General features: G+C 63.8%; 51 protein-coding genes and 2 pseudogenes. 29 read left to right on the top strand and 24 right to left on the bottom strand.

Annotated features, from left to right (window positions below; genetic code table 11):
• The 5 genes from BMW87_RS33430 to BMW87_RS33410 all read left to right on the top strand — a co-directional run.
• Positions 1-300, top strand: a 300-nt coding sequence (locus tag BMW87_RS33430) for an NAD(P) transhydrogenase subunit alpha part 2 (protein WP_093082631.1), incomplete at its 5' end; no start/stop codon positions are given.
• On the top strand, positions 297-1,724 hold the full coding sequence (locus BMW87_RS33425; RefSeq protein WP_093082629.1) for an NAD(P)(+) transhydrogenase (Re/Si-specific) subunit beta: 1,428 nt from the start codon (positions 297-299) through the stop codon (positions 1,722-1,724). The genes BMW87_RS33430 and BMW87_RS33425, both read left to right, overlap by 4 nt.
• A gap of 48 nt (positions 1,725-1,772) precedes the next feature.
• Positions 1,773-2,522 carry an SDR family NAD(P)-dependent oxidoreductase gene (locus BMW87_RS33420; protein WP_093082626.1) on the top strand — a complete coding sequence of 250 codons (750 nt, stop codon included), beginning with the start codon at positions 1,773-1,775 and terminating at the stop codon, positions 2,520-2,522.
• 82 nt (positions 2,523-2,604) lie between these two features.
• Complete coding sequence (locus BMW87_RS33415; RefSeq protein ID WP_093082624.1) at positions 2,605-3,306, top strand: SDR family oxidoreductase; 702 nt, start codon at positions 2,605-2,607, stop codon at positions 3,304-3,306.
• Between the two features lie 70 nt (positions 3,307-3,376).
• Complete coding sequence (locus BMW87_RS33410; RefSeq protein ID WP_093082621.1) at positions 3,377-4,456, top strand: phosphotransferase; 1,080 nt, start codon at positions 3,377-3,379, stop codon at positions 4,454-4,456.
• 47 nt (positions 4,457-4,503) lie between these two features.
• Here BMW87_RS33410 and BMW87_RS33405 read toward each other — a convergent pair whose 3' ends face one another.
• Positions 4,504-5,370 (bottom strand): LysR family transcriptional regulator, encoded by an 867-nt coding sequence (locus BMW87_RS33405; protein ID WP_093082619.1) that lies wholly within the window; start codon positions 5,368-5,370, stop codon positions 4,504-4,506.
• A 140-nt stretch (positions 5,371-5,510) separates the two neighbouring features.
• On the opposite strand from BMW87_RS33405, the gene BMW87_RS33400 reads away from it, so the two are divergent.
• From BMW87_RS33400 to proC, 5 genes are all read left to right on the top strand, one after another.
• A complete protein-coding gene (locus tag BMW87_RS33400; protein WP_093082616.1) occupies positions 5,511-6,296 on the top strand; it encodes an enoyl-CoA hydratase/isomerase family protein in 786 nt (261 codons plus the stop codon).
• A complete protein-coding gene (locus BMW87_RS33395) occupies positions 6,293-7,837 on the top strand; it encodes an AMP-binding protein (protein ID WP_093082613.1) in 1,545 nt (514 codons plus the stop codon). The genes BMW87_RS33400 and BMW87_RS33395 overlap by 4 nt, the downstream gene beginning before the upstream one ends.
• Positions 7,838-7,839: 2 nt before the next feature.
• Positions 7,840-8,832, top strand: a complete 993-nt coding sequence (locus BMW87_RS33390) for a Bug family tripartite tricarboxylate transporter substrate binding protein (RefSeq protein ID WP_256217019.1) — start codon at positions 7,840-7,842, stop codon at positions 8,830-8,832.
• 4 nt (positions 8,833-8,836) lie between these two features.
• Positions 8,837-9,634, top strand: coding sequence for an enoyl-CoA hydratase/isomerase family protein (locus BMW87_RS33385; RefSeq protein WP_093082611.1), 798 nt, complete (start codon positions 8,837-8,839; stop codon positions 9,632-9,634).
• Between the two features lie 86 nt (positions 9,635-9,720).
• Positions 9,721-10,566 (top strand): pyrroline-5-carboxylate reductase, encoded by an 846-nt coding sequence (proC, locus tag BMW87_RS33380; protein WP_093082608.1) that lies wholly within the window; start codon positions 9,721-9,723, stop codon positions 10,564-10,566.
• 207 nt (positions 10,567-10,773) lie between these two features.
• On the opposite strand, the gene BMW87_RS33375 is transcribed toward proC, so the two are convergent.
• The 6 genes from BMW87_RS33375 to BMW87_RS33350 form a co-directional block, all read right to left on the bottom strand.
• Positions 10,774-11,901 (bottom strand): zinc-binding dehydrogenase, encoded by a 1,128-nt coding sequence (locus BMW87_RS33375; protein ID WP_093082606.1) that lies wholly within the window; start codon positions 11,899-11,901, stop codon positions 10,774-10,776.
• A gap of 55 nt (positions 11,902-11,956) precedes the next feature.
• Complete coding sequence (locus BMW87_RS33370) at positions 11,957-12,655, bottom strand: SDR family NAD(P)-dependent oxidoreductase (protein ID WP_093082603.1); 699 nt, start codon at positions 12,653-12,655, stop codon at positions 11,957-11,959.
• Entirely contained in the window at positions 12,652-13,236 is a 585-nt protein-coding gene (locus BMW87_RS33365) for a 2-hydroxychromene-2-carboxylate isomerase (RefSeq protein WP_093082600.1), read from the bottom strand. The genes BMW87_RS33370 and BMW87_RS33365 overlap by 4 nt, the downstream gene beginning before the upstream one ends.
• The gene (locus BMW87_RS33360) at positions 13,233-14,087 is read right to left on the bottom strand and encodes a glutathione S-transferase family protein (RefSeq protein WP_218149810.1); all 855 of its coding nucleotides are present in this window, start codon (positions 14,085-14,087) and stop codon (positions 13,233-13,235) included. The genes BMW87_RS33365 and BMW87_RS33360 overlap by 4 nt, the downstream gene beginning before the upstream one ends.
• Before the next feature lie 452 nt (positions 14,088-14,539).
• Positions 14,540-15,157: a TetR/AcrR family transcriptional regulator gene (locus BMW87_RS33355; RefSeq protein WP_093082597.1), complete on the bottom strand. Its 618-nt coding sequence runs from the start codon at positions 15,155-15,157 to the stop codon at positions 14,540-14,542.
• Positions 15,158-15,252: 95 nt separating this feature from the next.
• Positions 15,253-16,203 (bottom strand): alpha/beta fold hydrolase, encoded by a 951-nt coding sequence (locus BMW87_RS33350; RefSeq protein ID WP_093082595.1) that lies wholly within the window; start codon positions 16,201-16,203, stop codon positions 15,253-15,255.
• Between the two features lie 221 nt (positions 16,204-16,424).
• Between BMW87_RS33350 and BMW87_RS33345 the strand changes: the two genes are divergently transcribed.
• Positions 16,425-17,393 carry an AraC family transcriptional regulator gene (locus BMW87_RS33345; protein ID WP_143062656.1) on the top strand — a complete coding sequence of 323 codons (969 nt, stop codon included), beginning with the start codon at positions 16,425-16,427 and terminating at the stop codon, positions 17,391-17,393.
• A 143-nt stretch (positions 17,394-17,536) separates the two neighbouring features.
• Here BMW87_RS33345 and BMW87_RS33340 read toward each other — a convergent pair whose 3' ends face one another.
• The 7 genes from BMW87_RS33340 to BMW87_RS33310 all read right to left on the bottom strand — a co-directional run bounded on the left by BMW87_RS33340 (position 17,537) and on the right by BMW87_RS33310 (position 26,280).
• Positions 17,537-18,325 (bottom strand): GntR family transcriptional regulator, encoded by a 789-nt coding sequence (locus BMW87_RS33340; RefSeq protein WP_093082589.1) that lies wholly within the window; start codon positions 18,323-18,325, stop codon positions 17,537-17,539.
• A gap of 220 nt (positions 18,326-18,545) precedes the next feature.
• Positions 18,546-19,763, bottom strand: coding sequence for a M20 family metallopeptidase (locus BMW87_RS33335; protein WP_093082587.1), 1,218 nt, complete (start codon positions 19,761-19,763; stop codon positions 18,546-18,548).
• Positions 19,760-21,412 carry a dipeptide ABC transporter ATP-binding protein gene (locus tag BMW87_RS33330; protein ID WP_093082584.1) on the bottom strand — a complete coding sequence of 551 codons (1,653 nt, stop codon included), beginning with the start codon at positions 21,410-21,412 and terminating at the stop codon, positions 19,760-19,762. Before BMW87_RS33330 ends, BMW87_RS33335 begins: the two co-directional genes overlap by 4 nt.
• A gap of 8 nt (positions 21,413-21,420) precedes the next feature.
• Positions 21,421-22,317 carry an ABC transporter permease gene (locus BMW87_RS33325; protein WP_093082582.1) on the bottom strand — a complete coding sequence of 299 codons (897 nt, stop codon included), beginning with the start codon at positions 22,315-22,317 and terminating at the stop codon, positions 21,421-21,423.
• Positions 22,310-23,257 (bottom strand): ABC transporter permease, encoded by a 948-nt coding sequence (locus BMW87_RS33320; RefSeq protein ID WP_093082579.1) that lies wholly within the window; start codon positions 23,255-23,257, stop codon positions 22,310-22,312. The genes BMW87_RS33325 and BMW87_RS33320 overlap by 8 nt, the downstream gene beginning before the upstream one ends.
• A 24-nt stretch (positions 23,258-23,281) precedes the next feature.
• The gene (locus tag BMW87_RS33315) at positions 23,282-24,847 is read right to left on the bottom strand and encodes an ABC transporter substrate-binding protein (protein ID WP_093082577.1); all 1,566 of its coding nucleotides are present in this window, start codon (positions 24,845-24,847) and stop codon (positions 23,282-23,284) included.
• A gap of 512 nt (positions 24,848-25,359) precedes the next feature.
• Positions 25,360-26,280, bottom strand: coding sequence for a LysR family transcriptional regulator (locus tag BMW87_RS33310; RefSeq protein WP_093082639.1), 921 nt, complete (start codon positions 26,278-26,280; stop codon positions 25,360-25,362).
• 81 nt (positions 26,281-26,361) lie between these two features.
• Between BMW87_RS33310 and BMW87_RS33305 the strand changes: the two genes are divergently transcribed.
• The 3 genes and pseudogenes from BMW87_RS33305 to BMW87_RS33295 all read left to right on the top strand — a co-directional run bounded on the left by BMW87_RS33305 (position 26,362) and on the right by BMW87_RS33295 (position 28,309).
• A complete protein-coding gene (locus tag BMW87_RS33305) occupies positions 26,362-27,282 on the top strand; it encodes a carbon-nitrogen hydrolase family protein (RefSeq protein WP_093082575.1) in 921 nt (306 codons plus the stop codon).
• 115 nt (positions 27,283-27,397) lie between these two features.
• A pseudogene (locus BMW87_RS33300) lies at positions 27,398-28,033 on the top strand (glutamine amidotransferase); the annotation flags it as partial.
• 129 nt (positions 28,034-28,162) lie between these two features.
• Positions 28,163-28,309, top strand: coding sequence for a pyridoxal-phosphate dependent enzyme (locus BMW87_RS33295; RefSeq protein ID WP_218149812.1), 147 nt, complete (start codon positions 28,163-28,165; stop codon positions 28,307-28,309).
• Between the two features lie 78 nt (positions 28,310-28,387).
• Here BMW87_RS33295 and BMW87_RS33290 read toward each other — a convergent pair whose 3' ends face one another.
• The 5 genes and pseudogenes from BMW87_RS33290 to BMW87_RS33265 all read right to left on the bottom strand — a co-directional run bounded on the left by BMW87_RS33290 (position 28,388) and on the right by BMW87_RS33265 (position 33,216).
• Complete coding sequence (locus BMW87_RS33290; RefSeq protein WP_256217018.1) at positions 28,388-28,837, bottom strand: hypothetical protein; 450 nt, start codon at positions 28,835-28,837, stop codon at positions 28,388-28,390.
• A gap of 51 nt (positions 28,838-28,888) precedes the next feature.
• Positions 28,889-28,999 (bottom strand): annotated as a pseudogene (locus BMW87_RS34925) (transposase domain-containing protein); the annotation flags it as partial.
• Positions 29,000-29,006: 7 nt separating this feature from the next.
• Complete coding sequence (locus BMW87_RS33280) at positions 29,007-30,548, bottom strand: amidohydrolase family protein (protein WP_093082568.1); 1,542 nt, start codon at positions 30,546-30,548, stop codon at positions 29,007-29,009.
• Between the two features lie 60 nt (positions 30,549-30,608).
• Complete coding sequence (locus BMW87_RS33275) at positions 30,609-31,187, bottom strand: ABC transporter ATP-binding protein (protein ID WP_093082566.1); 579 nt, start codon at positions 31,185-31,187, stop codon at positions 30,609-30,611.
• Positions 31,188-32,931: 1,744 nt separating this feature from the next.
• Entirely contained in the window at positions 32,932-33,216 is a 285-nt protein-coding gene (locus BMW87_RS33265; protein WP_371258884.1) for a porin, read from the bottom strand.
• On the opposite strand from BMW87_RS33265, the gene BMW87_RS35645 reads away from it, so the two are divergent.
• Positions 33,206-33,427 (top strand): alpha/beta hydrolase family protein, encoded by a 222-nt coding sequence (locus BMW87_RS35645; RefSeq protein ID WP_256217017.1) that lies wholly within the window; start codon positions 33,206-33,208, stop codon positions 33,425-33,427. The two genes, BMW87_RS33265 and BMW87_RS35645, sit on opposite strands and share 11 nt — an antisense overlap.
• A gap of 257 nt (positions 33,428-33,684) precedes the next feature.
• On the top strand, positions 33,685-33,948 hold the full coding sequence (locus BMW87_RS33260; protein WP_093082561.1) for a hypothetical protein: 264 nt from the start codon (positions 33,685-33,687) through the stop codon (positions 33,946-33,948).
• Positions 33,949-34,048: 100 nt separating this feature from the next.
• On the opposite strand, the gene BMW87_RS33255 is transcribed toward BMW87_RS33260, so the two are convergent.
• Positions 34,049-34,231: a hypothetical protein gene (locus BMW87_RS33255; RefSeq protein WP_256217016.1), complete on the bottom strand. Its 183-nt coding sequence runs from the start codon at positions 34,229-34,231 to the stop codon at positions 34,049-34,051.
• Between the two features lie 582 nt (positions 34,232-34,813).
• Between BMW87_RS33255 and BMW87_RS33245 the strand changes: the two genes are divergently transcribed.
• From BMW87_RS33245 to BMW87_RS33200, 10 genes are all read left to right on the top strand, one after another.
• Positions 34,814-35,239 (top strand): MarR family winged helix-turn-helix transcriptional regulator, encoded by a 426-nt coding sequence (locus tag BMW87_RS33245; RefSeq protein WP_093082553.1) that lies wholly within the window; start codon positions 34,814-34,816, stop codon positions 35,237-35,239.
• Between the two features lie 5 nt (positions 35,240-35,244).
• The gene (locus BMW87_RS33240) at positions 35,245-37,008 is read left to right on the top strand and encodes a chloride channel protein (RefSeq protein WP_093082636.1); all 1,764 of its coding nucleotides are present in this window, start codon (positions 35,245-35,247) and stop codon (positions 37,006-37,008) included.
• Positions 37,009-37,134: 126 nt separating this feature from the next.
• Positions 37,135-37,908: a GntR family transcriptional regulator gene (locus tag BMW87_RS33235; RefSeq protein WP_093082551.1), complete on the top strand. Its 774-nt coding sequence runs from the start codon at positions 37,135-37,137 to the stop codon at positions 37,906-37,908.
• Positions 37,905-39,644: a fumarate reductase/succinate dehydrogenase flavoprotein subunit gene (locus tag BMW87_RS33230; RefSeq protein WP_093082548.1), complete on the top strand. Its 1,740-nt coding sequence runs from the start codon at positions 37,905-37,907 to the stop codon at positions 39,642-39,644. Before BMW87_RS33235 ends, BMW87_RS33230 begins: the two co-directional genes overlap by 4 nt.
• A gap of 32 nt (positions 39,645-39,676) precedes the next feature.
• A complete protein-coding gene (locus BMW87_RS33225; RefSeq protein WP_093082546.1) occupies positions 39,677-39,910 on the top strand; it encodes a 4Fe-4S dicluster domain-containing protein in 234 nt (77 codons plus the stop codon).
• Between the two features lie 35 nt (positions 39,911-39,945).
• A complete protein-coding gene (locus BMW87_RS33220; RefSeq protein ID WP_093082544.1) occupies positions 39,946-41,358 on the top strand; it encodes an ABC transporter substrate-binding protein in 1,413 nt (470 codons plus the stop codon).
• 27 nt (positions 41,359-41,385) lie between these two features.
• On the top strand, positions 41,386-42,195 hold the full coding sequence (locus tag BMW87_RS33215) for an ABC transporter permease (protein WP_093082542.1): 810 nt from the start codon (positions 41,386-41,388) through the stop codon (positions 42,193-42,195).
• The gene (locus tag BMW87_RS33210; protein ID WP_093082540.1) at positions 42,192-43,040 is read left to right on the top strand and encodes an ABC transporter ATP-binding protein; all 849 of its coding nucleotides are present in this window, start codon (positions 42,192-42,194) and stop codon (positions 43,038-43,040) included. Before BMW87_RS33215 ends, BMW87_RS33210 begins: the two co-directional genes overlap by 4 nt.
• A 7-nt stretch (positions 43,041-43,047) precedes the next feature.
• Positions 43,048-44,055 carry a HEAT repeat domain-containing protein gene (locus BMW87_RS33205; RefSeq protein ID WP_093082537.1) on the top strand — a complete coding sequence of 336 codons (1,008 nt, stop codon included), beginning with the start codon at positions 43,048-43,050 and terminating at the stop codon, positions 44,053-44,055.
• Positions 44,045-44,368, top strand: coding sequence for a gamma-butyrobetaine hydroxylase-like domain-containing protein (locus BMW87_RS33200; protein ID WP_093082535.1), 324 nt, complete (start codon positions 44,045-44,047; stop codon positions 44,366-44,368). The genes BMW87_RS33205 and BMW87_RS33200 overlap by 11 nt, the downstream gene beginning before the upstream one ends.
• Before the next feature lie 124 nt (positions 44,369-44,492).
• Here BMW87_RS33200 and BMW87_RS33195 read toward each other — a convergent pair whose 3' ends face one another.
• Complete coding sequence (locus BMW87_RS33195) at positions 44,493-44,876, bottom strand: YkvA family protein (RefSeq protein WP_093082532.1); 384 nt, start codon at positions 44,874-44,876, stop codon at positions 44,493-44,495.
• Positions 44,877-44,965: 89 nt separating this feature from the next.
• On the opposite strand from BMW87_RS33195, the gene BMW87_RS33190 reads away from it, so the two are divergent.
• From BMW87_RS33190 to BMW87_RS33180, 3 genes are all read left to right on the top strand, one after another.
• Positions 44,966-45,613: a Chromate resistance protein ChrB gene (locus BMW87_RS33190; RefSeq protein ID WP_218149808.1), complete on the top strand. Its 648-nt coding sequence runs from the start codon at positions 44,966-44,968 to the stop codon at positions 45,611-45,613.
• 1 nt (position 45,614) lies between these two features.
• On the top strand, positions 45,615-46,625 hold the full coding sequence (locus BMW87_RS33185; RefSeq protein WP_093082529.1) for a COG4280 domain-containing protein: 1,011 nt from the start codon (positions 45,615-45,617) through the stop codon (positions 46,623-46,625).
• A gap of 248 nt (positions 46,626-46,873) precedes the next feature.
• Entirely contained in the window at positions 46,874-47,143 is a 270-nt protein-coding gene (locus BMW87_RS33180) for a sensor histidine kinase (protein WP_093082527.1), read from the top strand.
• Positions 47,144-47,156: 13 nt separating this feature from the next.
• Here the strand turns inward: BMW87_RS33180 and BMW87_RS33175 are convergent, their stop codons facing one another.
• The 3 genes from BMW87_RS33175 to BMW87_RS33165 form a co-directional block, all read right to left on the bottom strand.
• Positions 47,157-48,755 (bottom strand): glycosyltransferase family 39 protein, encoded by a 1,599-nt coding sequence (locus BMW87_RS33175; protein WP_093082524.1) that lies wholly within the window; start codon positions 48,753-48,755, stop codon positions 47,157-47,159.
• A gap of 220 nt (positions 48,756-48,975) precedes the next feature.
• Positions 48,976-49,107 carry a hypothetical protein gene (locus BMW87_RS35640; protein ID WP_256217015.1) on the bottom strand — a complete coding sequence of 44 codons (132 nt, stop codon included), beginning with the start codon at positions 49,105-49,107 and terminating at the stop codon, positions 48,976-48,978.
• A 213-nt stretch (positions 49,108-49,320) separates the two neighbouring features.
• On the bottom strand, positions 49,321-49,773 hold the full coding sequence (locus BMW87_RS33165; protein WP_093082634.1) for a hypothetical protein: 453 nt from the start codon (positions 49,771-49,773) through the stop codon (positions 49,321-49,323).
• Positions 49,774-50,263 lie beyond the last annotated feature (490 nt).

The raw sequence follows: 50,263 nt of genomic DNA, 5'->3' as shown, positions 1-50,263 counted from the left end.
CTCATCATCTTCGTGCTGGCCATCTACGTGGGCTACCACGTGGTGTGGACCGTCACGCCCGCGCTGCACACGCCGCTGATGGCCGTGACCAACGCGATCTCGGCCATCGTGGTGGTGGGCGCCATGCTGGCGGCCGCGCTCACCGAAACCCCGCTGGGCAAGACCATGGGCGTGCTCGCGGTGGCGCTCGCGGCAGTGAACATCTTCGGCGGCTTCCTGGTCACGCGGCGCATGCTCGAGATGTTCAAGAAGAAGGAAAAGAAGGCCGCACCCAAGGCCGAAGCGGGAGCCTCGCAATGAGCATGAACGTCGTCACGCTGCTGTACCTGGTTGCCAGCGTCTGCTTCATCCAGGCCCTGAAGGGCCTGTCGCACCCCACCACCTCGATCCGCGGCAACCTCTTCGGCATGGCCGGCATGGCCATCGCGGTGGTCACCACCGGTGCGCTGATCTACAAGCTGGCCGGCGGCCAGCTCACGGGCCTGGCCTGGGTGCTGCTGGGGCTGGCGGCCGGCGGCGGCTACGGCGCCTACCGCGCCAAGACGGTCGAGATGACCAAGATGCCCGAGCTGGTGGCCTTCTTCCACAGCATGATCGGCCTGGCGGCGGTGTTCATCGCGGTGGCGGCCGTGGTCGAACCCGCGGCCATGCTCGAAGGCATCGCCAAGGGCGCGCCGATTCCCGCCGGCAACCGGCTCGAGCTGTTCCTGGGCGCGGCCATCGGTGCCATCACCTTCAGCGGCTCGGTGATCGCCTTCGGCAAGCTCTCGGGCACCTACAAGTTCCGCCTGTTCCAGGGTGCGCCGGTGCAGTTCAAGGGCCAGCACATGCTGAACCTCGTGCTCGGCCTGGCGATGATCGGCCTGGGGCTGGTGTTCATGGCCACCGAAAGCTGGCCGGCCTTCTTCGCGATGCTGGCGCTGGCCTTCGTGATGGGCGTGCTCATCATCATCCCGATCGGCGGCGCCGACATGCCGGTGGTGGTGTCGATGCTCAACAGCTACTCGGGCTGGGCGGCCGCGGGCATCGGCTTCTCCTTGAACAACGCGATGCTGATCGTGGCCGGCTCGCTGGTGGGCTCGTCGGGTGCGATCCTGAGCTACATCATGTGCAAGGCCATGAACCGCTCGTTCTTCAACGTGATCCTGGGCGGCTTCGGCGGCGAGGCGGTCAGCGCCGCCGGCGGCGCCAAGGAGCAGCGGCCGGTCAAGAGCGGCAGCGCCGACGACGCGGCCTTCGTGCTGGGCAACGCCGAGACGGTAGTGATCGTGCCGGGCTACGGCCTGGCGGTGGCGCGCGCCCAGCATGCGGTGAAGGAACTCGCCGAGAAGCTCACGCACAAGGGCATCACCGTGAAGTACGCGATCCACCCGGTGGCCGGGCGCATGCCGGGCCACATGAATGTGCTGCTGGCCGAGGCCGAGGTGCCCTACGACCAGGTGTTCGAGATGGAAGACATCAACGGCGAGTTCGGCCAGGCCGACGTGGCGATCATCCTGGGCGCCAACGACGTGGTGAACCCGGCGGCGCTGCAGAAGGGCAGCCCGATCTACGGCATGCCCATCCTGGAAGCCTACAAGGCCAAGACAGTGATCGTGAACAAGCGCTCCATGGCGGCGGGTTACGCCGGCCTGGACAACGAGCTCTTCTACATGGACAAGACCATGATGGTCTTTGGGGATGCCAAGAAGGTCGTTGAGGACATGGGGAAGGCTGTTGAGTAAAGCCCCGTGCCGTGCATCCCCATGTCTGACCATTCCAAAGGCCCATCAATGACCCTCTCCCTCCAAGGCAAAGTCGCTGTCGTGACCGGCGCAAGCACCGGCATCGGTTTGGCCATTGCCAAACGGTTTGCAGCCGAAGGCGCGAACGTCGTAATCACCGGCCGGCGCCAGAAAGAACTTGACGTCGCGGTCGCTGACGTCGGGGATCAAGCCTCCGCCATTCGCGCGGATGTCTCCAGTCTGCAGGATCTCGACGCCCTCTTCCAGACCGTCAAGCAACACCATGGACGCATCGACGTCTTGGTCGCGAATGCGGGAGGCGGCAGCATGGCTCCGCTTGGCGCGATCACGGAAGAGTTGTTTGACCAGACGTTCAGCACCAACGTGAAGGGGGTGCTCTTCACAGTTCAAAAGGCACTTCCCCTGTTGGCGGATGGCGCGACAGTCATCCTGGTTGGTTCGACCAGTTCGATACATGGCGTACCTGCATTCAGTGTCTACAGCGCCTCCAAGGCGGCAATTCGGAACTTCGCTCGTAGCTGGATTCTGGATCTCAAAGGTCGCAACATCCGCATCAATGTCCTCAGTCCCGGACCGACGAAGACGCCTGGACTGGTGGGACTGGTGCCGGACGAACATCAGCAGGGACTGCTCGACGGTTTTGCAGGCCAGATCCCGATGGGCCGGGTTGGAGAACCCGATGAAATCGGCAAGGCCGCAGTCTTCCTGGCTTCGGACGCCTCGAGCTTCGTCACCGGCATCGAGCTATTCGTCGACGGTGGCATTGCGCAGATCTAGCGACGAAGCTTACGAACGTCGTATTCACGCGGCGCTTCACCGCTGCACCCCAGCCTCTTCCACTTCCTCGAAGGACCCGACCATGAAACTCGACAACGCCACCGTCCTCATCACCGGTGCTAACCGCGGCATCGGTCTCGCTTTCGCCCGCGCTGCTCTGGCCCGCGGCGCGCGCAAGGTCTACGCGGGAGCGCGCGACCCGGCCAGCGTCACTTTGGGCGGCGTTGAACCGATCCGCCTCGACGTCACTCGGCCCGATGACATTGCCGCGGCGGCACGCCATTGCGGCGACGTCACGCTGCTGATCAACAACGCCGGTATCGCGACGCTCGGCGGCTTCCTTGGCGAGGGTAGCGTCGAGGCCGCTCGCGCCCAGTTCGAGACCAATTTTTTCGGACCGCTGCGCATGGCGCTTGCCTTCGCGCCGGTGCTCGCCGGCCACGGCGGCGGTGCGATCCTGAACGTCCTGTCGCTCGCGAGCTGGATCACTGCGCCCCGTCTCGCAACCTACGCCGCCACCAAATCGGCCGCCTGGTCTCTGACCAACAGTCTGCGCCACGAGTTGCGCGCCCAGGGCACCCAAGTGCTGGGCCTGCACATGGGGTTCGTCGATACCGACATGGCGCGCGGCAATGATCAGCCCAAGTCCAGCCCGGACGAGGTGGTGCGCCGCAGCCTCGACGCCCGCCAAGCCGGGGCCGAGGAGGTGCTGGCCGACGAGATCACCCGGCAGGTCAAACAGGGCTTGTCGGCCGAGCCGGGCGTCTACCTTCAGACGACCTAAGGCTGAACTGCTTTCCGGCAAGCCACTGCCCGGCACCTACCCGATTGAACGGCAACACGAAACCATAGTCATGACAGAAGCTCAAACCGGCACCAGTCCCATCTCCGGGTCTCATCCGTTCGACGTGGCCGCCCTGCGGGCGTATCTCGAGGCGCGGGTCGACGGCTTTCAGGGGCCGGTCACGGTCGAGCAGTTCAAGGGCGGGCAATCGAACCCAACCTACAAGCTCAACACGCCGGAGCGCTCTTACGTGATGCGCTGCAAGCCCGGCCCGGCGGCGAAGCTGCTGGCCTCGGCGCATGCGATCGATCGTGAATTCACCGTGATGCGGGCGCTGCGCGCAACCGACGTGCCGGTCCCGGACATGTACCTGCTGTGCGAAGATGAATCCGTGATCGGCTGCGCCTTCTACGTGATGGAGTACATGTCGGGCCGCGTGATGTGGGACCAATCGATCCCCGATGCCGACAGCACGCGACGCAGCCGAATCTACGACGAGATGAACCGCGTGATTGCCGCGCTGCACAACGTCGACGTCAAGGCAGCGGGTCTCCAGAACTATGGCAAGCCGGGCAACTATTTCGAGCGCCAGATTGGCCGCTGGACGAAGCAGTACCAGGCTTCGATCACGCAGCCGATTCCCGAGATGGACAAGTTGATGGAGTGGCTCCCTGCGCACATACCGGCCAGCGCGCGCGACGAGAGTCAGGTGTCGATCGTGCATGGAGACTACCGGCTCGACAATCTGATGTTCCACGCCACCGAGCCCCGCGCGATCGCGGTGCTCGATTGGGAGCTCTCGACCATCGGCCATCCGCTGGCCGACTTGAGCTACCACTGCATGTCGTGGCACATCCAGCCGGGCCCTACCCTCGGTATTCGGGGCCTGGACCTCGCCGCTCTCGGCATACCCGACGAGAAGAGCTATGTGCGCCGCTACTGCGAGCGGACCGGCCGCGCCGACCCCGACGCAGTGATGGCCGATTGGAACTTCTATCTCGCCTACAACATGTTCCGCCTCGCCGGCATCCTGCAAGGAATTGCCAAACGTGTGGAGACGGGGACGGCATCGAGCGCACAGGCAAAGCAAGCGAGCGCCGGTGCGCGGCCGCTTGCGCAGATGGGCTGGGCACTTGCGCAATGCGCTTGAACGAGCACGAGCCTACTCCAGCGACTCCTTCTGGCCCGATTGTTGCCTTATATCCCGTCCAAGCACGCCACGAATTCGCTCATCAACGCGGACTGCGCCTGCTGCTGCGCCGAGATGATGTAGCGAGCAAATTTCACTTCTGGCTTGAAAGGCAGAACCTTGACGCCAGCCAGGTCCAGGTGCCGCACCACCAGTGGATTGACCACGCTCACGCCCAGTCCGAAGCTCACCATGCGACAGATGACCGCTGAATAGGGGGCATCGATCGTCTGACGTCTTCTATCTGGGTTGAACGCAGCGTCGATCGGAACGCGCGTGCCGTCACCCCTGGTGAGCGAGATGAACGACTCGTCGTCAAGATCCGAACTCAAGACCACGCGCTTGCGCGCCAGCCGGTGACCTGACGGAACGATGCACACGCCGTTTTCCTCTGCCCACAGCGTGGACTGCAGGCCTGGCGTATCGTCCAAATTGGTCACCAAACCGAGGTCGACGTAGCGGTTTGCCGTCCACTTCGCCACGGTAGGCGAGTCGCCGGTGTGAATCGAGACGGGCGTGTCCGGGTACCGGCGGCGAAATGCGCGCATGACCTCTGGCATGACGGTCATCGCCAGCGAGGCAACGGCACCGATGCGCAGCGTGCCTGTGCCGACTTCGCGAATCTGCTTGGCGCTGTCGGTCAGGGCCTCCATGCCGAGGAACCAGCGTTGCACCGACTGAAAGAACGCCTCTGCCTCGGGCGTGGGCGCCAGGCGACCGCTGAGCCGCACGAACAGCCGGAAACCAACCGCTGCTTCCAGTTGTGCGATGGCCCGGCTCACGTTGGATTGGGAGGTGTGCAGTTCATGCGCAGCCAGCGTCATCGACCGCGTGAGCATCACGGCCCGGAAGGTTTCGATCAGTTTCCAGCGCATGTTCCTGGCTCCTTGCTTGGGAGGATAGAGCATATCCAAATGGATATGCGCCTACCTAAAACTCTCATTTGCCGATATGTCATGCGGCTTCTATTCTTTCGGTGAAACGCAACAACCTTTCGATCCAGACGAGCCATCCAATGACATCTTCAGACATCCTTATCGAGCACCGCGGACCCGTGGGGCTGATCACGCTCAACAAACCGTCCAAGCTCAATGCTTGGGACCAGCCCATGCGCGACGCCATCGTGGCCGCGCTTCGTGCGTTCGACACCGATGCAGCCATCGGTGCCGTGGTGTTGACTGGCGCGGGCGAGCGCGCCTTCTCTGCGGGCCAGGACTTCGCCGAAGCGCACGACTTCGATGCCGACCGGGCGGAGGCATGGATCCGCGAGTGGGAGACCTTCTACGGCACGCTGCGACGCCTGACCAAGCCCATCGTGGCCGCGCTCAATGGCGTGGCCGCGGGGTCGGCTTTCCAGGTGGCGCTGCTGTGCGACATCCGTGTGGGCCACGACCAGGTCACGATGGGCCAGCCCGAGATCAACTCGGGCATTGCCAGCATCACGGGGCCATGGATCATGAAAGAGATCCTCGGCATGTCACGCACCATCGAACTGACCCTGAGCGGCCGCATGATGCCCGCGCAGGAGTGCCGCGAGATCGGCTTGATCCATCACCTCGTACCGCGCGAGCAGGTGCTGGCGAAGGCGCTGGAGATTGCCGGGCAACTTGCGGCCAAGGCGCCGTTGGCCATGCGCCTCGACCGCGCGTGGTTCGCTGACATGACCGAGGCGGGCTTCCGCGAGACCATCAACGCGGCGATTCGCGCGCACCGAGAGTCTTATGCGTCCGGCGAACCGGCGCGCAAGATGGAAGCCTTCATGGCTGCGCGCGGCCACGCGCTGGAAGGAGCCCAGCGATGATCGAGATGCCGCCCGTGGGCGACGAGACGCTGCGCCGCATCATGGACCGCAGGGTCCTGGAAGATCCGGGCCACGTGTTGCTGAAGTTCCAGGACCGCGACCACACGTTCGGCGAGATAGACGCCCAGGTCAACCGCGTGGCCAACGCCCTGCTGGCCCGGGGCCTGGTGCCCGGCGACCGCGTGGCGCTGATGCTGCCCAGCCACCCGGACCATCTGGTGGCGATTCTGGCGCTCGCCAAGGTCGGACTGGTTCGGGTGCCGGTCAACACCGGCTTCAAGGGCGCGTCGCTTGCCTATCCGTTCGAAGCCTTCGCGCCGCGTGCGCTGATCGCCGACGCTGCGCACGCCGACGTGCTGGCAGAGGCACTGCCCGCGGACGCGGTCGAGATGACGCTGTGGCACGGCGGCGCGGCAGACGACTTCGCCGCCCTGCTGGCGCACGCCGACAGCTCGCCGCCCTCGGTGGAGCCGGGGCCGGACGACATCATCGCCCTCACCCCCAGCTCGGGCACCACCGGCGCTCCCAAGGGCGTGAACAAGTCGGACCGCACGCTGCGCGCGGGCCCCATGGGCACGCTGCGCCTCACTGGCGCGCAGCCGGGCGATGTGTTCCTGCTGTGGGAGTCGCTGCACCACGGCGCGGGCGTGGCGGTGTGCATTGCCGCCATCCTGCAGAAGCTGACGCTGGCCATGGTCGAGAAGTTCAGCGCCTCGCGGTTCTGGGACCAGTGCCGCCAGCACGGCGTCACGCACGTTCACTACCTGGGCGGCGTGCTGCCCATGCTGCTCAAACAACCGCCCAGGGACGACGACCGCGATCACCAGGTGCAGATCGCCTGGGGTGGCGGCTGCCCGCCCGAAGTCTGGGACGTGTTCGCCGAGCGCTTCGGTGTGGAGATTCGCGAGGGCTATGGCCTGTCGGAAATGATCACTTTCGTGACGGTGAACCCGCAGGGACCGAAATTTTCGATTGGCCAGCCGCTGTCGTACTTCGAACTCCAGCTCACCGATGAAGCCGGCAACGAGGTCCCCGTCGGCCAGCCCGGCGAAATCTGCGTGCGCTCGCGCGTACCGGGGCTTCAGTTCCTGGGCTACTTCCGCAACGAGCAGGCCACGCAGGCCGCGCAGCGTGGCGAGTGGTTCTGCAGTGGCGACCTGGCACGGCGCGACAGTGACGGCTACTACTACTTCGCCGGCCGCAAGAAGGACACGGTGCGCCGACGCGGCATCAACATCTCGGCATGGGAAGTCGAGCGCGTGATTGGCGAGCACGCCGCCATCGCCGAGTGCGCGGTGGTCGGCGTGCCAAGCGAGTTGGGCGATGAAGAGCTGAAGGTCTTCGTGCGGCTGGCCGAGGGCGCGCAGCTTGCGCCGCAAACGCTGGTGGACTGGTGCAAGCCGCGCATGCCGGCCTTTCAGGTGCCCCGCTTCATCGCCTTCATCGAAGAGTTTCCCAAGACCCCGACGCAGCGCATCCGCAAGAACGAGCTGCCCCGCAATCTCTCCGGCGCATGGGACGCCGAGCAACCCCGGAGCTGACCATGACAACCCTGATGACGATGAAGAAGTACATCAAGCCCTGCATCGCCGCCTGCGCGGTGGCCCTGGCCGGCGTGTCGGCCTCCGCGCAGGACTACCCGGCCCGCCAGGTGACGATGGTCGTGGGCTACTCGGCCGGTGGCGCGGTGGACGCCGTGGCGCGCCTGCTGTCGCAGAAGCTCGGCGAGGCGCTGGGAAAACCCGTCGTGGTGGACAACAAGGCGGGGGCCTCGGGCAACATCGGCGCCCAGTTCGTGGCCAAGGCTCAGCCGGACGGCCACACGCTGCTGATGGCGCCCGTCACCACCTATGCGATGAACTCGCTGCTCTACCCCGCCACGGCGGGCTACCAGCTCGACAAGGACTTCGCAGGCGTCTCGGTCGTGGGCTACCTGCCACTGGTGCTCGTGGTCAACGATGCGCTGCCCGCCCGTTCGGTGGCCGACCTGGTGAAAGCGGCCAAGGCCAAACCCGGCGGCCTGGACTACGGCTCGGCCGGCAACGGCTCCATCGAGCATGTGGCGGGCGAGATGTTCAAGCAACAGGCGGGCGTGAGCATGGTCCATATTCCCTACCGCGGCGCGGCGCTCGCCATCACCGACCTGATGGCCGGCCAACTGAGCCTGATGTTCGCCACCGTGCCCACCGCCGTGGCCAACCTGAAGAGCGGCAAGCTGCGCGCCCTGGCCGTGGCAACGCCCGAGCGCATCGGCGCGCTGCGCGACGTGCCCACGGCGCGCGAAGCCGGCTACCCCGGTTTCGAGGCCGGTTCCACCTACGCCATCCTTGCCCCGGCAGCCACGCCCCGACCCGTCGTTCAGCGCCTGAACCAGGAAATCGCCAAGATCCTGCAGATGCCCGACGTGCAGGCGCGCTTTCAGGTTCTGGGCATCGAGCGCGCCGGTTCCACACCCGAGGAGGCCACGCAGCGTCTGGGCCAGGAGCTCACCAAGTGGGGCAAGGCGATCAAAGACAGTTCCATCAAGGTGGATTGACAGCATGCCTTCTCCTTCCTCTTCTTCCTCCGACATCCACGTCGAACATCGCGGCGAGGGCCACGCCCTCGTCACCATCTCCCGGCCGCTGCGACGCAACGCCTGCGACTTCGCGGCCTGGACCGACCTGAAAAACGCCTTCGAGACGTTGGGCGCCGATCCGGCGGTCAAGCTCATCGTGCTCACCGGCGCGGGCGGGCACTTCTGCGCGGGCGACGATGTGGTGGCCTTCTCGGCCGTCACCGACGAGGCGGAGAAAGACGTCTGGCGCGCGCGCATTCAGGCGTGCTACGCCGCGGTGCAGTCGGCGCCCAAGCCGGTCATCGCAGCGATCTCCGGCGTGTGCGTGGGCGGGGGCTGCAGCCTGGCCATGTGCTGCGACTTCCGCGTGGGCGACGCCACGGCGCGCGTGGGCGTGCCCGTGGCCAAGCTCGGCCTGGTGTATCCCACCATCCAGCTGCAGCGACTGTCGTGGCTGATCGGCGCGTCGAATGCGCGGCGCTGGGTGTACGAGGCCGCGCTGTACGACGCCGCCGAATCGCACCGTGTCGGCTACCTCGACGCGCTCGCCGAGGGCGACGTGACGCAGGCCGCTTTCGCCTTCGGTGCGGGCATGGCCCGGGCCGCGCCGCTGTCCATCGCGGGCTCCAAGGCGCAGCTCAACGCCGTGCTGGCCGGCCGGGTCGACCAGGAGCGCGAGCGCCTCGACGCCATGGTCCTGCGCGCCGACCGCAGTGAAGATTTCCGCGAGGCGGCGCAAGCCTTCGCGCAGAAGCGGGCACCGGTCTTCAGAGGACGATAGAAAGCCATCCGCCGCGCTGGGGCGAGTCCCGGAGCCGAAAGGCCTTGGGACCGCGCCACCCCCATCACGCAGCCTGCCTGCCACCCATGACGACCCCCTCTTCACGAGCCAGCCCCGGCTCCTTCCCTTCCATCGCCTTCATCGGCGGCGGCAACATGTGCAGCGCCATCGTCGGCGGATTGGTCCGACAGGGCATCCCCGCCGAACGCATCACGGTGGTCGAGCCCTTCGAAGCAGCACGCCAGCGATTGCGCGAGCAGTTCGACGTACGGCTGCTGGCATCGGCCAGCAGCGCGCTGGACGGCGTTGCCATGGTGGTCTGGGCCATCAAGCCACAAGCGTTCCATGACGCTGCAACTGCGGTTGCGCCGTACACCCCGCATGCCCTGCACCTGAGCGTGGCCGCAGGCATCCGAACCGGCAGCATGGCGCAGTGGCTGGGCACAGAGCACATCGTGCGAGCGATGCCGAACACGCCCGCCCTGGTCGGGTCGGGCATGACCGGGCTCTTTGCCCGTGCGGGTGTGAGCGATGTGCAGAAGCTGCTTGTCGAGCAGGTCATCGGCGCCACCGGCCAGTTCTTGTGGGTGCAGCGTGAAGCGCATCTGGACGCGGTCACCGCGCTGTCTGGCTCCGGTCCGGCGTATGTCTTCTACTTTCTGGAAGCCATGGCGCAAGCAGGTGCGGACATGGGCCTGTCTTCCGATCAGGCGTACCAGTTGGCTGTCGCGACCTTCGTCGGCGCATCGCACCTTGCCGCGCATTCCAGCGAGCCGTCGGGCGTGCTGCGCGAGCGCGTCACCAGCAAAGGCGGCACCACCCATGCGGCGTTGGAAAGCATGCACGCCAGCGGTGTGGCGGCTCATTTCATTGCGGCGATGCGAGCGGCGGAACAGCGCGCCACCGAACTGGGTGACGAGTTCGGCGGCTGAGAACCTATCACGCTCGTCCGCATCACTCAGCGGCCGCCTCGCCGCTCGCCGCTCGCCGCCATTCATGCTCGGGGCTGTTGTTGACCCGCGCTTGCGGCCTTTTCTTTGCCCTTCTTCCCCCTGCCATGGACAGCCTGCAGTTCCTGCGGTGGCTCGGAATCACGCTCCAAGCCTCCGGCTGCTGGCACCAGATGGTTGCAGTCTTGGTCAGCCCAGATCCTTGTTCGGGTTGACCAGGTATTTCTCGCCTGTTGCCGCCTTGCCGTAAACCGCGATGGCGTCGAGCTGCAGCGCTTCAGCCATCGACACCTCGCGCGTGTAGTGGCTTGCAAAGGTTGTCTTGAGTTCGGATGCCACGCGTTGCTTCAGCCGCTCGACCGTGTCCGCACCGACCTTCTGCAGGAACGGGAACAGCAACCAGCCGCCCATGCCCCACGTCATGCCGAAGCCGCGGGTGAATTCCGTCGCCCCCCGATCCAGGCTGCCGTAGATGTAGACCTGCTTGTGCACGGTCGAGCCGTAGCGGTTGTATTCCTTCGCGCCGCGGTTCGCGGCGGCTTCCATCGCCATGAGGATCTGGCCGGCCAGCTTGCCGCCGCCGATGGCGTCGAAGGCCAGCGTTGCGCCGGTCTCGGCCAGCGCGTTCGTCAGGTCATCCATCAAGGTCGGCGACGTGCTGTTGCAGACATGCTTCGCGCCGAGTTCGCGCAGCAGCGTCTCGTGCTCGGGCTTGCGCACGATGTTGACGAGGCCGATCCCGTCTTTCAGGCAGACCTTGTTGAGCATCTGCCCCAGGTTCGACGCCGCCGCGGTGTGGACCAGCGCGGTGTGGCCTTCCCGCTTCATCGTCTCGATCATGCCGAGGGAGGTGACCGGATTGACGAACCATGAGGCACCCTCGGCGGCTGTCGTGCCCTCGGGCAGCGGCAGGCACTGCGCGACGTTGACCGCGCAGTACTGCGAATACATCGCGCCGCCGATCACGCCCACAGTCTTGCCGAGCAAGGCCTGCGCGGCCGGTGAACGCCCGGCGCCGACCACGACGCCGGCGCCTTCGTAGCCGACCGGCACCGACTCGTTCAGACGGGCCGCCACGGCCGGCAGCATGCGCGGCGGCACGGTGGCGGTGACGATCGGCCGGTCGGCCGTGCCGGAGGCCTTCGCGGTCGACATGTCGGCCATGCCGAATAGCACCATCAGGTCCGATGGATTCATCGGGGCCGCGTCGATGCGCACGAGCACCTCGTCGACTTTCGGTTCGGGCATCGGCACCTCGGCGAGCGAGAGTTCAAGCTCGCCGCCGGTGCGGACGATGGAGCGGAGTTGCAGCGGCATGGGGGTGTCTCGTGAGTTGGACGAAGTCGGGTTCGTGGAAGCTGAACGCCTCCGATCACCAAGATTCGCGGTACGGCCGCACTTCGGTCAGGAACGACCAGGCCGAACGCGGCTGGTGGGTGACGTGCCAGACCTCTTCGGCGATGTCGGATGGCTTGATGAAAAACTCATCCGGCTTGTCCGCCATCCGCGCGCGGGCCCAAGGTACGTCGATGACCGCGTCAATCATCATGAAGGACACGTGCACGCCCCGGGGCCCCATCTCGCGGGCGATGGACTCGGCCAGAATGCGCTGCGCCGCCTTGCTCGGCGCAAAGCCGGCAAAAGCGGCCTTGCCACGAACGGCCGAGGTGTTGCCTGTGACCAGCAAGGCGCCCCCCCCTGCTGCCTCCATCCGCGGCGCCGCCCACCGGGCCAGGTGCAGCAGGGCCATGACGTTGATCTGGAAATTCTGCTGGAGGACTTGCGGCTCGATGTCGAGGAAGTTGCCGAAGGCCCCACCCACGGCGTTGTGAATCACCACCTTGGGGACGCCGGCACGTTGTTCGATGCTCTTGAGGGCGGCCGCGAGCGCAGCAGGGTCGGCCACATCGCAGGGGACCGCAAAGGCGTTTGGGAGTTCGCTCTCGAGATCGGTCAAGCGCTCGACCGTGCGCGCGAGCATGGCCACTTGGTAGCCGCCATCGTGGAACCGCCGGACCATTGCCGAGCCAGTGCCCGGCCCTACGCCGGTGATGATGACAAGCGGCCTCATGCGGCCTGCTCCAGGCGAGCTTGCACGAAGTGCAGGCGGTCATTGCCGAAGAACATGTCGTCTCCGACGAACAGGGTCGGCGCGCCAAACACGCCGCGCGATGCCGCTCCGGCGGTTGCCTCGTCCAGGAGGGCCTGCGCGGCCGGCGAGTCCATCTGCGTTTCAAGCGCCTCAGCGTCGAACCCCACGGCACCCAGCAGGGCTGCGACCTCGGCCGCTGTCGCCAGCGGCGCCGGAGTCGCCCAGAACGCGTTGAAGATCGCGTGCACCGCCGCGAGCATCGCGCCCATTTGTCCGGCCACGAGCGTGGCGCGCAACAGGCGGCTGGCGTCGATCTCCGAGCCCTGGGGATGCCGGTTGAGTGGAACCCCATAGTGGGCAGCCCATCGGCCCATGTCGGTCATCACGTAGCGCCCTTTGGGTGCGCAGGTGATACTCGTCGGCACGTTCCCCACCGCTCTCATCAGCGCCCCAATCTCGAATGGATGGAAGGCGATCTCGACATCCATCTTCCGGACCTGAGACAGTGCAAGGAAGCTGTAGGGGCTGCGATAGTCGAAGTAGAAGTCAATCGTTTTCATTGGAAGTTCCTTTGAGAGTCCGTTGTTGTGAATGCTGTTGATCGTTCGCGGCCGACTCCGCGGTCGGTTGTGAACTTTGCGAGATAGGGGCCGAACTCCGGCGCGAAGGCCGGATCGTTCGCAAGGCGGTCGAAGTGCGCCATGGCCCGTGGGAACCGCTCACGGGCGTTGTCCAGGAACGGCGCCTTGCCGAGCGCAATCAGCGCTTCGCTACGGCCCAGTTCATTGTGGAAAAGGGCGAGTTCACAGGCGAAGCAGATGTCGGCCAAACTCACCTCCTCGCCGACAAGCGTATGGCGGGCCGGCTCCAAGGCCCGGTCGATTCCGGCCATGTAGGTCGTGAATTCCTCGTCGGCGCGAGCGTGGACGTCCGGCGCCAGCTCAGAACCTTGCAGGGCGAGGAGGTAAATCTGAGCGTCGCGACCAAACACCAAGCTGACATCCAGAAAGCTGTCGATTCGCGAGGCCTCGAACGGATCGTGGCCATATAGCCCGCTGCGCTCCGCTTGGCGGGCGACTGCACGCATGATGCTGTTGGATTCAAAGATGCCGACCTGGCCGTCCCCGCTGAAAGCCGCGGGCACCGTTCCGAACGGCTGAGCTGCAAGAAAGGCGTCGGTCTTGTAGAGCTTGCGGCCCTTGAACCCGATGCGGCCCACGCGCTCAGCGGCGGCGCGTTCCTCGGCGGACACTTCGCTCAAAGGACGGGCGTCGAAGTCCCAGAGCCAGTCTACGAGTTCGGCGCCCGCGGCGCCCCGCACCTCCAACTCGACGCCGCCGATGCGCGCGGCGATGACTGCCTTCCACACGCGAGGATTGGGCAAGTAGGAAAAGATCCGCACTTCGGCCATTGCGCTGACTCCATGGTGCGCCGTCAAGCAGGCGGCGCAGTTTGTTCGTCCAGCGGGCTGTGGGGTCGGCGAATGCCGACACCGTCCACTGTTTCACGCCCCATTCTGCATGACAACCATCATCCTGTCTGTCGCATTGGTTCGCCAGAAGATGTTTCAACTGCACTGGTTTACCCGGAGACGGGATTCATCCAGCAGGATGCGAACGCACGGTCCCAGCTGGGCGCGTTGCTGGAGCGTCGACCGTACAGGGAAGCGCTATGTAAGCTGGACAAGCGTGCCGGTCAGCACCGCGCACTCAGCACCTCGCACTCAGCACTCACGCAGTTTGAATTGCGTCACCTGCGGCGAGAGCCCGCCAGCGCTCGCCGTAGGGCGCGAGGACATGACATGTTCCGCAGTTGCTGAGCGCGCCAAGGGAACGCAGCACGGCGAAAGGCCAAGGCTGCGACTCAGGTTTCGTCCTGGTTGCCTGAGAGCGCCCGCTCATTGGGCTCGTTGACCGTTACCAGTTGCTCGCGCACGCTGCGGAGCAGGTCGTCCGAACGGGCGGAGTCTGTCATCGCCCGCGACAGGGCCAGAGCACCCACCATGGCGCTGACGGCCAACATCGCTCTGGAATCGTCGTCGTCGCCAAGGTGGCGCCGAGCGGCGGCAATATAGTCCTCGATCGAGCCTGCCATGATCGACTTGGACTGGTCGTCGGCGCGTCCGACATCGGAGATCAACGCCGAGACTGCGCACCCAGTGCTGCGGGAGTCCCGATGCCTGGTGCTCAGATAGTCGCTAACGAAGCCCGCGAAGCCGAGCGGACGCGCTGATTTCTGCCTGACCGCCGACCGACGCACACCATCAACCAGGGCGCGCCTGAGCGCCTGGGCGAGCAAGTCCGCACGAGATGCAAAATGGCCGTAGAAGCCGCCATGCGTGAGGTTCACGCTCTTCATGAGCTTGCCCACGCTCACCGACTCGAGTCCGCCGTCTCGAATCTGGTCGGCGGCCTCCTTCAGGATCCGCTCTCGACTTTGCGCTTTTTCGGCCTGCGAATGTCCCAAGGCAAATGCCCCCATGCAATCCGACCATCTGGATGACGGTCGACATCCCATTGTAGGCATTGATGATTGGGAGATGCATTCGGCCCTGGAGCATCGTTTGCGCCACCGCTTCAAGCCAGCGAGAGCAGCGCTCGAACCAACTGCTGCGGCATCGACAGGAACGGGCTGTGATCCGAGTCCAGTTGCAGCACCTGCGTCTTGTTGGCAGGCGTGGCGGCGTCTGCCTGCGCCACCATCAGGTCCTGCATCGCCGGCGGGATGGTGTTGTCCGCGCTGGTCCGGATATAAGTACGCGGGATGGCTCCCCAGCGCTGCACCGACGTGGCAATTGGCGTGACCATCGCACCGATCGGAATATCCGGCGACAGCAGATTGAGAGCGGCGCGCGCTGTTACGGCGTCCACTTTCCCGTAAAGCATATTGATAAGTCCCGCGCGATAACTCTCGTCCGTGGATGCGGGGTCGAGTCGCAGGGCGCCGGTAACACCAGGGTCGCTGCGCAGCAGCGGTGTCAAAAGCGATGGCGGTGCCTGTTCATCAGGGGGAAATTCCACCATCGGCTGGCCGTCCTTGGGCATGAATGCCGCGAGGTAGACCAGGCGCGCAATCTTGCCGGGGCCCAGCAGTTCAGCAGCAGCATGGATTGCACCGCCGCCCATGCTGTGGCCCACGACGATCGGCGCCGGGAAGCCGGCGGCGAGCAGGGATTCGACAGCATCGGCCACGGCCCGAGCGTAGTCGGCCAACGTGATACCCGCGATCGGTGAGCGTTCAGTCGCCAGTGCCGCCGTCCGGGGCTGAACGTCGAACGCCGCCGGGAATGCCGCATTCAGGCCATGCCCCGGCAAGTCGATCGCCAGCACGAGGTGGCCGGCGGCGGCCAGCATTGGGCTGATCTTGCCCCAGCACCAGGTGCCATGCCAAGCCCCGTGAACCAGCAGGTATGGGCTTTTGGGCAAGAGTGCTGGCGTCGGTGCTGCCTGCGTTCCCCCGCACCCGGCCAGGGCCGCGCCCGAGACCGCAAGGGCTGAAGAGATGATGGCGCGTCGAGAAGGAAGCATCGCGATGTCTCCGTGGGATTTGGTTCCGGAGCATCGGTGGTGTGCGGCATTGGCCCTACTGCCTCAGTGCAATTCGGCGGTTTGCGTGCAAATCGTCGACCCGGGATTTTCCCTCTTGTGAGTCGACTACTGCCGGATCATCGTCGTTTCCAGTGAACTCCATAACACCCTTCCCTCCCATCGAGTTCGATCATGGGGGCACAAGCCTGTGCGGACTCCGTGTGGCGGACAGCCATGATGTTGATGAATCACCCCAACAAACCGCGCCCTTCTTTGGTGAATGCCGGCTTCAGCGGCTGCGGCGTGACGACGTGTTCCATGGCACGCTCGATTGCGTTCCCATGGGGCCGGTGTCATTCAATCGCACACGCTGGGGCGCGCGTGTTTCGCTCCAACCTGTATCGGAGGCCTTGCAGGGCTACTACCTGATCAGCCTGCCGACTCGAGGAGCAGCGCAAGTACGCCAGGGCGACGAATTGCACCAACTGGTTGCACAGAGTCCAGGCGTCTTCAGTCCAGTTCGCACCTTCTCGATGGAAGTGCATGAGGGATATGACCAACTGCTGATCCGCGTTGATAGCTCATTGATTGCGGATGCTTGGCAGGGGCTGACCGGCCGACCGCTGATAGCACCTTTAATCTTCGAAATCTCCCTGTCCGCGCGCCCGCAGCTGACCCAGGCGTGGCACGGCATCGTCGCCCTTGCCGGTATGGCGTCGGCGCTCGCGCCAGCCGGCAAGGCGCGTCAATTCGCACAAGCATCGCTGGCAGACGCATTGGCATCGCTTCTGCTGACCCAGCATGCCCACAACCAGCAGTCCACGCTCGACGCAGGTGCAACCTGCATGGCCTCGCCGCGGATCGTCAGGCAGGCCGAGGAGTTCATGCTGCGGCGGCTGCGAGCCCACGTCTCGGTGAACGACCTTTGCATCGAATGCGGCGTGTCTCGCCGCACGCTGTTCGCCGCCTTTCAGGCTTGCCACGGCGCAGGCCCGATGACCTGGCTACGGGAAAGGCGGATGGAAGCCGTGCGGGGCGCGCTGCAGAAACCGAGCCGCGGCGGAATTCGCGTGGCCGACATCGCTCTCGAGTACGGCTTCGCCCATGTCGGCGACTTTGCCGGGGCGTACCGACGGCAATTTGGCGAGGCGCCATCACAGACCTTGAGGCGTGGTTGGGCGTACGCTTGAGATGTCAGCCAAGGATCCTCACGATTGTTGGATTCCGCCGATCTCTGACCCCTGGGGAGTCAATTTTCGGCGGCGATCAACAGAGAGCGCTCTGCCCGGCGCCAAGCGCGAAGAGGTGCAACGATGCAAGTCGCGCATGGTACCTAACGCACTTCGTTGATGTAGACGTGGTCCTTGGTTAACGCACGCCGCACGCCGACGATAGTGGGAACGTTGGACTGATCGAAAGCAACTTCCTCGATCATCATGATGGCAGCAGGTGTCTGTATACCAAGAAGCCGAGCATCGTCAGCCGAGGCGAGTTCGGCGCTGAGCTCTTCTCTCACTGCCGAAATTTTGATCCCATACCGCTCGACAAGAAAGGTATAGACGAGTTGAGGAACGTCTTCGTTTTTAAGGGGAAAATCCGGCACGCGTTCAGCCGCCAGAATGAAAGTGTCGAGCATTACCGGTTGCGCGTTCACCAAGCGAAGACGCTCGAGTCGAATAACGTCCGCACCGGCGTCGAGTCCAAGCTTTTCCTGCACCACGGAGTTCGCCTTTTCACGCACTACAGCAAGCACCCGAGCTTCGGAATGGACCAGCGAGCCGTCTCGTCTGTGCAGTCGGAAGTACTTGAAGAAGTACCTCAGTCCTCGATGAGCAGTGCGCCCGGTAACGACCGTTCCCGTCTTGCGTCGACGGCTCAACAGACCCTCTGCTGCGAGATCGAGCAGAGCGCGCCTCACCGTTCCGACTGCGACACCCATGGTGTTGGCCAGCGAGATCTCGCTGGGCAACACATGACCTGGTGGCCAAGCCCCCAGGTCGATGGCCTCGGAAATCTGGCGCTTGACGACTTCGTGCAGCGGCGAACTCGACAGTTCAGTGATGCGCTGCACAGGCGAGTTGTCGCCTGCCGCCTGCGCGGATCGTTCTTCGACTTCGAGCATCTGTTCCCGTCCGGTGGCTCAACTGTAATGTTTATATTTTGCCAGGAATAGGTCGCACGTTTGTGCCCGGTCGATGGCCTAGCCCCTCGGGGGCCGACTCGGGCGTGGGGCCTGTTTGGGTGCCTCCGCGGTCAATCCAGAACTGCTATTTTTTGGTCGCGATTCCGCCTTGGAGAGCTTTTTTCCGGTGAAGTCATCGGGATCGATCGGAAATCGTGAATTACTCGGTTCCGCAGATCTCGAGGATTGCGATCATGTAGATTCGGATCATGTCCAGGTAATCGGCGATGTCGACACGTTCGTCAGGCATCGTGTTATAGCGGCCGCCGGGACCGCAGACCACGCCTTCCATTCCGGCTGCCGCATACAAATGACCCGCGTCAGTCCCGAAGAAGCCAGCGGGCTTGATGGCGCCAGTCGGTTGCTCCATGCCGCGCACTTTCCTGAACGCTTCGTTGACAACCTTGACGATGCGAGAGTTCTTGTCGACCTCGAAGGGCGGCATGGTCGGGCGTCCCGTGTGCTTCTCGGCGACGACGGTGGCTTTCAGGCCAGGGTGTTCTTTTTCGAGCGTGTCCAGCAATCGCCGCAGGTCACCCAAGGCATCGGCTTCGGTCTGGCCCGGTGCGTAGCGACACACGCCACGCAAGCGAACAAAGTCCGACACCTGCGGCGGACGCCATCCGTGCAAGTCCTTGCCCAGTGCGCCATTGACGATACCGACATGGCCGCGGTTGATAGATCGATGCTCCTCGCTCTTTGCGTTGCTGAAGGTCATGGCATTGATTCGCGGGATCAGCACGCACGCTGCTGCAATGGCATCCACTGCTTCCTCGCGCTTGGACAGATGGCGAGTCACACCCGTCAACTCGATCGTGTACGACAGCGAAGCTGCGTGCATCGTTACCGCGGACAGGTCGGTCGGCTCGCTGTTGATGAAGTAGTCTGCACTTAGGCCCTGCTGAATGGCCGCCAGTGTCCCGACGCCGCCCTGGAGCTCGCCGACCACGAAGGTGAGCACGACATCGCCCTTGACCCTGACGCCTGCATCGATCAGCGTCTTCACCGCGCAGAAGTACGCAGCATCGCCGGCCTTCATGTTCGACACACCGATGCCATAGATGAACTTGTCGTCCACCTTGCCGGCCCATGGATCGACCGTCCACCCCTCCGAGACGGGGTTCGTGTCGAGATGACCGTTGAAAAGCAGGCTCTTTCCGCCGCCGGTGCCCTTCCAGGTTCCGATTGCGTTCACGCGGGTCTCGTTGACAGGGGTGAGCGCCGCCTCCAAGCCGATGGCACGCATCTGCTCGACCATGTATCTCGCTAGCACGCGCTCATCATCGGTTTCGGGATAGCTCTTGTGCTGCACCATCTTGGAGAGAAACTCGAGGGCAGCGGACTCGTCAACGCGGTCCAGCAACTGATCAACATTCATGGGGCAACTTCCAATTCAAGAGCAAGGCTGGCGTAGTCGCCAACCGGAGTGGGTACAGCGTCGAGCAAGGAGCGCGTGTAGGCATGCCGCGATGGAGAATCCACCTCGGCGGTTTCGAGGAGATCGACCAGGTCGCCCCGGTACATGACGGCGATGCGATGGGCAATCTGGCGCACGAGGTTCAGGTCATGCGTGATGAACAGGTAGGCGGTGCCGAACTGCTTTTGCAACTCGATGAGAAGCTCGACAACCGACGCCTGAACGGAAACGTCGAGTGCCGACGTAATCTCGTCGCAAATAACCAGCTTGGGACGGGAGGCAAATGCGCGGGCAATGGCGACCCGTTGCTTCTCACCGCCCGAGAGCTGATGCGGGAAGCGGTTCATGTACTCACGCGGCAGGCGTACCTGTTCCAGGAGGTCGCCGATGATCTGTGTGTATTGGCCTGACGGCGTGTCGGTGTACAGCTTCAACGGGCGCGACAGGATGTCACGGACGCGTTGGCGCGGATTGAGCGAGGCGTCGGGGTGCTGGAAGATCATCTGCACATCCCGCCGGTAGTGCTTCCCCATGTCCTTCGCGCCGTCGATCTGTTTGCCTGCAAAGAAGAGCTGGCCCTCGAAGGGATTGAGACCGGTCAGGGCCTTGGCCAGCGTCGACTTGCCAGAACCGGACTCACCCACCACGCCGAGAATCTCACCGGGCTTGATGGCAATGCTGATAGCACGGTTGCCGACGATGCTGGCTTTGCGCTTGCCGAGCAACCTGGCGAATGCCGAAACGCCGCCGTAGGTCACGCTCAGCGTTTTGGCTTCGACCAACGCTTGGCCGTTTGTCTTCGCGGGGGCGTCGACGAGACGGTGATCGGGCCGGGGCACGGCGCCGATCAGCCGCTTCGTATAGGGATCGGCGGGATGGGTGAACACCTGCTCCACGTCGCCTTGTTCGACGATGACGCCCTTGTGGATCACTGCCACCCGGTCGGCCACCTGGGAAACCAGTGCAAGGTCGTGCGAGATGTACAGCGAGGCCACGTGCGTCTCGGCCTGGAGCTCGGCGAAAAGATCAAGGATCTGCCGTCCAGTGATGACATCCAATGCGGTGGTCGGCTCGTCGAAGATGATGCATTCCGGCCTGCAAGCGAAGGCTGTGGCGATCACGACGCGCTGCTTTTCCCCACCGGACGCTTCGTGTGGGTAACGGCGCATCATCCCCGCTGGGTCCTTGAGGCCGACGCGGTCGAGCATGGCAATGCCCTCCATGGCTGCCTGCTTGCGGGTCAGGTTGCGATGCCGGACCAGCACTTCCGTCAGCTGCTCCCCGAGCGACAGGGTTGGATTCAGAGAGGTACTCGGATCCTGGAACACCATGCTGATGCGGCGCCCGCGAATGGAATCGATTTGCTTCGGAGCGACCTTCAACAGGTCTTCGCCGACCAGCTTGATGCTCCCGCTCGTCTCGATGGCGTTACCCGCGAGGTAGCGCATGATCGACCAGGCGAGCGAGGTCTTTCCGGAGCCGGACTCGCCAACCAGGCCGAGCACTTCGCCGCGATCGATCGTCAGGTTGAGATTGGTCAGTGCATGGAAGCGACCGTTCGGCGTCGCGTAGTCGAGCGAGTAGCCTTTGACTTCAAGGACGTGATCCATGACAGGCCTCAGGTTTTGGGGTTGAGGGCATCACGAAGACCGTCGCCCAGAAGGTTGAAGCCGATGGCGACCATCGCCACGGCGGCGCTCGGCCAGAGGATCATCCAAGGGCTCAAGTGCATGAACTTGCGAGCCTCGGCGGCCATCAGGCCCCACTCGGACGCGGGAGGTTGTGCGCCTAAGCCGAGGAAGCTCAACGTCGCGAAAAGCATGACCGCGAAGGCCACGCGGATCGTCATCTCGACCACGACGGGCGCCACGACGTTCGGCAGCATCTCGCACAGTACGACGTACAGGCTTGATTCGCCGCGTGCAATCGCGGCACTGACGAAGTCTTGCTTGCGGATCGCCAGCGCCACGGAGCGCGTGACGCGGGTCATGCTCGGCACGAACGCGACGGCAATGGCCAGCACTGCGTTGATCTCGCCCTTGCCCATCAGGTTGACGATGAGTAGCGCGAACAGCAGGCTCGGGATGGCCATGACAGCGTCGATCGTACGCATCACGATCTCGTCGAATCGACCGCCGAGGAAGGCGCACAAGGTTCCGATGAAGGCGCCGATCAAGCTGCCGATGGCAGTAGCCATGAACGCCAGAACGACCGTGGAGCGAGCGCCGTAGAGAATCCGGCTCAGCAGATCCCGTCCATACTGGTCGGTGCCTAGCCAGTTTGCTGCGCTGGGTCCCTTGTAGCGCGACAACGGCGCCATGTCGTCGGGACTGTGAGGCGCCAGATAGGGGCCGAATAGCACCATCACCATGACGATCCCGATGATCAGCATCCCCAGCTTGCCTTGCGGCGAGCGCATGAGGCGCGCGAAGAAATGGTTGGATCCGAGCTTTCCCGCCGAAGCCGACGCGGCGCTGCGCTTTTCGCTCTGGAGCGGTGTGGCGATATCACTCATATTGAATCCTCTTGTCGAGCGCCGCGTAGGCCATATCAGCGACGAAGTTCACGACGCAATAGGTCGCGGCCATGATGAGGGCGCCGGCCTGGATGGCGGGCAGATCACGGTTCTGGATGGCAACGATCAGTTGGCGTCCGATGCCAGGGAGGGCAAATATTTCTTCAACGACGATGACACCACCCAGGAGGTAACCCACATCAAGGGCAACGATCGTGATCGTGGGTAGAAGCGAGTTGCGCAAGCCGTGCTTGAAGAGGACCGCATGTTTCGACAGGCCCTTGAGACGGGCCGACCGGATGTAGTCCATGTGCAGCACATCAACCAGCTCGGAGCGGACCATCCGCGACACGTGCGCAATCAAGATGACCGAGACCGTGATCACAGGCAGCGCCAGATGCCGAAGTCCGCCGGAAAAGCTCTCCGAAAGCGGGATGTAGCCGGTCGCGGGAAGGATCTGCCAGAAGTCGGCGAAGAGCAGCACCAGCAGCGTCGCCGTCACGAACTCTGGAAGCGACACGCCGACGTACGACACGACGCTCACAAGTACGTCGGCAATCTTGCCGCGGCGCACGGCCGCGATGATGCCCAGCGGGACGGCGATCATCAGCATGAAGCTGATCGACAGGAAGGCCAGGGTCAGCGAACGCCCCAACGCCTCCACCATCACCGGCGCGACGGATTGCCCGGTGCGCATCGACTCACCGAAGTCACCGCGGATCGCTCCGGTGAACCAGTGCAGGTATTGCTGCCAGAGCGGGGCATCGAGGCCCAACTGATCTCGCAACGCCTGCAGCGCATCAGGTGTGGCATTCTCACCCAGCATCATCACCGCAGGATCGGCGGGCAACACCTGCGTAATGACGAAGACAAGGATTGACACGACGAGAAGCGTGTAAACGCTCAGTCCGATCCGTTTGAGGAAGTAGCTTAGCGACATGGTTGCTCCAAGCGAGGGCGCGCTTCAGGCGCGCTTCGGGGCGCCGTCGCCCAGCGAAACGTAGTCCAGACGGTAGACCAGGCCGCGCGGATTGACCTGGTAGCCGTCAACATAGCTGCGCTTGGCGCGAAGCAGGTCGAAGTACACCGGGATGATGGAGGGCACTTCCTCCGTCATGAGTCTTTGCGCTTCGGCGTACAGCTCGTTGCGCTTCTTCACGTCAGCCGTTGCGCGAGCGTCGGCCACCAGCTTGTCAAAGGTCGCATTGTTCCAGTGCGTTTCGTTCCAGGAAGCGTTCGAGGTGTACAGCAGGGAGAAGATCGAATCGACCGTCGGCTGCATGTTGTAGAAGCCGACATAGAAGTTGCCCTTCTTCCAGACCTGCTCCAGATAAGTGGCATGCGGCATCGTCTGCACATTGATGTTGAATCCAGCGGGCTTGGCCATCTCGCGCAGGGCGACGGCCATTTGCGTGCGGATCGACGGATTGTCGGAAGCGATCAGTGTGAGGGTGAGGCCCTTGTCGTGGCCCGCTTCTGCCAGCAGCTTCTTCGCCTGCGCAATGTCCCGCTTGCGCTGCGGCAGTTCCTTGTAGAAGGGATAGGACGCGCTGACGGGGTTGTCGTTCGCAACGGTGCCGTAGCCTTCGGCAACGAAGTCCACCATTGCGGGGCGGTCGACGGTCAATGCGAGCGCCTTGCGGACCCGCACGTCGTTGAATGGCTTCTGGTTGCAGCCGAGATTGATGTTGCAGAACACGCCCGACGGCAGCTTCAGGGCGTTCACACCGGACGCAGCCTTTAAACGCGCAAACTCAGCAGGCTGCACCAGCGCCATCAGATCGGTATCGCCGGCGATCAACGCGGAGCCCTCGGCCGTCGCGTCTGGATATACCCGGACTTCAATGCGATCGAGGTAGGGACGCGCCTTGTCGTAGTAAGCCTCGTTGCGTGCGACAACCACGATACGCTCTGGCTCAAAGGTCACGAGCTTGAAAGGCCCTGTGCCAATGGCTTCGCGATTAAGTCGGTCCAGCCCCTTCTGCAGCACGGAAGCCGGAACGATCTTGGCGCTCGGGAATGCGAGGGCAACAGGCAGATCCGCGTAGGGGGACGCCAGGACGAACACCACGGTGCTCTTGTCAGGAGCGCTGACGCTCGCGATCGGGCCGATGTTCTGGCGGCCCGGCGAGGCGGTCTTTGCATCCAGGATGGCCTGGAAGCTCGCGACAACATCAGCAGAAGTGCATGCCGAGCCGTCATGGAAAACTAGTCCTGGGCGCAGCTTGAAGGTCCATTGGGTCAGATCGGGAGAACTGGTCCAGGACTGGGCGAGATCGGCCTCGGGGGCCATGGTCGGGCCAAGCCGCGTGAGCCCAGAGTACAAGAGTTCGGCAACCAAGTACTCCGGCGTCACGCGCGCCACCAAGGGGTTCAGCTTGTTGACTGCCTGATTGATGCTGACGCGCAGCGTACCGCCGCGTTTTTGCGGGCCGGCAGCAAAGGCCGATGACATGGGGAAGGACAGCGCAGCCAACGAGGCTGCAGCCCCGAGGAAGTCGCGACGGTTCGCAGCAACAAGGGTGTTCATGCGGAATCTCTCGATGGTGGTTGCCCTCGGGAAGCGGAGTGCAAATGCGCTGGCAAACGGGAGGTATTCGTCTTGCCACGCACATTACTATAAAGTTTATCGTTTTCAACGGCAGGGGGAAAACAGCGGCTTGACAGATGACCTAATTTTGTGCGAACAAAGAGAAGCGCTCTCTTCCTGGACGGCACGCCGCAACCAAGGGCAACTAGGCGACGGGGTATTGCGGTCTGCCACGCACGGCTGCGTCTCCCACTCAGGAACCACACTGAGGCGTAGCGGCATGATCACAACGCCGCAACCACGGGCACGAGGGTGTTGCTGCGGCGAGGGTCGAAGATTGGCTAGGTCAATCACCGCTGGCGCAATGTGTTCTACCTACTGCTCCGAAGTGCCGCCGAGCGGGGCGCAATCCACGTATTGAGCGCGATGTTCACGCGTTATGCGCGGTCACCCCTGCTACGCCCCTTATTGAGTAGAAGTTGCCTCACTGTCGACAGTCCATGTCACAGCGCCTAGGACCAATGAGCGGCTTGGAGGACCTCAAGCAGTACGCGTCGCACTTCTGCGATGGCTGCATCGCGCAGCGCATCGGTTCGCCACCCGACTTCCACCGCATAGCGCGGCATTGTCAATGGACAGGCAAACATCTGCAGTCCCGTTCGCGCCGCGATCGCCGAGGCGGCATGTTTGGGGATCGTCGCGATGGCGTCGCTGCCAAACAGAAGGTGAGGAAGCGCGGCGAAGTGCGTCGTCGAGGCGACGACTCGGCGCGGTCGCCCGATGGCCGCAAGCACCTCGTCCACCACGCCGATGAAGCCGCCGGAGGAAACTAGCAAGTGGCCTCTGCGGACGTACTCCGGCAAGGTCAGTCCTCGTGTGGACGGTGCATACGCAGGATCCATGAGGCACGCGTAGCGGCCTTGGCCAATCGCCTCGTGGCCAAGCAGACGCGAGGATAGGCCGCCCGACACCACAGCGACGTCGGCGAGCCGCGCTTGCAGCATGTTGCCTACCACCAGGCTGTGCGTCTGGCGGAACGCCAACCGCAATCCGGGTGCCCGGGCCGCCACCGCATCGATGAACAGTCGTCCGAACGCAACCTCGAAGTCGTCTGACAAGCCGACAACTATCGAGCGGCCGTGGAAGTCATTGCCACCGCTGCCGCTCATGGACAAGCTTTGGCGACACTTGTTGAGCCCCTCGCTGATCAGAGGTTTAAGTTCTTGCGCCCTTAGCGTCGGCACCAGCCCGCGGCCGGTGCGAGTAAAGAGTTGATCGCCATAGGTCTTGCGCAGCCGCGCAAGTGCCGCGCTCACAGCCGATTGAGTCAGCCCCAACCTCACCCCCGCTCGCGTAGCGCCGCCCTCTTCGTACAAGGCTTCGAAGACCTTCAGAATGTTCAGATCAACAGCGCTGATATCAATCATGGTCATATCAATCACAAGCAGAACGGAGTTGATTGATTTTGCCGTGGATTCAATACTCGCAGTATTCCCTCACACCTTCGATCACCCATGGCCAAAACCAAAGTAGCCGCGCTTCAAATCGGCGCTCTTCCCAATGGCAAAAAAGCTACCCTGGACCTCGTGCTGGGCTTCGAGGAAAAGATCATTGAATCCGGCGCGTCCGTGGTGGTTATGCCGGAAGCACTGCTGGGGGGCTACCCGAAGGGCGAAATCTTCGGCACGCGCCTGGGCTATCGGCTTCCGGAGGGGCGTGAGGCCTATGGTCGCTACTACGCCAATGCCATCGACGTTCCCGGGCCGGAAACAGATGCGCTCGCGGACCTCTCGCGCCGGGCAAAGGCGAGTCTGGTGGTCGGCGTGATCGAGCGCGGCGGCAACACCCTCTATTGCTCCGCCCTGTTCTTCGAGCCTGAGAGCGGGCTGATGGCCAAGCATCGCAAGCTGATGCCGACCGGCACCGAACGCCTGATCTGGGGCCAAGGCGACGGCTCGACGCTTCCGATCGTTGATTCAGCCGCAGGTCGCCTAGGTGCCGCCATCTGCTGGGAGAACCACATGCCGCTGCTGCGGACAGCGATGTATGCGAAGGGGGTGCAGATCTGGTGTGCACCGACGGTGGACGAGCGCGATGTCTGGCAATGTTCCATGCGCCACATCGCGCACGAGGGACGCTCCTTCGTGATCAGTGCGTGCCAAGTGCAGCAGTCCCCGTCCCAGCTTGGAATCGAGGTGCCGAATTGGGAGCCATCCCGCCCCCTTATTCGCGGAGGCAGCCTGATCGTCGGACCGTACGGCGATGTATTGGCTGGTCCCCTCTTCAACGAGGTCGGGCTGGTCGTGGCCGAGATCGATACTGAGGAACTAGTGCGCGCGCGCTACGACTTCGACGTGGTGGGGCACTACGCACGACCGGACATTTTCACATTGAGCGTGGACACGAGGCAGAAGCGCCCGGTCGAATTCAACTGAGCCTGCGGCAATGAGCGCACAGTTGCCGATGTTGATCGTCCAGATGGGACGCCCGCCGCACGACGTAAGTGAAGTGCTGGGCGAACAACCGGACTAGTTTCTCGCCGCGCTCGCTCCCGCGAACCTCGACGTGCTAGTGGTACGCCCGCACATGGGCGAGCCGTTGCCGCAACCGGGCAGCTTTGCTGGCGCGGTCGTTACTGGCTCATGGCACATGGTGACCGATCTCCATGACTGGAGTGAACGCACGGCCGAGTGGATCCGCCAGCTGGTTGCTGCGGATGTGCCACTGCTCGGCGTCTGCTACGGACATCAGCTTATGGCCCATGCCCTTGGCGGGCTTGTGGGCTACCACCCGCGAGGTCGGGAACTGGGCCTCCAGACCATCCGACTGTTGCAGGAGAGCATCAACGACCCCCTCCTGGCACACATCCCCGGCGAGTTTCCGGCGCTACTGACGCACGCACAGACGGTGCTGGTCAAACCACCCGGCGCTGTGGTCCTAGGTGCCTCGGACCATGACGAAAACCAGATTCTTCGCTACGGCCCGAATGCCTTTTCCATTCAGTTTCATCCGGAGTTCACGCCGGCGATCATGTCGATGTGCATCCAGCGACGCAGAACCATCCTCGAACAAGAAGGCGCAGGCGTCGAACGGCTGCTCCTTAACCTTGCGCCTACGCCCGATGCTCACGCGATTCTCATGAAGTTCGCCACCACAGCCGCACAGGTGTCGGCTGACTTTCGGTAACCGAGGCGAACTCCAGCGCGCGGGATCCATCAGGTGCGCGATAGCCGTTGTGGACGTCCTTATCCTTATCGATGCAGCAACGAATGCCTATGATCCAGCCCCCTCTTTCATCGGAATCAGCTCTGAGCAATTGGAAATACACCCGTCGTAAGACTTCGGAGGGTGGTACCGGAGAGCAGTGCATCTGTATACGTGAAGTTGGAGTACTTCAATCCAACTGGTTCATACAAAGATCGCAGGGCGAAGACGATGGCCGCAACAGCGTCAACCTCTTAAGCATCGGGCCGCTGGACGGATCACACGTATCCTTGACGGACGGCAACTCAACGTTTTAGGGCACCACTAGGGCATCCGTCACTTGGACTGCAGCTGTGCTCCGACGTAGGCAACGCACTCCACAAGGTTGAGGACCGCCAGCAGCAAGAACTTCTCGGCGTCAGTTCGCACGCGCAGCAGGTCGTGCTCGCCGAGGTAGCCGTACACAAACGCCAGCAGGTAGCGCTCGGGGTGGTCGACGCAGAACCTTGTGATTATCTGCTCGACGAGGTCTGGCGGCACGCCCTCGGTGAACTTCATCGTCGCCGTCAGCCGCTGCAAGCAGATTTCCTGGACGTCTTCAGAGATCGTTGGCAACGCGTGCCCGCAGTGCTTCGTGGCCTTGAAAGCGACCAGCAGAACGTGGATCGGCACCTCAAGCTGCAGCATGTCGACCCCGTAGCGAGGGAACACGAGGATGGAGGCCAGCAGGTTCGGCTGCTGGACGTAGATTTCGTCAGCCAGCTCAACCTTCTGTTGCGCGCTCATGCGGTCGACGTCGATGTTCGCCCGAACCCATCACGGCCTGCGTGAGCAAGGTCATGGCGCCGCGTCGGACGCTGGCTGCCATCGTGCGGGCAGCAAGTCCTCGATTTGGCTGCTGCGCTGCGTCGGCAGGCGCTGCAGCACGTCGCGCAGGTAGGCCCAGGGCCAGCGATCAGCTACGCGAAGACGCGCGGTAAAAGGGCTGGCGCACCTGCTCCGTGCCGAGATAGTTGTCATAGAACGCTTTGACGTGCGGGAACACCGCCTTAGACAGGCGTCGCCGCGCCTGTTCCTCGGCGGTCTTCGGTCGTGCCAGCTGAGCCGCTAGGTCTGCCAGGGCCTTGTCTCGATCGATGTACTTGAAGACGCCGTTCGAATAGATTGGGTCACCGCCAACGTAGACGGCCTCCACATGCTTCTGCTGCGCGCGCTGGATCAGCACGTCCAGCATCGGCACGTCCTCGTCCTGGTATGGATAGGTCGCGCTCTCGTAGTCGATGACGACTGCATCAAAATTCAACCCGACGTCAAGGCGCCCAATCTCACCTCGGAAAGCAGTGGTCCGGGCGCCGTGCTCGGTCGCCATCTGGAGTATCTGCGGCACGCTGGGGACCTCGCCCTCGTCCATGCCGGGCACGCGGTGGACACGCAGGGCCAGCTTCATCTCCTGCAGCATGTCCCGGTCTTCATTGATTCCGGCCTCGTCCAGCCCCAGGCCGATGGTGACACCCCGTCTCGACAGGTCATTAATGGGTGCGACACCACTACGAAGCCTGAAGTTACTGCTGCAGTTGTGGCAAACACAGGTACCACTGTGCGCGACCCGCTCGACGTCCTCAGCGGTCAACCAGACTGCGTGGCCAAGGGTCAGCCACGGGCCGAGTGCGCCCAGGTCCTCAAGGTGTCGGACCGCAGTGGTGCCGGTGCGGCGCCTGGCGTACTCCTTTTGGTAAGCGGTCTCCAGCAGATGCATGTGCATGGGCACGTTATCGGCTTTGGCCAACGCCACGAGTTTCATCAGCCCGTCGTCGGTGATCCAGTGCAGGTTGGCGGGCGCGAGCTGCACGCGGGTCAGCGGGTGCTGGTTCTCGGCCCGTAGCTGCCGATAGAGCTGAACGTGCTGATCGAAACTCATCGTGGCCTGCCGGAGGTTCTCCAGCAGCGGCGCCCCGATCTCAGCCGGCAGGCCGGCGCAGAATCTGGCATCGTCCTCGTAGACGAAACGATTCTGCTCGCGCACCGCATAAGAATAGGACGCACGCATGCCGATGCCCTGGTAGGCCTTGAGCACCGCGCTCGCGGCACCATGCACTTGTTCGTAGGAGCCTCTCAGCCAACCGTGGATGTGCTGCACCGTGGTGATGCCGGAGGCGATCATCTCGAAAGCAGAGTAAAGCGTGTCGAGATAACTGTCGACGTCGCGCGCGGAAAGTCGAGAAGCGAACCAGAGCTCCAGTGCATAGTCCGGGGAGCCCAGTTGCAACGGCGTCAGCCCGACATGGTGATGGCTGTTGACGAAGCCCGGCAACAAGGCATGCCTGCCGTGGTGGGTAACTGGCGCCTCCAGATACCGCTGTCGGATTTCCTCATACTCGCCTAAGGCCACGACCTTGCCGTCCTGATGGGCCACGGCACCATCGTCGATGACCTGCGGAGTGTCCCGATCCTGAATGCCGGTAACAAGCCACTTCGCACGAACTAACGCTACTCCCATGAGTTCTCCTTTGAATAGTGAGTTAGATAGAGATGTCCGAGGGAACTCGCCAGGCAGGCCCTAGACGGCCGCTTCCATCTCACGGAAAGCCCTGTCGACTTCGTCAGCGAGCAGATCGCCGAGCCTGCGCTGCAGCTCGATGAACGCCGGATCGCGAGGCTTCCGCGGGCGTGGCAGGTCGACCGACACGATTTCCTTCACACGACCGGGACGCGAAGTCCACACGACGATGCGGTCAGCCAGTGCCACAGCCTCTTCTATCGAATGCGTCACCATCAGGACGCTGGCCCCGCTGACACGCCAGATTTGCAGCAGATGGTCTTGCATCTTGGCGCGCGTCTGGATGTCCAGTGCAGCAAACGGCTCATCCATCATCAGCACCTTGGGCTGCATAGCCAAGGCGCGTGCGAGGGCCGCACGCTGCCGCATGCCTCCCGAAAGCTCGTCGGGCCGCTTATGGCCCGCATCAGCCAGCCCGACCTTCATCAAAAGGTCTTGGGCAACCCGATCCCGCTTCTCGGGGAACTCCCCTCGCAGTTTGAGTCCGAAGGTGACGTTCTCTGCGATGGTGAGCCATGGAAAAAGTGATGCTTCCTGGAAAATCATGCCTCGTTCCGTATCGGGGCCCGTGATGGGCATGCCATCGCACAGCAACCGTTGTTAACAACTATTTACGCGGGCGTTAACAATTGCAACCTGGCCTGTCGCTTTCTGGAGCCATTTGGTCGAATTGATTGAGATTCTCAAATAAAAATCAAGAATTGATAGTAATCAAAAGATACTAATTGAATTGTTTACTTACCACATCTCATGCATTCCTCAATGCGCACTTTTTCGCCTTAGTTGGCGTTCTTATTGAAAGCAAAATGAAAGCAATCGCCTTTTCGTGGCGTATTGCCGCAATTCCGGGAGATTTGCATTCTTGGAGTTGCGGGTACTCGGCTCCGATCAGGCATTTGGCCCAGGCGCCGGCCTCTATAGGTGCATCACATGCACAGGCGGTGAGCCCCTGTCGGGATGAACCTGAGAGGTGAGCCCATGGGCCTGATCGCCCGTCGCGGCCTCAGGCAACGCAGTAAATACCGTATCGCCAGAGGTTTCCTGAGCGGCTCCCCGCGCAGGAACTGCGTCGATTGCGGTTGGGTGAGGCGGTCGGCGAGGCATAGCTCCACCAGATATCGCGCGGCCCCAAGCGGCCCGCGACAACGTCATGGCGAAGTTCAAGACTTGAACTGGTTGTACGGAGTGCCTGCCGTACGACTTCGTGATCGCATGGTTCGGCCTCTCGAGGCGAGACCCGGCCAGCAGCTCAATTCCCCTTCTTCGACGGTCCGGCAGAAGGCGGGTTCGCTTTGCTAGCGCACGACACATGTAGCGCCGAGGCTGCTTTTCAGAGAGGCCTTCCCCGCCTCTGTTGCGTTTCCGTGACACGGGGAAGCCTAGGCTTCACATATACGAAATCGCGATTTTTTCAACACAGCGAATGCGTTGAAAAATAAATTAGTGCATATCAATTTTGATATCAATAAAAAACAACAAATTAGAAGGCCGGGCTTGGCGACATCGCCGATGTGCGCAAACGTGAAGCCGAAATAATTAACTGCACACGCGGCCTTTCCCCTGTCCCGCGATCGCGAATTCCCGGTCGAAAATCTCTAAGGCCCGGTCGGCCAGCGATATCTGTGCGAGGACACGTGCAGATGAACAGGAGGAGCCCTTGCCTCCGACAGATGGGCATGCATCACCGGAGTCCACTCTCGAGCCTGCCTCCTATGAACGTGGGATTCGCGAGGAAGCCCTTTTGCGGTTCACTGAGGGTTGCCTGCAAGCATGTGAAACACAGCAATGCCCAGACGAACCGTCCATAACGCGACCGTGACCTTGAAACTGCCATCCGACATCGACGCCAATGCAGAGCACGTAGCCCTGCGGGCGGCGGGGATCCCAGTCGACGCCCTGGGCAACGCAGAACGGGGATTTCTCTTCGTCCGGTCGAGCAGTGCAAGAAGCGGCCAGACGAACATCTTCCGGTGGTTTGCCGGCGAGGTCGGGCGGCGGTCCGGCTAGCTCCTTTCCATGAACGCGACCCTGCCGCTCAACGACGGAAGTGAGTGACGTTGCCTCGGCCTCTGGGGTCGAACATGTAGCCCGCACCCTAGATCGTCTCGATCTCGATATAGGAAGACTCGCCGTCCTCCAGCAGCGTGTGCAGTCGGGAGACCTGCGTGTCTAAGCTGCGTTCGAAGGCACCCAGTGCGCGCCATGTGCGATCTAAGCGAGCCTTTCGCGCGACAGCGGTTGCACTACGAACCAAGACCTTGGAGAGCGCGATTTGGACGGAAGGCGCATGGCCGGATTACATGGGCATACAGCCGGGCTGGTATTAGAACGAGTGCCTGATGCCGAAGTCGTAGCCCATCGCTGTGCGCGGCGCATAACCCGGGGTGCCGGCACCGGTGGAAAGATAGCCTCCAGTACCGCCGGGGACCACTCCCATGATGGCCGGGTTGTTTTGCCCGTTCTTGATTCGGATCCGTGCCACTGTGGCATACAGCGCCGTGCGCTTCGAAAGGTTGTACTCATAGCCGATGGCAAGCTTGCGCACCGATGCATCGCGATCGGGTGCGAAGGGCGTGGCGGTGGCACCCAGGTCATTGTTGAACTTCACCCATGAGAAGGCCCCCCTCGTCTATCCCGTTGCCTACTACTACAGCGAACCGAGCCCTTCGATGGCCGAGAACGGCGAGGGCAAGTTCCTCACCACCAGCGTCATGCAACGGTTCATCGACTGCTACCTCGGCGGTCGGCAAGAACTGGCGCGGCACGCCGATTTCGCCTTGCTGCAGTCGCAGGCACTGCATATGCTGCCGCCCACCTAGCTGGCCACCATAGGCCACGACCCGCTGCGCGACGAAGGTCATGTGCTGGCGCTGCGCACCGCCACGACCCCGATGCCATCCACGGCTGCATTCACTTCACCGCGGTATCGGCGCTGGGCGCCCAGGTGATGGCCGATCTGGCCGAGTGGCTGCGCTTACAGCTATCGCCAGACTCGCGCCTCCTATGAACGCGGGATCCCTGAAGAAGCCTTTTTCGGATCAACTGTGCCTCCGGGAAATTTGACGGAGGCGAAGCAATGCCCAGGCACCCCATTCATAGCGCGACGATCACCTTGAAGCTGCCATCCGACATGGATGCCCATGCAGAAATCACGGCCCTGCGCGCTGCAGGCATCCCTGTCGACTCGCTCGGCAACGCGCAGCAGGGCTTTCTTTTCGTGCGATTCAGCAACGGGTGGAGCAACCAAGCAAACATCTTTCGATGGTTTGCCGGCGAAGTTGGGCAGGGCCCTCGTAACTACGGCACTGCGCCGCGGAACCACGAATGCGCGGCTGCATGAAAAGCCCCAGATCCCTTAAAACCGGGATCTGATCGAGCTTCTCCTCAGCGCACGGAATTGACCACGCCGATCCCGGCCAGATCGTTGTCCTGACTTACGGCTATGTGATCTGTTCTCGCCGCAAGCGCCATATGCATGCGGCCGTGGCGAGCAATTTTTCGACACGCCAGTCGTAGAGCTCGCTTGCGGGGTCTTCCCTCGCAATCAGTTCCGCGATGTAGTCGATCGCATCGGCGGGATTCAGGCCCCGTCCACTTCGCGCCATCTCGATCGAAATGGCCATCACTTCAGTCTTGTTCATTTGCAAGCATATTGAGTGTCCTCGTTGATTCCTCGGGCGTTACATGGCGGAGAAAACAAAGGGTAATACCGCAACGCCGAAGCTAGCGTGACTCGTTGAAGGTGTCTCAGGCCGCAGCATAGTCCGGCACGCCGAGTCGACGCAGGCCCGCAAGGCGCTGCGCGCAGTGTGGAAGACGACGATGCCTGTGGACCACCATTTGGGCACCGTTATCAAAGTGACGGACATCCGGCTTCCTGGAGCTTATGGCGTGCAGTTCGTGCCCAGCGGTCGACACTGTCACGGAATATTTCTCTGGGTGCTCCTGAGAGATTTGCTGGAGCGGAAATCCGCAGTATCAGCAGAAGTCCCGCATCTACGTCTCGTGCCTGAAGTCCACCCAGCCGGCGAATCTGCAGAGAGGATGCCCCCTCGAAAGAGCCTTTAAGACGGATCCATGAGTCTCGACACGCGTAGAGCGAATGGCTGCCCGCTCGGTCGGGTGCTGTCCTAGGCAGTAAATGCGACAACACATATATATCGCGACGTGATATATTCGCAGCCGTTTCGACATCCACTTCAGCCATGGCCTCCACCCCCCGCAAGCTCGCCAAGAAAGACTTCGAGGCGCTCTCCCAGTTCCGCTACCAGATGCGCCGCTTCGAGCGCTTCTCCGAGCACGCCGCGCAGGCCGAGGGCCTCACGCCGCAGCAGTACCTGGTGCTGCTGCACATCAAGGGCGTGCCCGGGCGCGACTGGGCTTTGGTGGGCGAGATTGCCGAGCGCCTGCAACTGCAGCCGCACGGCGCAGTCACGCTCGTCACGCGTTGCGAAGCGCTCGGGCTCGTGCAGCGCCGGCCCAGCGAAACCGACCGCCGCCAGGTCGAGGTGCACCTGCTCGCCAAGGGCGAGAAGCTGCTGTTGAGGCTGGCCGAACTCCACCGCGCGGAACTGCGCTCGCTCAAGGGCGTGTTCGACGTGCCGCAGATCGATCTTCCAGACGCTTCGTGAGCACCATGACCGCCAAGACCTCCTCCCATCCGCCGCGCGGCGATTTCGCGCTCAACACCCGGCTCATGCGCATCACTGTCATGGCCGCCGTCATCGGCGCCATCAGCACTGTGGCCGCCCGCGTGCTGCTCGACCTGATCCGCTTCTTCACCAACCTGTTCTTCTTCCAGACCTTCTCGCTGACCGAGCGCTCGCCGGCCACCAACACGTTGGGCGCGTGGGTCATCGTGGTGCCGGTGATCGGCGGGCTGATCGTCGGACTGGTTGCGCGCTACGGCTCCGACAAGATCCGCGGCCACGGCATCCCCGAGGCCATCGAGGCGATCCTGTTCGGTAAAAGCAAGATGTCGCCGAAGGTCGCGCTGCTCAAGCCGCTGTCATCGGGCATCGTCATCGGCAGCGGTGGCCCGTTCGGCGCGGAGGGTCCGATCATCATGACCGGCGGCGCCATCGGCTCGCTGATCGCGCAGCACTTCCACCTCACCGCCGCCGAGCGCAAGGCGCTGCTGGTGGCGGGCGCCACGGCCGGCATGACGGCCGTGTTCGGCACGCCGGTGGCCGCGGTGCTGCTGGCGGTCGAACTGCTGCTGTTCGAATTGCGTCCGCGCAGTCTGCTGCCGGTGGCGGTGGCCTGCGCGGTGGCGGGCTTCGCGCGGCCGCTGCTGATGGACCCGGGCCCGCTGTTCCCGCTGCAGACGGCGGTGCCCGGTCCGCTCGCCATGCTGTCGTGCGTGATTGCCGGCGTGCTGTGCGGCGCGCTGTCGGCGTCGCTGTCGATCTCGCTCTACAAGGTCGAGGACTGGTTCGGCAAGCTGCCGCTGCACTGGATGTGGTGGCCGGCCATCGGCGGCCTCGCGGTCGGCATCGGCGGTTACCTGCAGCCGCGCGCGCTGGGCGTGGGCTACGACGTGATCGGCGACCTGCTGCACAACCACCTCGCGCTCGGCGTGGTGCTCGCGTTGCTGGCGGTGAAGGCCGAGATATGGGTCATTGCGCTGGGCTCGGGCACCTCGGGCGGCGTGCTTGCGCCGCTGCTGATGATGGGCGCGGGCCTGGGCGTGGTGCTGTCGCACGTGCTGCCCGGCAACGACCCGATGCTGTGGCCGCTGGTCTGCATGGCGGCCACGCTGGGCGGCGTGATGCGCGCGCCGCTCACCGCCACCATCTTCGCCTTCGGGCTCACGCACGACAGCAATGCGCTGCTGCCGCTGCTGACCACGTCCGCCGTGGCCTACGGCTTCACCGTGCTGACGATGCGCCGCTCGATCCTCACCGAGAAGATCGCGCGCCGCGGCTATCACATCTACCGCGAGTACGGCGTCGATCCGCTGGAGCGGCATTCGGTCGAAGAGGTGATGACGCGCGAGGTGCACAGCATCGACGCGGCCATGCCGATGGCACAGGCGCTGTTCGAGCATTTCGGCGAGGGGCAGGCGCACCGCGCGTTCCCGGTGCTGCGCAACGGCGCGGTGATCGGCGTGGCTGACCGCGCGATGCTGGCCGCGCACGGCACGCGCGACCCGATTTCCACGGTGGGCGACGCTTGCGCCGATGCGCCGCTGTTCTTCGCGCTACCGGGCGAGAACTGCCGCACCGTTGCCACGCGGCTCGCGCGCCACCGGCTCGAACGGCTGCCGGTGGTGAAGGATGCACAGTCGCTCGTGCTGGTGGGCATCGTGGCGCGCAGCGACCTCATCAAACCCTCGCTTGCGCACTTCGACGAAGAAGAGAAGCGCGAGCGCATGCGCGGGCTGCCGTGGCAAACCTGAGCTGGCTCCGACTGCGCTCATAGGCCCCTACTTCCCGCATATCAAAGCACGTTTTCCTTATTTAGAGAAAGAAGCATCGCTGACTAGCATCCGGCCTCATTCAACCGGTCATAACAGGTCAGCCGCATGTCCACCGTCAGGGCGCTCGAGCCCATCGCCTTTTCGCCCGTCCCGCTCTACACCCAGGTGCGCGAAACGCTGCGCGAGCGCATCCTTGACGGCACCTACGCACCGCATGCGCAGCTGCCTTCGGAAAGCGAAATGGTCGCGCTGTTCAAGGTCAGCCGCATCACGGTGCGCCAGGCGCTCAGCGACCTGCAGCGCGAGAACCTGATCTTCAAGATTCCGGGCAAGGGCACCTTCGTCGCCAAACCCAAGGCGTTCCAGCATCTCGGCCAACTCGAAGGCTTTGCCGAGGCGATGGTGCGCATGGGCTACGAGATCCGCAACCAGGTCACCAGCCACAAGACCGTGCCTGCCTCGCCTCGGGTGGCGCAGCATCTGGGCCTGGCCGAGGGCACGCCGGTGGCGCAGATCAAGCGCGTGCGCCACCTCAACCGCGCGCCGGTGTCCTACGAGGTGACCTACCTGCCCCACGCCATCGGCGAGCGGCTGCGCCAGGCGGACCTGGCCGGGCGCGACATCTTCCTGATCCTGGAAAACGACTACGGCATCGCCCTCGGCCACGCCGACCTGCAGATCGATGCGATGCTGGCCGACGAGGTGCTCTCCCGCGCGCTGAGTGTGCCCGAAGGCACCGCCGTGCTGCGCGTGGAGCGCCTCACCCACACCGCCGACGGCGCGCCACTGGATTTCGAAGACCTCTATTTCCGCGGCGATGCGTTCCAGCACCGTCTGCGCATCGCCCGCGCCAACCCGACGACGAAGGCCAACCCATGAACATCCTCACCCGCACCGTCGACGTGCTGGTCATCGGCGGCGGCACGGCCGGCCCGATGGCCGCCGTCAAGGCCAAAGAAGCCAACCCCAAGCTCGAAGTGCTGCTGCTGGAAAAAGCCAACGTCAAGCGCAGCGGCGCCATCTCGATGGGGATGGACGGCCTGAACAACGCGGTGGTGCCGGGCTTCGCCACGCCCGAGCAGTACGTCAAGGAGATCACCACCGCCAACGACGGCATCGTCAACCAGAAGACGGTGATGGCCTATGCGCGCAACAGCTATTCGATGATCGAGGAGCTCGACCGCTGGGGCGTGAAGTTCGAGAAGGACGAGACCGGCGACTACGCGATGCGCAAGGTGCACCACATGGGCACCTACGTGCTGCCCATGCCCGAGGGCCACAACATCAAGAACGTGCTGTATCGGCGCCTGAAGCGCACACGCGTGGAGATGTCGCAGCGCCTGGTCGTCACGCGCCTGCTCACCGCGGCCGCCGACGGCAGCATCGCGGGCGCGATGGCCTTCGACTGCCGCACGGCCGAGTTCCATGTGATCCGCGCGAAGTCGGTGGTGCTGGCCACGGGCGCGGCCGGCCGGCTCGGGCTGCCGGCGTCGGGCTACCTCTTCGGCACCTACGAGAACCCGACCAACGCGGGCGACGGCTACAGCATGGCCTACCACGCGGGCGCCGAGCTCTCGGGCATCGAGTGCTTCCAGATCAACCCGCTCATCAAGGACTACAACGGCCCCGCCTGCGCCTATGTGACCGGCCCCTTCGGCGGCCACACCACCAACAACAAGGGCGAGCGCTTCATCGAGTGCGACTACTGGAGCGGCCAGATGATGATGGAGTTCTACAACGAGCTCCAGGGCGGCAACGGCCCTGTCTTCCTCAAGCTGAGCCACCTGGCCGAGGAGACCATCGCCACCATCGAGCAGATCCTGCACACCAACGAACGCCCGAGCCGCGGGCGCTTTCATGCCGGGCGCGGCACCGACTACCGCAAGCAGATGGTGGAGATGCACATCTCCGAGATCGGCCTGTGCAGCGGCCATTCGGCCTCCGGCGTGTGGGTGGACGAGCATGCGCGCACCACCGTGCCGGGCCTGCATGCCGCGGGCGACCTGGCCTGCGTGCCGCACAACTACATGCTCGGCGCCTTCGTGTACGGCCGCCTCGCGGGTGAAAGCGCGGCGCGGCATTGCGCCGAGACCGAGCTGCCCGCACTCGATGAAGAACAGGTGGCACGCGAGCACGCCCGCGTCAGCGCACCGCTCTTGCGCAGCGGCGGCCTGCCCCCTGCGCAGGTCGAATACAAGCTGCGCCGCATGGTCAACGACTACCTGCAGCCGCCCAAGGTCACGCGCAAGATGGAAATCGGCCTCTCGCGCTTCGAGCAGATCCACGAAGACCTCGAACAGCTCGCCGCCCCCGGCCCGCACGAGCTGATGCGCGCGATGGAAGTGCACGCGATCCGCGACTGCGCCGAGATGGCCGCGCGCGCCTCGCTCTATCGCACTGAAAGCCGCTGGGGCCTCTACCACCACCGCGTGGATTTTCCCGAGCGCAACGACCACGACTGGTTCTGCCATACGCAGTTGCAGAAGCAAGGCGATGCGATGGTGAGCTTCAAGCGACCGGTCGATCCGTACATCGTGCCGCTCGATGCGCATGAGATGTCGGCCTACCAGCACCTGCGCGTGCCCGCCGCCGTGCGCGAGCCGGTCGCAGCCTGACACCTGCACCACGACAAAAAAGAGAACCCCGCATGCCCATCGCCTTCAACCCCACCAGCGTGCCCGTGCGCATCGACGACGACAAGTGCATCGCCCACAAGGGCTGCACCGTCTGCGTGGACGTCTGCCCGCTCGACGTGCTCGCCATCGACCTCAGCAAGGGCAAGGCCTACATGAAGTTCGACGAGTGCTGGTACTGCATGCCCTGCGAGAAGGACTGCCCCACCGGCGCAGTCACCGTCGACATCCCCTACCTGCTGCGCTGAGCCGCGGCCGCCACATTTCAACTGGAGCAATCACGATGAAGACCACGAGAAGACTGGCCCTGTGGGGCGCCGCCTTCGGCCTGCTGCTGGCCCTGCCGGTCGCACAGGCCGAGACCATCCGCATCGCCATCGGCACGCAGGACACCACCATCAACTGCGCCACCGGCGGCCTGCTGATCCGCGAGCTCAAGCTGCTGGAGAAGTACCTGCCGCGCACCGGCAAATACAAGGACGCGCAGTACCAGATCGAGTGGAAGAACTTCACCTCCGGCGCGCCGCTGACCAACGAGATGGTCGCCGGCAAACTGGACCTCGGCTCGATGGCCGACTTTCCGGGCAGCTTCAACGGCGCGGCCTTCCAGAAGGCGGGGCGCAAGAGCATCTTCATCACCGTGCTCTCGGGCAGCACCACGGGCAGCGGCAACGGCATCGTCGTGCCCAAGGATTCGAAGGTGCAGTCGCTGGCCGAACTCAAGGGCAAGACCATCTCGGTGCCCTTCGCCTCGACCTCGCACGGCATGTTGCTGCGCGCCATCCAGGCGCAGGGCTGGGACCCGCTGAAGGACGTGAACATCACGACCCAGGCGCCCGAGGTGGCCGGCCCCGCGCTGCAGGCCGGCAAGGTCGAGGCGCATGCGGACTTCGTGCCGTTCGCAGAGCTCTTTCCATACCGCGGCTTCGCCCGCAAGATCTACGACGGCTCGCAAGCGAACGCACCCACCTTCCACGGCAGCCTGGTCGACGAGGAGTACGCGAAGAAGTACCCCGAGGTCGTCACCGCCTACCTGCGTGCCGCGCTGGAAGCCGACCGCCTCGTGGCCGCCGAGCCCGAAAAGTACAGCGAGCTGATCGCCAAGGTCACCGGCATCGAGGCCGAGGTCAACTATCTGTTCCACGGCCCGCTCGGACTGCAGACACGCGACCTGAGCTGGAAGCCCGAGTACCGGCAGGCGGTGAAGACATCACTGGAGACCTTGCGCCTGCTGAAACGCACCGACAACGACATCGACGCCAATGCCTTCGTGCAGGACGGCTACATCCGCGCCGCCTTCCAGGAAGCAGGCCTCGACTACGAGAAGCAGTTGAAAAACTACGCCCGCGCTCCGCTGGTCGCCAAGGACGCCTCGACCGGCAAGCCGATCACCGACGTGAGCCGCGTTGCCCAGATCTGGGTGGCCGGCGAGCCGCTGGTGCGGCACTACGCCTCGCCCGAGAGCGCCTTCAGCGACCTGCAGAAGCTGGAGAAGGCCGGCAAGAAGGCACGCGTGGTCTACGCGCAGGACCGAAGCAGCGGCAACAAGCTGCTCGCCGCCGACGCATGGTTCGTGCTCGGCGCCAAGGGCGAGGTCGATGCCTTCCTGCTCAAGGACCAGGCCGAGGGCTGGGCCGCGAAGAAAGGCGGCAAGGTGGCGGACTTCGCCGGCGTGCGCGCCGCGCTGGCTGGCTGACGCTTCGCGATTTTTCACATCCTCGCCATGGCCAGCTTCACCATCGCCAGGCTGCGCGCCGGTCTGCCGCGCGCAACTTGGCGCATCGCCGCGTTGCTCGTCTGCGTGCTCGCGTGGCACTTCGCCACGCGCCAGCGCATGAACCTGGGCTTCATCACCTTCCAGAACGTGCCGCCGCCGCGCGAAGTGGCCGAGTCGGCCTGGTCGCTGGCGCAATCACCGCTGGTCTTGCAGCATCTGTCGGCGAGCCTGCGCCGGGTACTCATCGGTTTCGGGCTGGCCGCTGTGGCGGGCGTGGCGCTGGGTCTGGCGATCGGCCGCGCGCGCTGGGCCGAAGACACGCTGCTGCCGCCGCTCGAAGTGCTGCGGCCGATTCCCGCCGTGGCGTGGATTCCGCTGGCCATCCTGATGTTTCCGTCGTCGGAGGCCTCGATGGTGTTCATCACCTTCGTCGGTGCGCTGTTCCCGGTGCTGCTCAACACCGTGCACGGCGTGGAGGCGGTGGATGCGCGCCTTGTCGCCTCGGCGCGCAGCCTGGGTGCCGGCCGTCTCGCGGTGTTTCGCGAGGTGATCCTGCCCGGCGCGCTGCCGAGCGTGGTCACGGGCCTGGCCATCGGCATGGGCACGGCATGGTTCTGCCTGGTCACGGCCGAGATGATCTCGGGCCAGTTCGGCATCGGCTACTACACGTGGATGTCGTACACGATCCAGAACTACGCCGACATCGTGGTCGGCATGCTCTTCATCGGCGTGCTCGGCATGGGCAGCAGCGCGCTGGTGCGATGGATCGGCCAGACGCTGATGCCCTGGCGCTGCGTGCAGGAGAAAAGATCGTGAAGGCCGACGTACAAACCGGCCGCATCGCCATCGACGACCTGCGGGTGCGCCTGGGCCAGGGCGCGCAGGCCTTCGATGCGGTACAGGACATCACACTGCATGTCGAGCCCGGCGAGTTCGTCTGCCTGCTCGGTCCTTCGGGCTGCGGCAAGTCGACGCTGCTGGGGGCGCTGGCCGGCCACCTGACGCCCGCGGGCGGGGTCATCCACGTGGACGGCGAGCCGGTGCGCGGACCGCATCCGGACCGCGGGCTGGTCTTTCAGCACCACACGCTCTTTCCCTGGAAGAAGGTGCTGGACAACGTCGCTTTCGGCTTGAAGATGCAGGGCGTCGGCCGGCGCGAGCGCCATGCGCGGGCGCACGAGATGCTGCGGCTCGTCGGCCTGGACGACTTCGCCGGCTTCTATCCGTCGCAGTTGTCGGGCGGCATGCAGCAGCGCGCGGAGATTGCGCGGGTGCTCATCAACCATCCGCGCGTGATGCTGATGGACGAGCCCTTCGGCGCGCTCGACGCCCAGACCCGGCTCATGATGCAGCGCCAGTTGCTCGATGCCTGGACGCGCGTTCGCACCACCATCGTCTTCATCACACACGACATCGACGAGGCGCTGTTCTTGGGCGACCGCGTGCTCGTGATGGGGCCCAGGCCCGGCCGCATCGTCGCCGAGTTCGCGCTGGACTTTGCGCGGCCGCGCGATCCGTCGCTGGTCACCTCTTCCGAATTCACCGCGCTCAAGCGGCGCTGCCTGCAACTGCTGCATCCGCATGCAGCAGCCAGCGCACCGCTGGAACGCCTCACGCCGCTTGGCGCGCCCACCGCCGCACAGCTGCGCTTCGCCATCTGAAAGAAAAATGAACCCCGCCCTCCTCGACGATCCCGAATTGCAGGCCATTGCCGGACGGCTGGACTCGCCCGACGCCGAAGTGCGCCGCATCGCCGTGATGGACCTTGGCGACTTGGCCGATGAGGCGCACACGCCGCTGTTGGTCGCGGCGCTACGCGACGAGGCGCCCACCGTGCGCGCCGCCGCCGCGTGGGCGCTCGAAACCATGGAGAACCAGCCTGCCGTCGAAGGGCTGGCCCAGGCGCTCGACGATCCCGATGCGCAGGTGCGCGAGGCCGCCGCCCACAGCCTGGCCGAACTGAAGGACCCGGCATCGGCCGCCTGGTTGCTGCCGCATGCGGGAGCCGGACCTGCGCATGTGCGTGCCGCCGTGCTGCGTGCGCTGCGCGGGTTGCGCGTGCCGGCCAGCGCCGCACCTGCGCTGGCGGTGCTGCAGGAAGCGAGTTCCGCCGATGACGCCATCGGTGCCGTGGCCCTGCGCCGCGAAGCCATCGGGGTGCTTGGCTATCTGAAGCACGCGGCCGCGCTGCCGGCCCTGGCCGCGCTCGCAGTCTCCGATCCCGTGGACGAAATCCGCCGTGCGGCCGTGGGTGCGCTGGCATTCGCGGCCGGCAACACCGACGCCCGCGGCGCACTGGAAACCGCCCTGCGCGACGCAAGCTGGCAAGTGCGCGAAGAAGCGGCCACCGCGCTCGGCAAGCTGCAGCAACCCGCGGCGGCCGCGGCACTGCTGGTCGCGCTGAACGACGCTTACTGGCAGGTTCGCCTGCGCGCGGCGCGCAGCCTCGGCCGCCTGCGCAGCACCGAGAGCGTCGCGCCCTTGCTTGCAGCGCTGGGTCACAGCATCAGCAACCTTCGCAAGGAGGCCGCATTGGCGCTGGGCGAGATCGGCGATGCCGCTGCCCTCCCCAACCTCGAACACGCCGCCCATGACCCCGATCCCGAAGTGCGCAAGTCCGTGCGGCTGGCCATCGCCCAGATCGGCGCCCGTCCGGCAGCCTCGCATGGCGCCTGAGTCCATCGTCGATCACCGCACACGCGCTGCGCTGGAGTTCTGCTGGGCGGATGGTGTGCGGCATGTCGCCGGCTACCAGCTGCTGCGGTCGAACTGCCCCTGCGCCGACTGCAAGGCGCTGCGCGCGACCCCAAGCGCTGAAGGTGCCGAAGATGTGCAAACCGCCACCGGACTGTGCGTAACGGACATCCTGCCGGTCGGTGCCTACGGAGTTCAATTCGTGTTCAACGACGGGCACGACAGGGGAATTTTTCCCTGGGTCTTTCTCAGAGAACTTCTGGAGCGGGCCGTGTCATTGCGAGCCGTCCCATAGGCTGGCCGCCTTGCACTGGTTGATGCTGCTGCAGTTGTTAGCTGTCTATGCATGCGTCAACCTGGCTGGCCTTTTTCCGGAAGGGAGAAAACAGACGATCTTCGTGAAGCTCACGAGTGGTCTCTTATCGAATCCATAGCCATAAAGCCACCCCAACACCGATCCAGACTACGACAACGAATGCGATGCCCCACGAGCTGCGCGGCTTGCCCTCGCCACGGCGCATCCAGGTGTCCGCCTGCTCACGACATTCAGCGAGGACGTCTTTGGGCATCAACCGTATTGCAAGCCAGATCAGGCCGGGCAGCAGGAGCACATCGTCCACATACCCCAGCACCGGGATGAAGTCGGGGATCAAGTCGATTGGGCTGAGCGCGTAAGCGACGACGAAGGCTGCCAGCACCTTGGGCAGCCACGGCGTGCCTGGATGACGGCACACGAACCACAAGGTCACAGAGTCGCGCTTGACGCGATGGGCCCACTGGCCGATGTTTTTCAGGGTCGACAACAGGGACTTCCTCGTTGGCACGGAGGGACCAGCTTGCGCGAGTTAATCTTTCTCGATACATTCATTGTGTAACGACCGCTACATTATCTGTGAATCAAGAAAAGAAAACTAGTTGGCTGCTGCTGACCTACAAGGTGCCCGCCGAACCCTCCAAGTTCCGGGTGGCGATCTGGCGCCGCATCCGCAGCCTGGGTGCCGTCTATCTGCAGAACAGCATCTGTGTTCTACCCACCACGACCGAGCATCAGCGCCAGTTCCGCATGATCCAGGCCGACATCGACAGAGCCGGCGGCGAGGCCGTGATCTTCGAAACCCTGGCCCTCGACGCGAAGCAGGAAGAACGCGTCGTTGCCTACTTCAAGCACGACCGCGACCAGGACTACGAAGAGTTCCTCGACAAGTGTGGCGACTACAAGAAAGAAATCGAGAAAGAGGTCAAGGCCGATCACTACACCTTTGCCGAGGTGAAAGAGAACGACGAAGACCTGAAGAAGCTGAAGAACTGGCTGGAACGCATCAAGGTGCTGGACTTCTATGGCGCACCGGCTCGCGCAACAGCGGAACAGCGCCTCGCCGAATGCGAGGAACTGCTCGAGGCCTACGCCAACGAGGTGTTCGAGCGCGAGCAGAACGCGAAGGGCGAACCGCTCGAAAAGCCCTCTCCAGCAAAGCGCACCGCCACGAAGCGCCCGGCTGCAAAGAAGAAGCCGGCCAACGAACCCAAGAAAGGAAGATGAAATGATTGTCTGGACATCGGCCGCACCGTCGGTGCTCGCATCCTTCATGGCCTCGACGGTGGAATTCGTCGAAGCACTGACCATCGTGCTGGCGGTCGGCGTTGTGCGCGGCTGGCGCTCTGCGTTGCTGGGCACCGCAGCCGCGCTGGCGGTGCTCATGGGCCTGGTCGCAGTGCTCGGTCCCGCATTGACGCGCATTCCGCTGCCACTGGTTCAACTGGTCGTAGGAACCTTGCTGCTGCTCTTCGGCCTGCGGTGGTTGCGCAAGGCGATCCTTCGTTCGGCCGGTGTTCTGGCCTTGCATGACGAAGCCAGGGCTTTTGCCGAAGAAACCGCGGCGCTGCGCGCTCAGGGTACGCAGGGCGGCGTGATGCGGCAGGTCGTCGACAAGCTGGCTTTCGCGACGGCCTTCAAGATCGTCATGCTCGAGGGCATCGAGGTGGTGTTCATCGTGATCGCAATCGGTGCCAGTGGACAGATGATGCTTCCGGCTTCTATCGGCGCCTTGCTGGCGCTGCTAGCCGTGGTGCTGCTCGGGCTGTGGCTGCACCGGCCGCTCGCGCGCGTACCGGAGAACGCGCTGAAGTTCGGTGTCGGCGTGATGCTGGCCGCATTCGGAACCTTCTGGGTCGGCGAAGGCATCGGGCTTCAGTGGCCCGGCGCCGACTGGGCGGTGCTGGCGCTGATCGGCGTCTTCCTGTTGGTTGCGCTCGGCCTGGTGCAGCTTTGCGCCCGAATGCATAAAGCAGCCGCGGCCTTGCCCAAGCCCTCGGCGAAAGCTGCCTCCGCGCCCAAAGCCAAGGCAGGCGTGCCCGCTGCGATCGGCCGCGAGCTGCTCGGTCTTTTCCTCGACGATGGCTGGCTTGCCATTGGCGCTCTGATCTGGGTGTCGGCTGCTTGGCTAGGCGAAACCCGCCACGCCATCGCAGGGCCCTTCGACGGACTGCTGCTTGCCGCGGGTCTCACAGCCGTGCTCGCCGCCAGTGCTGCCCGCCGTGCAAGCTTCAGATAACGGGCTTTCCCTTTGACTTCTTGTCTGGCGCCTTCCCCGAAAGGAGGCGTTGTCATGAACCCAGCGAACGGGATGGGCGTCGAACAGATATCTAGGCACCACCCGATCAGTTCGTGTTCTCGAGTAGACAGCCGACGCCGCGCACCGCAAGCCCCTCGATCGCGGGCCAGTCGAAGCACTTCCAGTTCGCGAGCGAGACCGCTTTTCGGGCCCGCAGTGTGGGGCAGTAAGCGGTCCAGAATGACCACATCTACGGCTTCTGTGCGCCACTTGCTATCGGCGCGGCCGACTCGGGTCCTGGCGTGGCGGCCGATCAGCGAGAGGCGATCTTCGAGCGCTTTGTCCGCGGTCGCGAACCCGCTGGCGAAGGAAGCGGTCTGGGTCTGGCGATCGTGAAGGAAATCGCGCTCTTGCATGCCGCCGAAGTGAAACTGACGGACAGCGAATCGGGAGGCGCGAAGCTGGTGATCTATTTTCCGGCGGCAAGGGCGCCAGGTCACCATGGCCCGCAGACGTGACCGCTTGGCCTGATTACGACGACGATGGCGGCGGCGCCGGCACGCAGTCCTGGAGGCCATGCTCGTCCTCGGGTCGCACGATGCCCCAGCGCAGACGCACGCTGCGCGCGTCGTCCGTGCCGGCCCAGGGCAGGTGCAAGCTGCCCGTGCAACTGGCACTCGCCAACAATGGCTCCAGCAGCGGCCCCTCGGAGCGAAATTCCGGCGTGTCGAGGATCAGCACCATGCCGCCTTCCCGCGCCAGGGAGCCGGGCGTCAGCCAGGGCGAGGTGCGAGGATCCCCGTCGATCAGAAGTTGAACGGCTGGGTCCATTTGCAGGGCCACCGCACCCGCGAACCATGTGTCGCCAATCAGCAGCCGCAAGGGACGGTCACCGATACGCTCGCGCCAGAGGGTATCGACCGCTTCGGCGATTTGCCGCGAGGGCAGGTTGGCGCGCGTGATGTAGCCATGCCGCGCGCTCCAGACACCGTCGATCCACGCCTGCCCGAACGAACCGGCGACGTGGAGAAATGCCGCCACGGCTAGCGTGGGGGCCCAGCGGCTGCGTTTCCAGCGCTCCGCCTCGAGACCCGGCACCACTGCCACTGCCCACACCGCAGCCGGCAGAAAAAAGGTGCCGAGCCACGAGGCCACCAGGCGCGTCTGCAGCAGTACTGACGCCGCCAGCACCAGGCACACTGGCCCGAGGGTCGCCCAGGCAAGAAAGCGCCGGTCGAAGCCGTTCGACACCGCCGAGCGTCCAGGCGGCGTACGCGCGCGCGTGAACCAAGCCCATGCAACGAACAACAACATCGGCGACATGCGTGCAAGCTGCACCAGCAGCACCCGAAGCGGCCGCGAGTGCAGGTGCTTCGACAGGCCGGAAGGATGCACCGAGTGCCGCGCATAGCCAATGGTCTGATCGCCGTGCTGCAGCAGCCACGCCAGGTGCGGCGCCATGAGCAGCAGCATCACCGCGCCGGCCCGCAGCAGGTCGCGTCGCACACGTGCATCTCGCCACGCTCCTTCGCGGGCGATGAAAGCTGCTCCCACCGCGAACTGCACCAGGGCGCTGTATTTGGTGAGCATCGACAGTGCTGCGAAGACGCCAAGCCACAGCCAGTCGCGGCGTCCCGTCTCCGGCGTGCGCAGCACACGCCAGAGCATCCACCAGTAACCTGCTATCGGCAGCAGTTGCACCGTGTTGTGGTTGAAGATGGTCGCACGCTGTACGTGGTAGGTCACCAGTGAGCCGAGCAGCACCGCCAGCGCCGCTCGAGCGGGGGACACCATTCCCAGCGACCAGCGCCACAGGATATAGAGAGCGCCCACGCCGCAGCCGACGCCCGCGGCATAGGTCAGCCAGGCCTGGCGACCGGCCAGGGAGACAAGCAGGCCCATCAGCCAGCTCGGCAACGGGGGATGCTTGTAGTAGCCCCATTCCAGACTGCCGCCCCAGAAGAGTTCCTCGACGTTGTCCCAGGGAGGCGTCTCGTAGAACGTCGCCATCGGCAAGGTCCACACCACCACCATCGCCAGGAGAGCGGCGAGGACAGCACCATGCAGGGGTGGGCGTCGCGCCGTCGCGAGCAACGAACGGGCATCGGGGGAAATCGGCCAGGAACTCATTGCGGAGGTTTGTAATACAGCCGACCTCACTTGAAGCTGACTCTATTGAGTTCCGCGCCAGCCAGCACCACATTCCGAAGACGTTCGCCTCCATCGTGCCCCTGCGCATGGCGGCCGCCAGTCCTGCCCTCATCAGCGACGGTTCCGTGCCCGCTGAAAAAGCGGATCAGACGAGCACGAAAATCAACAGTGTGGGTGCATATCGGTCCGGGACAGTGGCTCAATCGCCGCCGAACCAGAAGAGCAGCCACATGGCCACGGCGGCCAGAGCGCCCAGGCCCGAGGCACTTTGAAAATGCAGCCGCAACCAGCGTGAGATGCGCAGGAACTGATGCGTTCGGACAGGGCTCATGCGGGGCGTTTTTACCTTCGAACCTTGACTGCGACAAGTAGAGTGAACGGCGTACTCACGGGGTGTGATGGGAGCGAAATGCCTCGTCAGAAGAGTGCGGCCGGATAGGAAACAAGCTCTGACGCAATCGCATCGGCTGCCCCTAAACTTTTCGCATGACCCGAATCGATTTGAGAGAATTCCCTGCGAGTCAAGCCACGCGTGAAGGCCTCATCATGAAATCTTGATCGCCTCTGCCCATAACTTGTGGAAGAGGGATTCCTGAATCTTCTTGAACACGGCGCTTGAATGCAGACCGACAGCGGACTCTATCCGTGTCGTCTTGCCAAAATCAGCGCTGGAAACCCAGACAGTGTCCGGCGACACAAGTACGACTTTGGCGTTGTTGTTGTCATGCAGCGCTATGCGCACATCAGGAAAGCGAGTCTTGAGCACCGATGCCTCCTTTCGTGCATCGGTGTTTGCAATGATGAATATGCCTCGCGGACGCTTGCCCAGAGTTTGGGAGATGTACTCTGGATCTGGAAGCGATCCAGTCATGATCAGGATAGGGCCGATCACGCGTGCAATTTGAGCTAGACGTGTGTTCCAGGTGCTGACGCAGATGGACATCTTTGCATCGTCGCAGGAGAACGCGAAACCGCGACTGTCATTGGTGAAAGCCATGTGAAGGTCTGTATCTTTGAATGATTGCTCTGCGAGAGCCGTCGGAGCGCACTTTCCCTTCGATGCTGCTTTCTGTTTTGATTTCCGCGCGTGCATGGCCCACATTTCCGCCGGCGCTTGACCGTCCATATCCTAGGGCGCGCACACCTGTCTCATGCACCGGCATACAGAGGCGGCTCAGCGCTCGATGGAAGAAATGGGGCAAACGAACACGGAAATGCACAGACAAAGGGGTACGGATGCGACATCTCCGTGCCGCATTTGTCTGGCCACCCAGGCCGCACCAGGAACCGATGATTCCTGACGCGGCGTCCCCTCACCACTTCATGCGCAGCCCGATCGAGCCCTGCAGGGAGGTCTTCACATCCGTTGCGCCGCCCGAGGCCCACAGCTTGCCGACTTCGCCGTAAATGCTGGTGGTCTGGTTCAGCGCCAGGGTGAGGCCGCCGGCCAGTTCGCTGACAGTGGAGCCGGTGCGGCTCGTGATGTC

The organism is Variovorax sp. OV084 (assembly GCF_900111625.1).
Taxonomy (GTDB): Bacteria; Pseudomonadota; Gammaproteobacteria; order Burkholderiales; family Burkholderiaceae_C; genus Variovorax.
The sequence above is the reverse complement of the archived record's forward strand: the minus strand, read 5'-3'. Positions and strand labels throughout refer to the sequence as shown.

What these genes read in the sequence shown, in the direction of transcription:
- BMW87_RS33215 (WP_093082542.1), top strand. Translation starts at nt 41,386, where the DNA reads ATGGCCAGCTTCACCATCGCCAGGCTGCGCGCCGGTCTGCCGCGCGCA.
- BMW87_RS33205 (WP_093082537.1), top strand. Translation starts at nt 43,048, where the DNA reads ATGAACCCCGCCCTCCTCGACGATCCCGAATTGCAGGCCATTGCCGGA.
- BMW87_RS33365 (WP_093082600.1), bottom strand. Translation starts at nt 13,236, where the DNA reads ATGAAAACGATTGACTTCTACTTCGACTATCGCAGCCCCTACAGCTTC.
- BMW87_RS33310 (WP_093082639.1), bottom strand. Translation starts at nt 26,280, where the DNA reads ATGACCATGATTGATATCAGCGCTGTTGATCTGAACATTCTGAAGGTC.
- BMW87_RS33175 (WP_093082524.1), bottom strand. Translation starts at nt 48,755, where the DNA reads ATGAGTTCCTGGCCGATTTCCCCCGATGCCCGTTCGTTGCTCGCGACG.
- BMW87_RS33325 (WP_093082582.1), bottom strand. Translation starts at nt 22,317, where the DNA reads ATGAGTGATATCGCCACACCGCTCCAGAGCGAAAAGCGCAGCGCCGCG.
- BMW87_RS33185 (WP_093082529.1), top strand. Translation starts at nt 45,615, where the DNA reads ATGATTGTCTGGACATCGGCCGCACCGTCGGTGCTCGCATCCTTCATG.
- BMW87_RS33240 (WP_093082636.1), top strand. Translation starts at nt 35,245, where the DNA reads ATGACCGCCAAGACCTCCTCCCATCCGCCGCGCGGCGATTTCGCGCTC.
- BMW87_RS33390 (WP_256217019.1), top strand. Translation starts at nt 7,840, where the DNA reads ATGACAACCCTGATGACGATGAAGAAGTACATCAAGCCCTGCATCGCC.
- BMW87_RS33400 (WP_093082616.1), top strand. Translation starts at nt 5,511, where the DNA reads ATGACATCTTCAGACATCCTTATCGAGCACCGCGGACCCGTGGGGCTG.
- BMW87_RS33420 (WP_093082626.1), top strand. Translation starts at nt 1,773, where the DNA reads ATGACCCTCTCCCTCCAAGGCAAAGTCGCTGTCGTGACCGGCGCAAGC.
- BMW87_RS33395 (WP_093082613.1), top strand. Translation starts at nt 6,293, where the DNA reads ATGATCGAGATGCCGCCCGTGGGCGACGAGACGCTGCGCCGCATCATG.
- BMW87_RS33220 (WP_093082544.1), top strand. Translation starts at nt 39,946, where the DNA reads ATGAAGACCACGAGAAGACTGGCCCTGTGGGGCGCCGCCTTCGGCCTG.
- BMW87_RS33255 (WP_256217016.1), bottom strand. Translation starts at nt 34,231, where the DNA reads ATGGCCATTTCGATCGAGATGGCGCGAAGTGGACGGGGCCTGAATCCC.
- BMW87_RS33245 (WP_093082553.1), top strand. Translation starts at nt 34,814, where the DNA reads ATGGCCTCCACCCCCCGCAAGCTCGCCAAGAAAGACTTCGAGGCGCTC.
- BMW87_RS33275 (WP_093082566.1), bottom strand. Translation starts at nt 31,187, where the DNA reads ATGCCCATCACGGGCCCCGATACGGAACGAGGCATGATTTTCCAGGAA.
- BMW87_RS33335 (WP_093082587.1), bottom strand. Translation starts at nt 19,763, where the DNA reads ATGAATGTTGATCAGTTGCTGGACCGCGTTGACGAGTCCGCTGCCCTC.
- BMW87_RS33235 (WP_093082551.1), top strand. Translation starts at nt 37,135, where the DNA reads ATGTCCACCGTCAGGGCGCTCGAGCCCATCGCCTTTTCGCCCGTCCCG.
- BMW87_RS33200 (WP_093082535.1), top strand. Translation starts at nt 44,045, where the DNA reads ATGGCGCCTGAGTCCATCGTCGATCACCGCACACGCGCTGCGCTGGAG.
- BMW87_RS33350 (WP_093082595.1), bottom strand. Translation starts at nt 16,203, where the DNA reads ATGCTTCCTTCTCGACGCGCCATCATCTCTTCAGCCCTTGCGGTCTCG.
- BMW87_RS33305 (WP_093082575.1), top strand. Translation starts at nt 26,362, where the DNA reads ATGGCCAAAACCAAAGTAGCCGCGCTTCAAATCGGCGCTCTTCCCAAT.
- BMW87_RS35640 (WP_256217015.1), bottom strand. Translation starts at nt 49,107, where the DNA reads ATGAGCCCTGTCCGAACGCATCAGTTCCTGCGCATCTCACGCTGGTTG.
- BMW87_RS33280 (WP_093082568.1), bottom strand. Translation starts at nt 30,548, where the DNA reads ATGGGAGTAGCGTTAGTTCGTGCGAAGTGGCTTGTTACCGGCATTCAG.
- BMW87_RS33260 (WP_093082561.1), top strand. Translation starts at nt 33,685, where the DNA reads ATGCCCAGGCACCCCATTCATAGCGCGACGATCACCTTGAAGCTGCCA.
- BMW87_RS33385 (WP_093082611.1), top strand. Translation starts at nt 8,837, where the DNA reads ATGCCTTCTCCTTCCTCTTCTTCCTCCGACATCCACGTCGAACATCGC.
- BMW87_RS33320 (WP_093082579.1), bottom strand. Translation starts at nt 23,257, where the DNA reads ATGTCGCTAAGCTACTTCCTCAAACGGATCGGACTGAGCGTTTACACG.
- BMW87_RS33315 (WP_093082577.1), bottom strand. Translation starts at nt 24,847, where the DNA reads ATGAACACCCTTGTTGCTGCGAACCGTCGCGACTTCCTCGGGGCTGCA.
- BMW87_RS33330 (WP_093082584.1), bottom strand. Translation starts at nt 21,412, where the DNA reads ATGGATCACGTCCTTGAAGTCAAAGGCTACTCGCTCGACTACGCGACG.
- BMW87_RS33290 (WP_256217018.1), bottom strand. Translation starts at nt 28,837, where the DNA reads ATGAGCGCGCAACAGAAGGTTGAGCTGGCTGACGAAATCTACGTCCAG.
- BMW87_RS33165 (WP_093082634.1), bottom strand. Translation starts at nt 49,773, where the DNA reads ATGGCTTTCACCAATGACAGTCGCGGTTTCGCGTTCTCCTGCGACGAT.
- BMW87_RS33230 (WP_093082548.1), top strand. Translation starts at nt 37,905, where the DNA reads ATGAACATCCTCACCCGCACCGTCGACGTGCTGGTCATCGGCGGCGGC.
- BMW87_RS33405 (WP_093082619.1), bottom strand. Translation starts at nt 5,370, where the DNA reads ATGCGCTGGAAACTGATCGAAACCTTCCGGGCCGTGATGCTCACGCGG.
- proC (WP_093082608.1), top strand. Translation starts at nt 9,721, where the DNA reads ATGACGACCCCCTCTTCACGAGCCAGCCCCGGCTCCTTCCCTTCCATC.
- BMW87_RS33355 (WP_093082597.1), bottom strand. Translation starts at nt 15,157, where the DNA reads ATGGGGGCATTTGCCTTGGGACATTCGCAGGCCGAAAAAGCGCAAAGT.
- BMW87_RS33370 (WP_093082603.1), bottom strand. Translation starts at nt 12,655, where the DNA reads ATGAGGCCGCTTGTCATCATCACCGGCGTAGGGCCGGGCACTGGCTCG.
- BMW87_RS33415 (WP_093082624.1), top strand. Translation starts at nt 2,605, where the DNA reads ATGAAACTCGACAACGCCACCGTCCTCATCACCGGTGCTAACCGCGGC.
- BMW87_RS33225 (WP_093082546.1), top strand. Translation starts at nt 39,677, where the DNA reads ATGCCCATCGCCTTCAACCCCACCAGCGTGCCCGTGCGCATCGACGAC.
- BMW87_RS33375 (WP_093082606.1), bottom strand. Translation starts at nt 11,901, where the DNA reads ATGCCGCTGCAACTCCGCTCCATCGTCCGCACCGGCGGCGAGCTTGAA.
- BMW87_RS33360 (WP_218149810.1), bottom strand. Translation starts at nt 14,087, where the DNA reads ATGGCCGAAGTGCGGATCTTTTCCTACTTGCCCAATCCTCGCGTGTGG.
- BMW87_RS33410 (WP_093082621.1), top strand. Translation starts at nt 3,377, where the DNA reads ATGACAGAAGCTCAAACCGGCACCAGTCCCATCTCCGGGTCTCATCCG.
- BMW87_RS33340 (WP_093082589.1), bottom strand. Translation starts at nt 18,325, where the DNA reads ATGCTCGAAGTCGAAGAACGATCCGCGCAGGCGGCAGGCGACAACTCG.
- BMW87_RS33425 (WP_093082629.1), top strand. Translation starts at nt 297, where the DNA reads ATGAGCATGAACGTCGTCACGCTGCTGTACCTGGTTGCCAGCGTCTGC.